At 69.0% G+C, this 52,093-nt stretch carries 42 protein-coding genes; 21 read left to right on the top strand and 21 right to left on the bottom strand.

The features are described from left to right. Nucleotides 1–197 precede the first annotated feature (197 nt). The 3 genes from purB to ACTHL4_RS07885 all read right to left on the bottom strand — a co-directional run bounded on the left by purB (nt 198) and on the right by ACTHL4_RS07885 (nt 3,411). Complete coding sequence (purB, locus tag ACTHL4_RS07895) at nt 198–1,610, bottom strand: adenylosuccinate lyase (protein WP_440282201.1); 1,413 nt, start codon at nt 1,608–1,610, stop codon at nt 198–200. A gap of 65 nt (nt 1,611–1,675) precedes the next feature. Then, a complete protein-coding gene (locus tag ACTHL4_RS07890) occupies nt 1,676–2,635 on the bottom strand; it encodes an FAD-dependent monooxygenase (RefSeq protein ID WP_440282200.1) in 960 nt (319 codons plus the stop codon). Further along, a complete protein-coding gene (locus ACTHL4_RS07885; protein WP_440282199.1) occupies nt 2,632–3,411 on the bottom strand; it encodes a VOC family protein in 780 nt (259 codons plus the stop codon). The genes ACTHL4_RS07890 and ACTHL4_RS07885 overlap by 4 nt, the downstream gene beginning before the upstream one ends. Before the next feature lie 115 nt (nt 3,412–3,526). On the opposite strand from ACTHL4_RS07885, the gene ACTHL4_RS07880 reads away from it, so the two are divergent. Then, nucleotides 3,527–3,946: a hypothetical protein gene (locus tag ACTHL4_RS07880; protein WP_440282198.1), complete on the top strand. Its 420-nt coding sequence runs from the start codon at nt 3,527–3,529 to the stop codon at nt 3,944–3,946. 8 nt (nt 3,947–3,954) lie between these two features. On the opposite strand, the gene ACTHL4_RS07875 is transcribed toward ACTHL4_RS07880, so the two are convergent. From ACTHL4_RS07875 to ACTHL4_RS07860, 4 genes are all read right to left on the bottom strand, one after another. Further along, the gene (locus ACTHL4_RS07875) at nt 3,955–4,470 is read right to left on the bottom strand and encodes a low molecular weight protein-tyrosine-phosphatase (protein WP_440282197.1); all 516 of its coding nucleotides are present in this window, start codon (nt 4,468–4,470) and stop codon (nt 3,955–3,957) included. Between the two features lie 15 nt (nt 4,471–4,485). Further along, nucleotides 4,486–5,688: a galactokinase gene (gene galK, locus ACTHL4_RS07870; protein WP_440282196.1), complete on the bottom strand. Its 1,203-nt coding sequence runs from the start codon at nt 5,686–5,688 to the stop codon at nt 4,486–4,488. Next, on the bottom strand, nt 5,685–6,782 hold the full coding sequence (galT, locus tag ACTHL4_RS07865) for a galactose-1-phosphate uridylyltransferase (RefSeq protein WP_440282195.1): 1,098 nt from the start codon (nt 6,780–6,782) through the stop codon (nt 5,685–5,687). Before galT ends, galK begins: the two co-directional genes overlap by 4 nt. A 180-nt stretch (nt 6,783–6,962) precedes the next feature. Further along, nucleotides 6,963–7,676: a DUF4282 domain-containing protein gene (locus ACTHL4_RS07860; RefSeq protein WP_440282194.1), complete on the bottom strand. Its 714-nt coding sequence runs from the start codon at nt 7,674–7,676 to the stop codon at nt 6,963–6,965. 203 nt (nt 7,677–7,879) lie between these two features. Between ACTHL4_RS07860 and ACTHL4_RS07855 the strand changes: the two genes are divergently transcribed. Both ACTHL4_RS07855 and ACTHL4_RS07850 read left to right on the top strand, forming a co-directional pair. Then, complete coding sequence (locus ACTHL4_RS07855) at nt 7,880–8,506, top strand: TetR/AcrR family transcriptional regulator (RefSeq protein WP_440282193.1); 627 nt, start codon at nt 7,880–7,882, stop codon at nt 8,504–8,506. A gap of 49 nt (nt 8,507–8,555) precedes the next feature. Continuing rightward, the gene (locus tag ACTHL4_RS07850; protein WP_440282192.1) at nt 8,556–10,868 is read left to right on the top strand and encodes an MMPL family transporter; all 2,313 of its coding nucleotides are present in this window, start codon (nt 8,556–8,558) and stop codon (nt 10,866–10,868) included. A gap of 108 nt (nt 10,869–10,976) precedes the next feature. Here ACTHL4_RS07850 and ACTHL4_RS07845 read toward each other — a convergent pair whose 3' ends face one another. Further along, nucleotides 10,977–11,813: a hypothetical protein gene (locus ACTHL4_RS07845; protein ID WP_440282191.1), complete on the bottom strand. Its 837-nt coding sequence runs from the start codon at nt 11,811–11,813 to the stop codon at nt 10,977–10,979. 79 nt (nt 11,814–11,892) lie between these two features. Next, on the bottom strand, nt 11,893–12,726 hold the full coding sequence (locus ACTHL4_RS07840; protein WP_440282190.1) for a hypothetical protein: 834 nt from the start codon (nt 12,724–12,726) through the stop codon (nt 11,893–11,895). 89 nt (nt 12,727–12,815) lie between these two features. On the opposite strand from ACTHL4_RS07840, the gene argS reads away from it, so the two are divergent. After that, nucleotides 12,816–14,555 (top strand): arginine--tRNA ligase, encoded by a 1,740-nt coding sequence (gene argS / locus ACTHL4_RS07835; protein ID WP_440282189.1) that lies wholly within the window; start codon nt 12,816–12,818, stop codon nt 14,553–14,555. 112 nt (nt 14,556–14,667) lie between these two features. Here the strand turns inward: argS and ACTHL4_RS07830 are convergent, their stop codons facing one another. Continuing rightward, nucleotides 14,668–16,383: an alpha/beta hydrolase gene (locus tag ACTHL4_RS07830; protein WP_440282188.1), complete on the bottom strand. Its 1,716-nt coding sequence runs from the start codon at nt 16,381–16,383 to the stop codon at nt 14,668–14,670. 179 nt (nt 16,384–16,562) lie between these two features. Here ACTHL4_RS07830 and ACTHL4_RS07825 point away from each other — a divergent pair, with 179 nt between their 5' ends. Next, entirely contained in the window at nt 16,563–16,751 is a 189-nt protein-coding gene (locus ACTHL4_RS07825; protein ID WP_440282187.1) for a hypothetical protein, read from the top strand. Nucleotides 16,752–16,820: 69 nt separating this feature from the next. On the opposite strand, the gene galE is transcribed toward ACTHL4_RS07825, so the two are convergent. Then, nucleotides 16,821–17,843, bottom strand: a complete 1,023-nt coding sequence (gene galE, locus ACTHL4_RS07820; protein WP_440282186.1) for a UDP-glucose 4-epimerase GalE — start codon at nt 17,841–17,843, stop codon at nt 16,821–16,823. A 72-nt stretch (nt 17,844–17,915) separates the two neighbouring features. On the opposite strand from galE, the gene ACTHL4_RS07815 reads away from it, so the two are divergent. Continuing rightward, on the top strand, nt 17,916–18,449 hold the full coding sequence (locus tag ACTHL4_RS07815) for a DivIVA domain-containing protein (RefSeq protein ID WP_440282185.1): 534 nt from the start codon (nt 17,916–17,918) through the stop codon (nt 18,447–18,449). A gap of 173 nt (nt 18,450–18,622) precedes the next feature. On the opposite strand, the gene paaK is transcribed toward ACTHL4_RS07815, so the two are convergent. Together paaK and paaI are read right to left on the bottom strand one after the other, a co-directional pair. After that, nucleotides 18,623–19,936: a phenylacetate--CoA ligase PaaK gene (gene paaK, locus ACTHL4_RS07810; RefSeq protein ID WP_440282184.1), complete on the bottom strand. Its 1,314-nt coding sequence runs from the start codon at nt 19,934–19,936 to the stop codon at nt 18,623–18,625. Then, nucleotides 19,933–20,346: a hydroxyphenylacetyl-CoA thioesterase PaaI gene (gene paaI / locus ACTHL4_RS07805; protein ID WP_440282183.1), complete on the bottom strand. Its 414-nt coding sequence runs from the start codon at nt 20,344–20,346 to the stop codon at nt 19,933–19,935. The genes paaK and paaI overlap by 4 nt, the downstream gene beginning before the upstream one ends. Nucleotides 20,347–20,642: 296 nt before the next feature. Between paaI and ACTHL4_RS07800 the strand changes: the two genes are divergently transcribed. The 3 genes from ACTHL4_RS07800 to ACTHL4_RS07790 all read left to right on the top strand — a co-directional run bounded on the left by ACTHL4_RS07800 (nt 20,643) and on the right by ACTHL4_RS07790 (nt 25,649). Next, nucleotides 20,643–22,520: a S53 family peptidase gene (locus ACTHL4_RS07800; protein WP_440282182.1), complete on the top strand. Its 1,878-nt coding sequence runs from the start codon at nt 20,643–20,645 to the stop codon at nt 22,518–22,520. A 210-nt stretch (nt 22,521–22,730) separates the two neighbouring features. Continuing rightward, a complete protein-coding gene (locus ACTHL4_RS07795) occupies nt 22,731–23,543 on the top strand; it encodes a L,D-transpeptidase (protein WP_440282181.1) in 813 nt (270 codons plus the stop codon). A 168-nt stretch (nt 23,544–23,711) separates the two neighbouring features. Then, nucleotides 23,712–25,649 carry a S53 family peptidase gene (locus ACTHL4_RS07790; RefSeq protein WP_440282180.1) on the top strand — a complete coding sequence of 646 codons (1,938 nt, stop codon included), beginning with the start codon at nt 23,712–23,714 and terminating at the stop codon, nt 25,647–25,649. A 554-nt stretch (nt 25,650–26,203) separates the two neighbouring features. Here the strand turns inward: ACTHL4_RS07790 and ACTHL4_RS07785 are convergent. Then, complete coding sequence (locus tag ACTHL4_RS07785) at nt 26,204–26,449, bottom strand: hypothetical protein (RefSeq protein ID WP_440282179.1); 246 nt, start codon at nt 26,447–26,449, stop codon at nt 26,204–26,206. A gap of 108 nt (nt 26,450–26,557) precedes the next feature. On the opposite strand from ACTHL4_RS07785, the gene ACTHL4_RS07780 reads away from it, so the two are divergent. Then, the gene (locus ACTHL4_RS07780) at nt 26,558–27,502 is read left to right on the top strand and encodes an NUDIX hydrolase (RefSeq protein ID WP_440282178.1); all 945 of its coding nucleotides are present in this window, start codon (nt 26,558–26,560) and stop codon (nt 27,500–27,502) included. 4 nt (nt 27,503–27,506) lie between these two features. Here ACTHL4_RS07780 and ACTHL4_RS07775 read toward each other — a convergent pair whose 3' ends face one another. Then, nucleotides 27,507–27,902 carry a phage holin family protein gene (locus ACTHL4_RS07775; protein ID WP_440282177.1) on the bottom strand — a complete coding sequence of 132 codons (396 nt, stop codon included), beginning with the start codon at nt 27,900–27,902 and terminating at the stop codon, nt 27,507–27,509. A gap of 74 nt (nt 27,903–27,976) precedes the next feature. On the opposite strand from ACTHL4_RS07775, the gene hisC reads away from it, so the two are divergent. The 4 genes from hisC to ACTHL4_RS07755 all read left to right on the top strand — a co-directional run bounded on the left by hisC (nt 27,977) and on the right by ACTHL4_RS07755 (nt 33,057). Continuing rightward, a complete protein-coding gene (gene hisC, locus ACTHL4_RS07770; RefSeq protein ID WP_440282176.1) occupies nt 27,977–29,092 on the top strand; it encodes a histidinol-phosphate transaminase in 1,116 nt (371 codons plus the stop codon). Between the two features lie 191 nt (nt 29,093–29,283). After that, complete coding sequence (pdhA, locus tag ACTHL4_RS07765) at nt 29,284–30,504, top strand: pyruvate dehydrogenase (acetyl-transferring) E1 component subunit alpha (protein ID WP_440282175.1); 1,221 nt, start codon at nt 29,284–29,286, stop codon at nt 30,502–30,504. After that, nucleotides 30,504–31,493, top strand: coding sequence for an alpha-ketoacid dehydrogenase subunit beta (locus tag ACTHL4_RS07760; RefSeq protein ID WP_440282174.1), 990 nt, complete (start codon nt 30,504–30,506; stop codon nt 31,491–31,493). The genes pdhA and ACTHL4_RS07760 overlap by 1 nt, the downstream gene beginning before the upstream one ends. A gap of 118 nt (nt 31,494–31,611) precedes the next feature. Then, on the top strand, nt 31,612–33,057 hold the full coding sequence (locus ACTHL4_RS07755) for a dihydrolipoamide acetyltransferase family protein (RefSeq protein WP_440282173.1): 1,446 nt from the start codon (nt 31,612–31,614) through the stop codon (nt 33,055–33,057). 142 nt (nt 33,058–33,199) lie between these two features. Here the strand turns inward: ACTHL4_RS07755 and ACTHL4_RS07750 are convergent, their stop codons facing one another. Next, entirely contained in the window at nt 33,200–36,088 is a 2,889-nt protein-coding gene (locus ACTHL4_RS07750) for an FAD-binding and (Fe-S)-binding domain-containing protein (protein ID WP_440282172.1), read from the bottom strand. 16 nt (nt 36,089–36,104) lie between these two features. Here ACTHL4_RS07750 and ACTHL4_RS07745 point away from each other — a divergent pair, with 16 nt between their 5' ends. After that, nucleotides 36,105–36,797 carry a GntR family transcriptional regulator gene (locus ACTHL4_RS07745; protein ID WP_440282171.1) on the top strand — a complete coding sequence of 231 codons (693 nt, stop codon included), beginning with the start codon at nt 36,105–36,107 and terminating at the stop codon, nt 36,795–36,797. A 9-nt stretch (nt 36,798–36,806) separates the two neighbouring features. Here the strand turns inward: ACTHL4_RS07745 and ACTHL4_RS07740 are convergent, their stop codons facing one another. Further along, nucleotides 36,807–37,598: an IclR family transcriptional regulator gene (locus ACTHL4_RS07740; protein WP_440282170.1), complete on the bottom strand. Its 792-nt coding sequence runs from the start codon at nt 37,596–37,598 to the stop codon at nt 36,807–36,809. 142 nt (nt 37,599–37,740) lie between these two features. Here ACTHL4_RS07740 and ACTHL4_RS07735 point away from each other — a divergent pair, with 142 nt between their 5' ends. Together ACTHL4_RS07735 and ACTHL4_RS07730 are read left to right on the top strand one after the other, a co-directional pair. Next, nucleotides 37,741–39,006, top strand: coding sequence for a hydroxyacid-oxoacid transhydrogenase (locus ACTHL4_RS07735; protein ID WP_440282169.1), 1,266 nt, complete (start codon nt 37,741–37,743; stop codon nt 39,004–39,006). A 35-nt stretch (nt 39,007–39,041) separates the two neighbouring features. Continuing rightward, nucleotides 39,042–40,406: an MFS transporter gene (locus ACTHL4_RS07730; protein ID WP_440282168.1), complete on the top strand. Its 1,365-nt coding sequence runs from the start codon at nt 39,042–39,044 to the stop codon at nt 40,404–40,406. 12 nt (nt 40,407–40,418) lie between these two features. Here ACTHL4_RS07730 and pdxR read toward each other — a convergent pair whose 3' ends face one another. Further along, nucleotides 40,419–41,879, bottom strand: coding sequence for a MocR-like pyridoxine biosynthesis transcription factor PdxR (gene pdxR / locus ACTHL4_RS07725; protein WP_440282167.1), 1,461 nt, complete (start codon nt 41,877–41,879; stop codon nt 40,419–40,421). A 194-nt stretch (nt 41,880–42,073) separates the two neighbouring features. Here pdxR and ACTHL4_RS07720 point away from each other — a divergent pair, with 194 nt between their 5' ends. Both ACTHL4_RS07720 and ACTHL4_RS07715 read left to right on the top strand, forming a co-directional pair. Beyond that, nucleotides 42,074–43,438 (top strand): aspartate aminotransferase family protein, encoded by a 1,365-nt coding sequence (locus ACTHL4_RS07720; protein ID WP_440282166.1) that lies wholly within the window; start codon nt 42,074–42,076, stop codon nt 43,436–43,438. 23 nt (nt 43,439–43,461) lie between these two features. Continuing rightward, entirely contained in the window at nt 43,462–44,454 is a 993-nt protein-coding gene (locus ACTHL4_RS07715; RefSeq protein ID WP_440282165.1) for a phosphotransacetylase, read from the top strand. Between the two features lie 63 nt (nt 44,455–44,517). On the opposite strand, the gene ACTHL4_RS07710 is transcribed toward ACTHL4_RS07715, so the two are convergent. Genes ACTHL4_RS07710 through ACTHL4_RS07700 form a run of 3 tightly spaced genes read right to left on the bottom strand, consistent with a single transcriptional unit; the run spans nt 44,518 to nt 48,011 of the window. Then, the gene (locus tag ACTHL4_RS07710) at nt 44,518–46,200 is read right to left on the bottom strand and encodes a cobaltochelatase CobT-related protein (protein WP_440282164.1); all 1,683 of its coding nucleotides are present in this window, start codon (nt 46,198–46,200) and stop codon (nt 44,518–44,520) included. Between the two features lie 3 nt (nt 46,201–46,203). Further along, on the bottom strand, nt 46,204–47,205 hold the full coding sequence (locus ACTHL4_RS07705) for an AAA family ATPase (protein ID WP_440282163.1): 1,002 nt from the start codon (nt 47,203–47,205) through the stop codon (nt 46,204–46,206). After that, a complete protein-coding gene (locus tag ACTHL4_RS07700) occupies nt 47,202–48,011 on the bottom strand; it encodes an IclR family transcriptional regulator (protein ID WP_440282162.1) in 810 nt (269 codons plus the stop codon). The genes ACTHL4_RS07705 and ACTHL4_RS07700 overlap by 4 nt, the downstream gene beginning before the upstream one ends. 177 nt (nt 48,012–48,188) lie before the next feature. On the opposite strand from ACTHL4_RS07700, the gene xsc reads away from it, so the two are divergent. Next, a complete protein-coding gene (xsc, locus tag ACTHL4_RS07695; RefSeq protein WP_440282161.1) occupies nt 48,189–50,030 on the top strand; it encodes a sulfoacetaldehyde acetyltransferase in 1,842 nt (613 codons plus the stop codon). A gap of 308 nt (nt 50,031–50,338) precedes the next feature. Then, nucleotides 50,339–52,018: an amino acid permease gene (locus ACTHL4_RS07690; RefSeq protein WP_440282160.1), complete on the top strand. Its 1,680-nt coding sequence runs from the start codon at nt 50,339–50,341 to the stop codon at nt 52,016–52,018. Nucleotides 52,019–52,093 lie beyond the last annotated feature (75 nt).

The following is a 52,093-nucleotide window of genomic DNA, read 5'->3' as shown; positions in this document are numbered from 1 at the left end:
TGGGGAAGGTTTGGTACGGGTTCAGCCGGCCGGGCGTGCCGAAGTCTGCCCTGGGGAAGGTTTGGTACGGGTTCAGCCGGCCGGGCGTGCCGAAGTCTGCCCTGGGGAAGGTTTGGTACGGGTTCAGCCGGCCGGGCGTGCCGAAGTCTGCCCTGGGGAAGGTTTGGTACGGAGCCAGGTCGCCGGCCCGGCGTGGATCAGTCGTCCAGGAACGTCACCAGTTGTGGCGCCAGCCCGACATACGTGGCGGGCGTCATGGTCAGGAAGCGTTCCTCGACCTCGGCCGGCAGGCCCAGCCCGCGCACGAACTCCCGCAGGTCGGCGTCGCTGATCCGGCGGCCACGGGTCAGCTCCTTGAGCCGCTCGTAGGGCTGCTCCATGCCCGGCACGCCCTGCGCTCCGAGGGCGCGCATCGCCGACTGGATCGGCTCGCCGAGCACCTCCCAGTTGGCGTCGAGGTCGGCCGCCATCTTCTCCGGGACCGCGTCGAGCCCGGCGAGCCCACGGGCGACGTTGTCGATCGCCAGCACGGAGTGCCCGTATGCCGTGCCGATGTTGCGCTGCATCGAGGAGTCGGTCAGGTCGCGCTGCATCCGCGAGGTGACCAACGTGCGGGCGAGCACCTCGAGCAGGGCGTTGCTGACCTCGAGGTTGGCCTCGGCGTTCTCGAAGCGGATCGGGTTGACCTTGTGCGGCATGGTGCTCGAGCCGACCGTGCCCTGGCCGCGGGACTGCGCGAAGTAGCCCATCGAGATGTAGGTCCACACGTCGGTGGCCAGGTTGTGCAGGATCGCGTTGAACCTGGCCATGTCGCTGTAGACCTCGGCCTGCCAGTCGTGGCTCTCGATCTGCGTGGTCAGCGGGTTCCACTGCAGGCCAAGGGATTCCACGAACGAGCGGGACAACGAGATCCAGTCCGTGCCGGGCACGGCCGCGACGTGTGCGCCATACGTGCCGGTCGCGCCGTTGATCTTGCCGAGATATTCGGCGGCGGCGATCCGGCGCAGCTGCCGCCGCAGCCGGTGGGCCAGCACGGCCAGCTCCTTGCCCATCGTGGTCGGTGTCGCCGGTTGGCCGTGGGTGTGTGCCAGCAGCGGGACATCGGCGAGTTCCGCTGCCATTGCGGCGATCTGGTCGGCCAGCGCGGTGGCCTTGGGCAGCCACACCTGCCGGGTGGCACCCTGCACCATCAGCGCGTAGGACAGGTTGTTGATGTCCTCGCTGGTGCAGCCGAAGTGGACCAGCTCGGCGATGCCGGCAGCGTCGTCGCTGCCGACGATCTGCGGCAGGCGTCGCTTGAGGTAGTACTCGACGGCCTTGACGTCGTGCACCGTCTCCCGCTCGATGTCGGCGAGCTCAGCGATGTCCGCGGTGTCGAACTGCGCTGGTATGTCGCGCAGCCCGGCGATCTCCTGCTCGGTCAGCCGGCGCACACCCGGCACCGCCTCGTGGGAGGTGAGGTGGATCAGCCATTCGACCTCTACGTGCACCCGCTCGCGGTTGAGTGCCGCCTCGGAGAGGTGGTCGACCAGCGGGGCGACGGCGGTCCGGTAACGCCCGTCCAGGGCGCCGAGCGCGATGGGCGGGTTGGCATCAGCAAGCGAACGCATGCGCCGATTGTCCCAGAGCGTCCGCGACGGCCGCGTCGCGCGTTCGTCGGGTGGTCGTCGGGTGGTCACGGTATGGCGAGAGCGGTGCGCATCAGCGCAGCCGAGCCGAGCCGGGCGACCTGCGTCGCGGGCAGCCGACGGGCCTGCCAGCCACGCAGGTCGCTGCCGGCGTTCAGGCTCTTCGCCAGTGTCGCCGCGTCGACGATCGCACTGCACGCGCCGCGTCCCAGATTTGGCAGCATCGCGTGTGCGGCGTCACCGATGACGACATACCTGCCTCGTGCATACGACCGCATGCGCGGGGCGACCCACAGTGCCGTGGCGAGCGTGTCCAGGCCGGCATCGGCCAGCACTCGGTTGACGGCGGGCGCGGCGTCGGCGAACCGGCTGCGCGCCTCCTCCAGCACCGCAGCCACCTCGAACGGCTCCACCAGCGCGCTGCGGTGGGTCGTGAACCAGTAGCTCCGCTCACGCGCCATCGGCGCGATGCCGCACAGCCGGCCGCCGCCCCAGTACTCGCCCACCTCGTCCGGGGCCGGTGCGCCCGCACGGATCCCGCGCAGCGCGACGTATGACGTGGGCACGCGCTTCGCGGCCCTGGCCTCGACCAAGCCACGCACGCGGCTGCGGACCCCGTCCGCGCCGACCACCAGGTCTGCGTCCAGCACGGCCGGATCAGTGACTTCCCCGGCCACGCGGCGCACGCTCGGCGGAACCGCGTCCGCGAGTGCCGCGAGCAACGTCGGCCGGTCGACCAGCACCGGCCCCGGACCGCGCACCGAGACGAGGCGACGACCGTCGATGCGGTGCAGCGCGCCGCCGGTCTGCCGGAAAGTGTCGTCCGGCAAGGCACCGATCCGGTGCAGGACCTTCCGCGCGCCGCCCCACAGCCCGAGGGCACTTCCGGTGGCCGACCGCTCCGGCTGGGCCTCGTGGATCGTCACCTCGAAACGGCCCGGATCGAGCAGCGCCGCCAGCGTCAGACCGGCGATGCCGCCACCGACGACAGCGATCCGATCAGTCACTCCCCGGCGGTGTCGTCCATGGCGATGACGGTGAAGACCTCGCTGTGCCGCCCCTGCAGCACCGCCTCCGGCCCGAACGGCGTGTCCAAGGTCATCAGGATCGCGGCGCCGAGCTCCTGGGCGATCTGCGCCGACGAGTCACGATCGGCCACCGCGAAGTGCACCAGCCACGACGGCGGAGCATCCTCCGGCAGCTGCCCTGCCTGGTGTATGCCGGCGACGACCTCCCCGGTCGGCAGTTTCGCGACGGCGTAGGAGTCGCCTCGGTCGTCATACGAGTAACCGAAGACGTTGCGGTAGAACGCTTTCGAGCCTTCGAGGTCGCGGGTGAGCAGGTCGTTCCAGGCGACCGAGCCGGGCTCGTTGACCAGGCCGAAGCCGATGAGGCCCTCACCCTGCCACAGCCCGAAGAAGGCGCCGGTCGGGTCGGAGCAGTAGGCGGAGTGCCCCACACCCTCGATGTCGATGACCTCGGTGAGCACCCGCCCACCGGCCGCGGTGACGGCCGCGCAGCTGGCCGTGATGTCGTCGGTCGCGAAGTAGGTGGTCCAGAACGGCGGCGCGTCGGAGCCGTTCTTGTGCTCCAGCCCCGCGACCGGGAGGTCGTCCTTGCGGCATACGCGGTAGTCCTGGTCGTCCGTGCCGCGCAGCACGTCCCAGCCGAACAGCTTCTCGTAGAAGTCCTGGGCGTGGTGCATCCCGCGGTGAGCGGGCTCGAAGGCGCAGTCGACCCAGCACGGGGTGCCGGCGGGCCACGGTGTGGTGCGAGTCGTCATGCAGCGAGCTTAGGCGGTTGCCGCGCTGGGCCACGGTGCGGCCGTTCGGCAAAATCAACTTCAAGGTTTCGCCAACGACGGGTCCGTGCGCCTGCGGGCGCCATACCGTGTGCACATGAGCGACGACAGGGTGGGGAGGTGCCCCCAGATGGCGGCGGATCCGAGCGTCTCGATCGCCTTCCGGGCATCGCGCGAGGCGGCGAAGGCGCTGATGGCCGACGCCGGAGCCTTGCGGTGGCTGTTGCACGTCGTGGAGACCAGGCTGCGCACGGACGGGGAGACCGGCGTGGCCACCCACCTCCATCTCGACATCGCCGAGGCGATCGTCGACGCACACATCGAGGAACTCCTGGAGCCGGCCATCACCCCCGAGCGCCTGGCGCAGCTGCGCACCGACCCGCGTGCGCTGGTGGTCATCGCGGCGCTGCACTACGTGACGATGCCGCACTGCCCGATGTTCACCGACGGCGCAGAGGACCTGGAGATCCTGCGGTGGGCGACCGAGGTCGCCCGGTGCGAGCTGCCGGTCGGCTGAGCTGCGCCTCAGAGGGCGCGCTGCAGCTCGGCGACCAGCCCGCGGCAGGCCGCCTCGACCTCGTCGCGACAGCGGTCGAAGTCGGTGGCGTTGCCGAAGTAGGGGTCGTCGAGCTCCAGCTCGCCGGCCGCCATCGCATCCGGGTCGAACTCCCGCACCAGCCGCGTCTCGGCACCGGATCCGGCAGCGCCGAGGCCCTCGCGCAACTGCAGCAGGTCGTGCAGGTGGCCGCGGTCCGCGGCGAGGATCAGGTCGCGACCGGCCAGGTATGACGCCTCCAGCTGCCGGGCCCGGTGTGCGCTGCCGTCGTAGCCGCCCCGGCTGAGTGCCGCGAGGGTGCGCGGGTCGGCTCCCTGCCCGACGTGCCAGTCACCGATGCCGGCGGAGTCCACGACGACCTGGTCGGCCAGTCCGGCCTCCTCGAGCATCGCCCGCAGGATCACCTCGCCCATCGGCGAGCGGCAGATGTTTCCCGAGCACACGAAGCACACCGTGTAGGGCGCTTGAGCGGATTGAGCTGTCACCCGGACGACCCTACGTCACCGGATCCGAGCGGCACCCCCGCTGGCAACCGCCTCGAAGACGGCCGGTGCCGGGAAGCCGCCGCGCGCTGTCGCTGCGACACAGGCATCCGCGACCGTCGCGGCATCGTCGTGGTCGACCAGCGCGATCACGCAGCCGCCGAACCCGCCGCCGGTCATCCGCGCACCGTGGGCGCCGGCTGCCACCGCCGCCTCCTGCAATGTGTCGACACTCGGCACGGTGATCTCGTAGTCGTCGCGCATCGAAGCGTGGGAATCATTGAGCAGTGGGCCGATCCGGCGCAGGTCGTCACCGGCGAGGAGCAACCTGGCCGCCTGCTCCACGCGTGCGGAGTCCGTCACGACGTGCCGAGCCCGCCGACGCAGCAGCGGCGGCAGCTTGTCCAGCGTGGTGGCCAGGCTCTCCAACGGCACGTCGCGCAGCTCGTGCACCCCCAGGCGCAGCGCCGCCTCATGGGAGGACTGGCGACGTTCGGCATACTCGCCGCCGGTGTGCGAGTGCTCCGTGCGCGAGTCGATGACCAACAGCGACAGCCCGGCGGCGGGCAGGTCGAACGGCAGCTGGGTGATCGCCACCGCGCGGGTGTCGATCTGCATCGCGTGCGCCTCCTGCCCGCACACCGACGCCAGCTGGTCCATCAGGCCGGTCGGCGCGCCGGCGATCTCGTTCTCGGCGTCGCGGCCCAGGTCCGCCACGGTCTCCTCGTCCAGTTGCCAGCCGAGCAGGTCGGACCAGGCACGAGCAGTCACGCAGGACAGCGCGGCCGATGACGAAAGTCCCGCTCCGACAGGCACATTGGAGTCCAGCGCGATGTCGAGGCCGGTCACCGGAAGGTCGCGCCGGGCGGCCGCCCACCCCACGCCCACGACGTATGCCGCCCAGCCGTAGTCGCCATCCTCGGTGACGTCGGTCAGCTCCACGGTGGCCACGGCGCCGTCGTCCATCGACGCCGACGCCACCCGCACCAGCGTGTCTTCACGCCGGCGCACCGCCGCCACGGTGTGCTGCGCGAGCGCGATGGGCAGGACGAATCCGCCGTTGTAGTCGGTGTGTTCACCGATGATGTTGACCCGGCCGGGCGCCGCCCACAGCCCGTCGGGCTCGGCGTCGTACAGCGAACGGAAGCGGGCCGCGAGAGCGTCGAGGTCGACAGCGTCGGGAGTGCGAATCACCTTGTTGCTCATGGGTTCATCGCTCATGCCGACGCGTCTCGCAGACGCTGTGCCACGTCCTCGGGCAGGCCGTCGTTGACGAACGCACCCTGACCGGACTCCGATCCGGCCAGGAACTTGACCTTGCCCTCCGCACGGCGGATCGAGTAGAGCTCCAGGTGCAGCCACGCCACGTCGCGGTGCGAGGAGGCCGGGGCCTGTTGCCAGGCCGCGATGTAGGGCGTCGGCTCGTCATACAACCGGTCGAAGCGCTGCAGCACGTCGAGATAGACACCGACGAAGCCGTCGCGCGCGGCGTCGTCGAGCGCGGGAATGTCCGGCACCTGCCGCTTGGGATAGAAGTGCACCTCGATCGGCCAGCGGGCGGCGAACGGGACGAACGCGATCCATTCGTCGTTCTCGGCGACGATCCTTGTGGCAGCAGCTGTTTCGCTGTCGATGAGGTCCCCGAAGAGGCTGCTGCCGTGCTCGTCCAGGTAGGTCTGCGCGTGCTGCAGCTCGGTTGCCGCCCGCGGAGGCACGAAGGGATAGGCGTAGATCTGACCGTGCGGGTGCTGCAGGGTGACGCCGATCTCCTTGCCGCGGTTCTCGAAGGGGAAGACGTGCTCCACGCCGTCCATCGCATTCAGCTCGGTGGTGCGGTCCGCCCAGGCGTCGACGACCAGCCGCGCCTGTGCCGGGCTGAGTGCTGCGAAGGAAGAGTCGTGATCGCTGGTGAAGCAGACGACCTCACACCGGCCGCGTCCGGCGCGCACCTGCTCGAGGCCTTGCCCCATCGTGGGGACGGAGGCAGTCGGGGTCTGGGGCGCCTGCGCGTTCAATTCGTATGACGGGAAGCGGTTCTCGAACGCGACGACCTGGTAGTCGGGGGAGGGGACCTCGGACAGGTGGTCGCGCGACGGACACAACGGGCATTGGTCCGCCGGCGGCAGGTACGTGCGGCTCTGCCGGTGCGACGCGACGGCGATCCACTCGCCGGTCAGCGGGTCCAGGCGCAGTTGCGAGCTGGTCACCGCCGTGGGCAGATCGCGTCGATCGGGAACGGCCTGCCGGTCGGTGCCGTCGGCGTCATACCAAAGGATCTGGCGGCCGTCGGCCAGCCTGCCCGTCGTGCGCTCCATCGCGACCCTCTCGTCGGATCGAAGTGTCCGCTGCTTCGATCGAAGTCGGACGTTTGAAAATGTTCAAGTCTGTTGTAGCACGCTCAGCGTACGCGGCGGATGCCGGCAAACGTGAAGCGGCCGCATCCGACGAGGGATGCGGCCGCTCCACGGCGTCTGCCGACGCGTGACGGTGCTCCGTCAGTCCTTGGACCGCTGTGCCAGGCGGGCGACGTTGATCGCCAGCTCGAGCGCGAGCCGGACGATCGCGACGATGATGATCAGCCACACCAGGTCGGTGATGCTGTGGATGACCGCGGAGAAACCGCTCATGTGCTTGACATGCGTCCCGCCGAAGTCCTCGCTGCCGAAGTTGTAGACGAGGTTGCTGATGAAGTTCAGGACCGCCCAGATGATGACGCCCAGGAACGTCAGGCTGGCGATCTTCTCGGTCAGCGACTTCTTGAACTGCAGGTCCGAGAAGAGGTCGCCGACACCTTCGCCGGCGCCCGAGACGACCTGACCCGCACCGGACGCGAACTGCTGCCCGGCCTGCTGAGCACCGCTGGCAAAGCCGCCGTGCTGGGTGTGCGTCTGGTCGGCCTGCTGGTCATAGCCCTGCTGGCCGTGCGGGTCGTAGCCCTGCTGGTGGTAGGACTGCTGGTCGTAGCCCGGCTGGTAACCCGGCTGCTGGCCGTAGTCGGGTTGCGGAGCGCTCTGTCCGTAACCCTGCTGCTGTCCGTAACCCTGCTGGGTGTCATGACCCTGCTGGTCCTGACCCGGCTGGCCCTGGCCCGCCGCCTGCTGCTGGCCGAAACCCTGGCCGAGACTCTGGCCCTGGTAGCCCTGGCCACCCTGCGGGGCACCCTGGCCCTGCTGATCGTTGTTCCACGAGCCACCTGTGGGCGTCGACATACGTTCCCTCCTTGGTCGGTAAGGCCCCTTGCGTGGCGCCCTCTGTCGCAGTCCATCCAACCTGCTGAGCCGCGAGGCGTCCAACGAACGCACCGCCGCGAGCGATTCGAGGCGAGCGACCGACCCGCAGTCATGGTCGGCGCGACGCACATCACATCGGACCGATTTGCACTTTGATATCCAAAAGGGCAAAAATTGAAGACATGCTCAGGACCTCGCCGGACACGACACCGCAGCTGCGCATCGCGGTGCCGATGTCCGCGAAACGGGCGCGGACCACCTACGCCATCACCCGGGCGGCGCGCGAACTGGCCGCCGACAAGGGGTATGACGAGTTCACGCTCGACGAGCTCGCCGCCAAAGCGGGCGTCTCGCGACGCACGCTCTTCAATTATTTCGACGGCAAGCTCGAGGCAACCCTCGGTGGTGGCCCGCAACTGACCCAGGAGGACATCGACACGTTCCTCGCCGGCGGCCCCACGGGGGAGTTCGTCGACGACGTGGCGGCGTTGGCGCTGGGTGTGCTGCGGGCCAGCACCGAGGTGCCGCTCGAACGCGACGACTGGACGCTTGCCCAGCGGTGCTTCGAGGTCAATCCCAAGCTGATCATCGCCGCACAGCAGAACTTCGAGGGCTTCGCTGCAGGCATTGCCGAACTGCTCGCGCGCCGCTCCGGCCGGCCGGCCGACGATGCCGAGAACGTCCTGCTCCTCACCGTGCTCGCCGCGACGTTCCAGGTCTCGCTGCACCGGTTCAGTGCGGGCGACGACCGGGAGATCCCGCAGATCTTCCTGGACAACCTGCGGACGGTGCGCCGGATCCTGCGCTGAGAGCGCCGTTCATTCCCCAGACCGAAACCATCTCAACCGAAGGACACCCATGGCTTCCCTGCTCTATCGGCTGGGCCGCACGGCCTACCGCCGGTGGCCGATGTTCCTCGCCGCGTGGGCGATCGTCCTCGTCGGCTTCGGCGCCGTCGCCATCGGCGTCAGCAAGCCGATGGTCGACAAGTTCAGCATCCCCGGCATCCCGTCACTGCAGGCCCAGTCGATGCAGCAGCAGCTCTTCCCGGGCACCGGCGACGTCCAGGACCAGGCCTCCGCGACCGTCGTCGTCGCTGCACCACAGGGTCACACCCTGGAGGAGACCAAGTACAAGAACGCCGTCAACGACCTGATCGCGGATTTGAAGAAGATCCCGCAGATGCCGACCGATCCCGCGGCACAACCGGTCAACCCGGTCGTCGCCGCACACGCCCAGAGCCGGCAGATCCTGGCCGCGGCGGGCAAGAGCCCGCAGGAGCAGGCCGCCGCCAGGAAGAACGCGCAGGCCCTCTCGCCGCTGTCGCCGGACGAGCGCACCGGCACCATCAGCTGGAACTTCAAGGTCGACACCGTCGCCGACGTGAAGGCCAGCACGCAGGACGACGTGCTCAAGGCGCTCGACGGCGCTCGCGCCGACGGCTTGCGCGCGGAGGTCAACGGCACCGGCATGCAGGCGATGCCGGAGACCGGTGGCAGCAGTGAGCTGCTCGGCATCATCGTGGCCGCCTTCGTCCTCTTCATCACCTTCGGCTCGCTGGTGGCCGCCGGTATGCCGATCATCTCCGCCGGTGTCGGCGTGCTCATGGGCGAGCTGGCGATCCAGTTCGCGACCGGCTTCACCACCATCGGCACCACCACACCGATCCTCGCCACGATGATCGGCCTGGCGGTCGGCATCGATTACACGCTCTTCATCCTGGCCCGCTACCGCACCGAGCTGCAGAACACCGACGACCGCGCGCACGCCGCCGGCCTCGCCGTCGGGAAGGCAGGCAGCGCCGTGGTGTTCGCCGGTCTGACGGTCCTGATCGCCCTCTGCGCGCTGTCGGTCGTCGGCATACCGTTCCTGACCTCGATGGGTCTGGCCGCCGCGGGTTCGGTGTTCTTCGCCGTGTGCGTCGCCCTGACCCTGCTGCCTGCCGTGCTCGGCATGCTCAAGACCAAGGCGTTCGGTGCGCAGCTGCGCAAGCGGCAGGACAAGGTCGCCGAGGACGGCAGGACCACCAACAACGGCGTGCGCTGGGCGAAGCTGCTCGGCAGGAAGCCGGCGATCGTCGTCACCCTGGTGGTCGTCGTGCTGGGCGCGCTCGCCCTGCCGATGAAGAGCCTGCACCTGGCGCTGCCCAGCGACTCGACCGCGCCCACGTCCACCACCCAGCGGCAGGCCGCCGACATGATCACCGAGGCTTTCGGCGCGGGCCGCCAGGCTCCGCTGCTCACGGTCGTCGACGGCAGCAAGATCGACGGTGCCCAGCAGCGGATGGCGGCATACGGCCAGGTGATGGGCTGGGCCGGCAGCCAGCCGGACGTGGTCAACGCCAAGATCATCGCGGTCAACCAGGACAAGTCCGGCGCGCAGATCCTGATCACCCCCAAGGGCGGCGCCGACGACCAGTCCACGCTGGACCTGCTGGACGCGCTGCGCAACGGTCAGTCGACCATCGAGGCCAAGACCGGCACCGAGGTCGGCGTCACCGGAGCCACCGCCGTGCAGACCGATGTGTCGACCCAGCTGACCAATGCCCTGCCGAAATACCTGGCGGTGGTGATCGGCTTGGCCTTCATCCTGCTGATGATCGTGTTCCGCTCGATCCTCGTGCCGCTGACCGCGACTCTCGGCTTCCTGCTGTCGGTGCTGGCCACCCTCGGCGCCACGGTCGAGGTCTTCCAGAAGGGCGCGCTCGGGCTGGTCGAGGGCCAGCCGATCGTGAGCTTCATGCCGATCATCCTGATCGGGATCGTCTTCGGCCTGGCCATGGACTATCAGGTCTTCCTGGTCACCCGGATGCGGGAGGCCTACGTCCACGGCGCCGACGCCCGGGCGTCGATCGTCGACGGTTTCCGGCACGGCGCGCGGGTGGTGGCGGCCGCCGCGACCATCATGATCTCGGTGTTCGCCGCGTTCATGCTGCAGAGCAACAGCCTGATCCAGTCGATGGGCTTCGCGCTCGCCGCCGCCGTCTTCTTCGACGCGTTCGTGATCCGCATGGTGCTGATCCCGGCGATCATGTACCTGCTGGGCGACAAGGCCTGGTGGCTACCGAAGTGGCTGGACCGGATCCTGCCGCGGGTCGACGTCGAGGGTGAGGGGCTGGCCGAGAAGCTGGATGCCGAACGCTCGGACGACGCGGCCCTCGCCAACGCCTGAGTGCCCGCCGTATGCCGTCACCCGCCTGGCGGCATACGGACGACCGAGCGGCCCGGTGAGCGGGGTGGGCACCGGGGCGCTCCGGTCGCCCAGCACGTCAGCCGCGCGTCACCGGATCGACTGGGGGTCGACGGCGCCCGAGGGGGCACTCACGGTCGGCTGCTGATTCCAGCCGTCCATCGTCAGCGCGCCCTCGTCGCGCTGCTTGTCCGGGGGCAGCAGCCGCAACACGTAGGTGCTGTCCGCGGCCAGGGTCAGGCTGCCGCCCTCGTCGGAGTGGTCGGTGATGACATAGACGTCCTTGCCGTCCAGCGAGGACTTCGTGCTGGACGCCTTGGCCAGGTCGCTGTCGCTGAGTGAGTCCTTGCTCAGCACTTGGTCGAGGAAGTTCTTGATGGTGACCGAGGCGAACTGCTTGCTGGCCGACGGCGGCGAGATGATCCACTTGTCCGCGGTCTTGGCCGCGACGTTCGCCGGCAGTCCGCCGCTGGTGGTCCAGAACTTCCGGTCGGCCTTGATGTAGGTCTTGCCGGACACGGTCCGCAGGGTCGCCGAACCCTTGCCGGCCTCGGCGAGCTGCACCTCCTGGTTGGTGCCGGCGATGTTGCCCTTGATGTCGATGGTCTCGTTCTGCGATGCGTCGTTGATCTTGATGTGCAGGTGCGCGGACTTGGCCTTGGGGTATGCCGCCCGGGCCCGGTGCACCAGGGTGGTGGCGTCCGGTACGCCCGCCTGAGCGCTGCCGCTCGTCGCCGCGCTGGTCGCCGCGCTGGGGGCCGACGACGACCCGCCGGCGGACGGACCCGCGGACGAGCCGCTGCCGCCCGAGGCGCCGGCGCTCGCCGGGGCGCTGCTGCCGGAGCTGGAGCTGGAGCCGCACGCGGCGAGGGACAGACCGAGCGCCGCGGCGAGGGTCAACTGGGAGACGCGAGTGACGGTACGCATGTCCCCAACGTACGTGACCGTGGGCGCGGTCCCTGCGACGACGCGCGACGGGTCCGTCGGCGGACCCGTCGTCATCAGATCAGGTCGTCGGACCGGTCGTGCGGTCGGGTCCGGAACCGGAGCCGGGGTCCGGGAACGTGACATAGCCCTTCGGCACATCCACCCGGGCTTGGGTGTTCCAGCCGTCGAAGGTCGCCTTGCCGTCGGACCCGTCATCGGAGGCGCCGGAAACCTCGGCGACGTTGTTCTTCCCGTCGGCGAAGACCTTGAAAGTATTGGTGTCGGCGTGTGAGTCCTTGCCCTGTGCGACGAACACCGGCGCGTCGCCCTGCGACCCGCGGCTGGTGGTCATGTCGCCGAGTTCGCTGTCGGAAAGCGCGCCTTCGCCGAGCATCTCGTCCAGGAACGCGCGGATGGTCAGCTTGCCGATCGAGTTGTCGGTCGCCATCCGGTGGGGCGCGAGCACCCACTTGTCGGCGAGCAGTGCGGCCGTGGTCGTGTCGGACTTCGCCGCGGACTCCCAGAAGTCCTGATTGCCCTTGATGTAGTACTTGTCGTCGACCGTGCGCAGCGTCGCGTTGCCGCTGCCCGGGTCCTTGATGGACAGTTCCTGATTGCTGCCGTCCATCGTGCCGCGGATATCGATGGTCTCGGTGACGCCGTTGTCGTCGACCGAGGCGTGCAGGTGTGCCGAGGTCGCCGCTCGGTATGCCGACCGGGCGTCATGAGCCAGGGACGTGGCGTCCGGCACCGGCGCAGTGGCGTCGACCGACGCTCCGGCACCCGACGAGACCGACGACGCACCCGACGACGGGCCCGTCACCGTGACGGTGCCGGAGGACCCGCACGCGACCATTGCCGGGCTGAGGGCGAGGACGAACGCGCAGACGGAGATGCGAGTGACGGACCGCATGACTCCAGGATAATGGCGAGGACGACAGGCGTTGCGGGGTCCTGATATCGATTCGTCCGGCCCCGGGCGCACCGCCTAATCTAAAGGCCATGACCGATCCGACCGTTGCCCTCACCACCCGCGTCCAGCAGGCCCTCGCCGAGGCCTTCGGACCGGAATGGCGAGAGGCGGACCCGGTGATCCGTCCGGCCAACAAGCGCCAGACCGATGCGGACTTCCAGGCCAACGCCGCGATGGCGCTGGCCAAGCGGGTCGGCAAGCCGCCGCGGGAGGTGGCCCAGGCGATCGCTGACCGGATCGCTGCGGACGACGCATTGATCTCGGCGGTGGAGATCGCCGGCCCCGGCTTCCTCAACCTCACCCTGCGGACCGACTGGGTCGCTGCCGCCGCCAACCATCAGCTCGACGACGAGCGGCTCGGCATACCGTCGCCGGAGCACGAGATCGTGGTCATCGACTACTCCTCGCCCAACGCGGCCAAGGAGATGCACGTCGGCCACCTGCGCACGACCGTCGTCGGCGACTCGCTGGCGCGCACGCTGGAGGCGCTGGGTCACCAGGTGATCCGGCAGAACCACCTGGGCGACTGGGGCACCGCGTTCGGCATGCTCATCGAGCACCTGCTGGAGGTCGGCGAGGACAGCGACGACGCCAAGCTGCTGGAGACCGACCCCAACGCCTTCTACCGGGCGGCCCGCACGGAGTTCGACGCTGCAGGTGATTTCGCGGTGCGGGCCCGTCAGCGGGTGGCGACGCTGCAGAGCGGCGACGCTGAGAGCAAGCGGCTGTGGGTCAAGATCATGGACTTCACCCGCAACTACATCAACCGGGTGTATGCCGACCTGGGCATCACGTTGACCGATGCGGACCTGCGCGGGGAGTCGTCATACAACGACGAACTCGCCGAGGTCTGTGACACGTTGCAGGCCAAGGGGATTGCGGTCGTCAGCGAAGGTGCGCTGTGCGTCTTCCAGGACGAGTTCACCGGTCGGGACGACAAACCGGTGCCGCTGATCATCCGCAAGTCGGACGGTGGATACGGTTACGCCACAACAGATCTGGCGACCATCCGGCACCGCTCACTCGACCTGCACGCCACCCGTGCGTTGTATGTCGTGGGCGCTCCGCAGAACCTGCACTTCCGGATGGTCTGGGCGGCCGCCGACAAGGCCGGATGGGTGCAGGGCACCGAGCCGATCCACGTGCAGATCGGCAATGTCGTCGGCACCGACGGCAAGATCCTGCGCACCCGGTCCGGTGACCTGATCTCCTTGCAGTTCCTGGTGGATTCGGCGCTGGAGCGTGCGGCCGAGGTCGTCGCCGAGTCGCGGCCGGACCTCTCGGACGAGGAGCGCGCGACGATCGCGCACCAGGTCGGCATCGGAGCGATCAAGTACGCCGACCTGTCGGTGTCGCACGACTCGGGTTACACCTTCGACCTGGACCGGATGCTCGCCTTGCAGGGCAACACCGGCCCCTACCTGCAGTACGCCACGGCCCGGATCCGGTCGATCCTGTCTCGTGCGGACGCAGTGCAGCTCGACGGACCCATCGTGCTGAGTGAGCCGGACGAGCGGGCACTGGCGTTGCGGTTGCTGGACTTCGGGCCGGTGGTGGCCGAGGTCGGCGAGACCCTGGAGCCGCACCGCCTGGCGGCATACCTCTACGACCTCGCGACGACGTTCACGGCGTTCTACGAGCACTGCCCGGTGCTCAAAGCGGAGGACGCAGCCGTCCGCGACAGCCGCCTCGCGCTGTGTGCGCTGACCCGCAAGGTGCTGGTCAAGGGCCTGGACCTGCTCGGCATCGAGTCCCCGGACCAGATGTAGCGGTTCCACGTCGGTCGAGTAGGGCGAGCCGATAGGCGAGCCCGTATCGAGACCACGTGCGCCGAACACCTGGTCTCGATACGGGCTCGTTCCTCGCCCTACTCGACCCGCGTTATGCGTGCGGGCCACCCAGAATGTCGCCGATCAGTTTCTCCAGGATCGTGCGCAGCACCGTGCTGAGGTCGTCGGACTCGTGCTTCTCGGTGGGTTTCGCCGAGTCGTCCAGGCCGGGTCTCGGCCCGGAGACCTGCGCACCGACCGGATAGACCTTGCTGTCACCGGGCAGCGGCATGCCTTGGCACACCGAGTCCTGTTCCGGCACAGCGCCATGCATCAGGAAGCCGTATGCCGCGTCGGTGACACAGGTGTTCTTGCTGCCGAGCACGGCGCCGTGGTTGCCCTGGTTGTTGACCGTCAGCAGCACCGTGTGGGGTGACGCCTTGTGCGCGGCGACAGCACCTTCGTACGGCGTCGCCGGGTCGAGGGTGGTGTCGACCATGAGGATGGTCGGCGACTTGGACAGGTCGACCTTCCGGTTGGTGGCCTGGTAGGGCCAGTAGGCGCACTGGTTGACGACCTGCCCGTACCCCAGAAGTGGATACTTCGGTCCGAGACTGCGGGCCCGATCGACGTAGTAGTCGGGGTCGCGCTGCCACGAGGTGTCGTTGCAGGTGGTCGCCATGAAGGTGGTGCTCTCGCGGTTGTCGGTGTAACTGTCCGAACCGGAGCCGAGCAGGGCGAACGCCCGGTAGAGCGCGATCTTGTCGCCGTCGCGCGCTTCGTCCAGGAAGCCGAGGAACTTGGCCGCCGTGACCAGCCCCTTGTCGGAGTACATCTGCTGGGCGAGGACGTTGTCGACGACGTTCGCGGAGAAGAAGCCGAGCCGGCCCTCGGCGGCCGCCTTGCGCACTCGCTGGTGGGTGGCTTCGACCTCCGCGGCGGTCGCGCCGATGCCGTACTGATCGTGGTGCCGGGCCGCCCACGGCTCGAACTGCTGGGTGAAGCGGCGCTGGAAGCCCATCGGTTGGTAGCCGAAGCTGGCCTGGAAGTCCTGGCTGAACGCGGTGTTGCTGTCCAGCACGAAGCGTCCGACGTGCTCGGGGAAGAGCGTCGCGTAGTGGGCGCCGAGCCACGTGCCGGCCGAAACCCCGTAGTAGTCGATCTGCTGCACGCCGAGCAGTCGGCGCACCAGCTCCTGGTCGCGAGCGGTGTTGTCGGTGGTGATGTAGGGCAGGTAGTCGCCGTGTCGGGCGACGCATTTGTCGACCGAGGCCTTCACAGCGGTTTGCAGTGCGGTGACGTCGTCGGCGGTCAGCCGGTGGTTGTCGCGCACCCTGCTGCGCGGCGGGTCGCAGCTGACCGGTGTGCTCTCGCCGGTGCCGCGCGGGTCGACGCCGACCACGGTCTCGGTGCGGCCCATCGGCGACATGGCCGCGACGATGGCCGAGAAGCGGGCGGCCGGGCCACCGGGTCCGCCGGGGTTGGTGAAGACCACACGGCTGGATGCACCGGGTCGTTCGGGCGTGGTGCGGGTGACCATCAGGGTGATGTCGCCCTTGTCGGGGTGGGCGTAGTCCTTCGGTGCGCTGACTCGCGCGCAGGTCGACCGCTTCGCCGCCGTGCCGAGCTCGCGAACTTCGCGCGGGCACAACGCGGCGCTCCAGGTCAGCTGCTGGGAGGTGTATTCGTCCAGGTCCGCATGCGTGGGCGACAGGTCACCCGCTGCGGCAGCCGCGGTCGCCGGGGCCGCGGCCAGCGCACCACCGCTCGCGGCGAGGAGGACGGCCAGGGCACTCACGGTGACGAGGTGCGGCAGGCGACGACGCATGACTGGACTCTCTTCCCTGCTGAGGGGGTGTTCGGTGTCGCGCCATGGACGTGGCCAGGGTCCGGATCGGTTCCGATCGCCGCCGTGCTGCGGAAAATGGAGCGCTGCAGCGGTCGCGTGCGTCACACTGGAACCACGAGTATGACGCTCGGGGGGTGCAGGACTTGGGAGGGATCACCATGTCCGGAAACCCGGATGCAGCAAAGTCGACGCAGCTCTATTTCGTCGTGGTCGGCCGTGTCGGCCGACTCATCGTCTGGTCGTGCACCAACCCGGTGCCGCCGGACTGGAGCATCGCCTTCGGCCCCGGCACGCGGACCCAGTGCGAGCAGTACCTGCACACGCATCAGCACTTCGCGCACCACTGACCCGGCGCACGGCATACGACGCCCACGTCGCCGAAGAAGCCGTCATGCGGCATGAAGGTGCGGCGTGGATCAGCCCTCGGGGAAACCGTTCGGGTTCTCGGACTGCCAACGCCACGTGTCCGCACACATGTCGTCGATCGTGCGCGTGGCGCGCCAGCCGAGCTCCTGGTGCGCTCGCGCCGGGTCCGCCCAGTAGGCCGGCAGGTCACCGGCACGTCGTTCGACGACTTCGTAGGCCAGCTCGTGCCCGACGGCGCGTTCGAAGGCGTGCAACAGCTCCAGCACCGAGGTGCCTTCGCCCGTGCCGAGATTGAACGCACGCACCGGCTCGCTCATCGCCGGCAGATGCTCCAGAGCGGCCACGTGGCCGGCGGCCAAGTCCATGACGTGGATGTAGTCGCGCTCTCCGGTGCCGTCCTTGGTCGGGTAGTCGTCGCCGAAGACGCGCAGCTTGTCGCGCCGACCGACCGCCACCTGGGCGATGTAGGGCATCAGATTGTTCGGCACCCCCTGCGGGTCCTCACCGATCCGGCCGGACGGGTGGGCACCGACGGGGTTGAAGTAGCGCAGCAGCGCCACCCGGAACCCGTCGGTGACGGACGCGACGTCGGTCAGCACCCGCTCGATCATCACCTTCGTCCGGCCGTATGGCGAGGAAGCCGAAAGCGGTTCGTAGTCCTCGTGATAGGGAACCGGCGCGTTGTCGCCATACACGGTCGCCGACGAGGAGAAGACCAGCTTGTCGACACCGTGCCGGGTCATCGCGCGCACCAGCGAGAAGGTGCTGTCGAGGTTGTTGCGGTAGTAGTCCAGCGGCTTCTCGACGCTCTCACCGACTGCCTTGAAGCCCGCGAAGTGGATGACCGCGTCGAAGTCCTCGCCGGCGAAGAGCTGCTCGGTCTTGTCCACGTCGGTCAGGTCGAAGGCGTGCAGCGTGATCGCCTGTCCGGACAGCGCCTCCAGTCGGCCGAGCACCGTCGGCTTGCTGTTGGCGAAATCGTCCACGATGACGACATCGTGGCCGTGATCGAGCAGGGCCAGCACTGTGTGGGAGCCGATGTAACCGGCGCCGCCGGAGACGAGTACGCGCATGGTCCATCAGGTTACGGTGCAAGGATGGAGCCCGTGGTGAGGACCCTGTGGACAGCCGATCATATTTCGCGCGTGGAGAACCCGACACTGACCACTCAGCCTCAGGGCGGTTATGTGATGGCCGATGTGCAGCGACAGTTGGACCGTGTCCTGTCGTTGATGCGGGCACAGCAGCCGGTGCCCGCGATCGGCACCGTCGGCCTGCGCCGCGCGCGTTTCCGGGAGGGCTACACGCCGGAGTCGGTCACCGCACTCTTCGACAACATCGCCGAATGGCAGCGCCAGCTCACCATCCAGCAGGAGACCCGCGACCTGGATGCGCCGGAGCAGCAGGTGCCGGATCGCGGCCGGCTGACCTGGAGCCGGCAGCAGCAGGTGTGGGTCCGTGAGATCACCTTCGCGGCAACACGTTTCGGCTCGGCGTACGAGACCGACCAGGTCGACGACTTCCTGGACAACGTGCTGCGGGCGATGGGCAACGGCGAGCCGTTGCCGGACATCCGGTCTGCGCAGTTCCACATGTCCCGGGCCGGCCGCGGCGGCTACGACGCCGCCGCCGTCGACCACTTCCTCGATCAGCTGGAGCGCATCCGCCCGCTGCGTTGAATGGCTTCGATTCCTCGCGGCCCGCGGGTAGCAACGGCTCGCAGGCTCGCTCGCTGCTATCCGCGAACCGGTCGTCGTCTCGCGGGCGTCGCCTTGCCGTCCGGACGGGTCGCTCTTGCCTGTCGCCTGTGCTGATCCGGTGGGGCGAGGACGAGTGTCTCGAGGCCCGACCCCTACTTCGGGCGGTTGTCGACGATCCGGCGGGCTTTGCCGACGGAGCGCTCGATGCCGCCGGCGGGGAGCACGGTGACCCGGGCCGACGTGCCGATCCGGTCCTTGATGTCTCGGGCGAGGTCGATCTCCACCTGCGCCCACAGGTCGCTCGAGAAGCCTTCGGTCGCTTCGACATTGACGGTCAGCTCGTCCAACCGCCCGGGGCGGTCCAGCACGCACTGGAAGTATGGCGACAGCCCGTCATACCCGAGCGCGAGCTCCTCGATCTGGGTCGGGAAGACGTTCACCCCCCGGATGATCATCAGGTCGTCGCTGCGGCCGGTGATCTTGGCCATCCGCCGGAACGCCGGTCGCGCAGTGCCCGGCAGCAGGCGGGTCAGGTCCCGGGTGCGGTAGCGCAGCACGGGCATCGCCTGCTTGGTCAGCGAGGTGAAGACCAGCTCGCCCTCCTCGCCGTCGGCGACCGGCTCGCCGCTCACCGGGTCGATGATCTCGGGCAGGAAATGGTCCTCCCAGATCGTCGGTCCGTCCTTGGTCTGCGCGCACTCCATCGCGACGCCCGGTCCCATCACCTCGGACAGGCCGTAGATGTCGACGGCGTCGATGCCGGCACGCTCCTCGATCTCGGCCCGCATCGCATCTGTCCACGGTTCGGCGCCGAAAACGCCTACCCGGAGCGGGAGTTCGAGCGGGTCGATGCCCTGTGCGGTCATCTCGTCGAGGATCGAGAGGAAGTATGACGGCGTGACCATGATCGCGCGGGCGCCGAAGTCGCGCAGCAGCTGCACCTGTTTGGCGGTCTGACCGCCCGACATCGGGACGACCGTGCAACCGAGCCGCTCGGCGCCGTAGTGCGCACCGAGGCCGCCGGTGAACAGGCCGTAGCCGTAGGCGACGTGGCAGACATCGCCCGGCCGCACTCCCGCGGCCCGCAGCGAACGAGCCACCAGGTCGGCCCAGGTGTCGATGTCCTGGCGGGTGTAGCCCACGACGGTCGGCATGCCGGTCGTGCCGCTGGAGGCGTGCACGCGCACCACCTCGGATCGCGGCACGGCGAACATCCCGAACGGGTAGTTGTCCCGCAGGTCGGCCTTCCCGGTGAACGGCAGCAGCCGCACGTCACCGAGTTCCTTGATGTCATCGGGATGGACACCGCTGGAGTCCAAGGCGTTCCGGTAGTGCGGCACGTTCTGGTATGCCGCGGCGACCGTCGCCTGCAGGCGCTCCAGCTGATGTGCGCGCAACTCGTCGATCGACCACTTCTCGGCGGCATCCCATGCCGCTGCGGGGTCCAGCTCTGCACCATCACTCATGAGATCCTCCTCGACCTGCCACGAAACTCTGCGATCACTGCGCCGTCGGCCTCGCGACGGACCGTCACGTCGGTGATGCCGGACCGGCCGTAGGTCACGCGCTCGCTGGCGTCGGCGACCAGCACGTCACCGAGCCGCCCGGCCGTGACGAACGAGATGTCGCCACCGGAGGCCACCGTGGTGTGGCCGCTCGCATTGCACGCGAGGGCGAACGTCGAGTCGGCCAGCAGGAAGATGTGCCCGCCGTGCGCGATGTCGTGCCCGTTGACCTGATGCTCACGCAACTGCATGCGGGTGCGTGCGTGGCCGCGGCCGTCGTCATACAGGCCGACATCGAGGAGCTCGATCTCCTGCGCCGCCGACGCACGATCCTCCTGCCACATCGTGTGCACGTGATCGGTTGCCTCCATGCGGGCAGTGTGCCACCGCGGGGGCGAGGAGGAGGACGATATCCCCGAATTACTGACCATTCGATCAGTATTTGGACAGGGGTCCGCATCCGAGTTCGGGAACCGCCGCCAACTCCCTTCCGCTACCGGCCGGTCCGCAGTAAGAATGTGCGGGGTGTCTCCAGAGACGCACGACGTGCAGTACGGGCACGTTCGGAGTGCGCAGGACATCCACGAGGGGAACGTCGATCGGTGGCCCAGGGAGCCTCCGTCTCGGTCGACGCATTTCCAGCAGTGCCCGTACAGGGAGGACCCCCATGAAGACTCGGCAGATCGCTGCAGGTGCCGTCGCCCTGACGGCGGCGGTGGGCATGACCGTCACGGCCACCACCGGCCCGGCTCGGGCCGCGGATCGCACTGTGCGCCTGACGAATTCGGGTCGTGCGTCGATTGCGGTGCACGACAAGCTGGTCGACCGCGGCGCCGTCGCCTCGCACACCCTGATGCACCTGTCGTTGCAGGTGCCGTTGCGCAACGAGCGCATCCGGCAGGATCTGCTGCGCAAGGGCGCGGTCATCTCGCCCCAGCAGTACGACCGGCTCTTCGCCGCGTCGCCGGCGGATCTGCGCAAGGTTGCTGCATGGGCGACGGATCACGGGTTGCGGGTGACCGCCACCGACGCGACGTCCGGTGCGGTGCAGGTCACCGGTACGGCCGCCGCCATCAACAAGGCCTTCCGCATCACCCTGCGCACAGCACACGCCGAGGGGCGCACCGGCATCGTCCCGGACAACGCTCCCGCTGTGCCGGCGAGTCTCGGGATCAGCGGCGTCTCCGGTCTGAGCACGCTGGGGCGCAGCGCCGTCCGGCCCCAGCAGCAGCTGCAGGTTCGGCGCGAGCCGGTGGCGCGCCATACGCTCGGCAGCCAGCAGACCGCCGCGGCCGCGAACAACCAGTACTGCTCGAAATACTGGGGGCAGAACCTCGCGGTCACGGCACACAAGTACGCCAAGATGTCCAACTACCAGTGCCCGCTGTCCCCGCAGCAGGCCGTCAAGATCTACGGCATGTCCGGCGCCGCGAACGCCACGCCCAGCCTCGGAATCTTGTTGTGGGGCGACGACCCGAACGCCTTGACCAACGCCAATGTGCTGTCCGGCGCATACGGCTACCCGAAGCTGACGAAGTATTCCAAGCTGGTGGCCAAGCCCAATGCGCGAATGGTCGACTGTGAGGACGGCTCCAGCGAGCAGAACCTCGACGTCCAATCGACCCACGACATCGCCCCGAAGGCGGCGATCCGCTACTACGGCGCCGCGAGTTGCTACTTCGTCGACACCACGGCGATGCTCGCCAAGGCGGTCGCGGAGCACAAGGTCACCACGGTGTCGATGTCGTTCGGCGCCCCGGAGAAGTTCCAGGACGCGAGTGACCTCTCACAGTTCAACCGGGTCGCCGCCCAGGCCGCCCTGACCGGCATCTCGGTCATCGTCTGCAGCATGGACAGTGGCGACTACAGCACCGATCCGGACGTCGGCGCCCGGACGGTGGCGTTCCCGGCCTCGTCGCCGTTCGTGACCGCAGTGGGCGGCACCGCCGTCGGCCTCACCTCCTCGGGCGGTCGCGGCTTCACGCTCGGCTGGGCCAGTCGCTACTGGGACCAGCCCAACGCCGGCAACCTCACCGGCATCAAGCGGGTGTACGGCGGACACAACAGCATCGGCGCGGGCGGCGGGGTGAGTGCCAAGTTCGCCCAACCCGCCTGGCAGAGGGGCAAGGTCACCGGCACCACGACCAAGCGCGCGATGCCGGACGTGGCGGCGCTCGCCGACCCGGTCACCGGTCTGGCGATCGCCTACGGACCCTCGACGGCGGAGATCAGCATCGGCGGCGGCACCAGCCAGGCGACGCCGCTGGTCGCCGCCATGGTGGGCGTCTCCAAGTCGATCACGAAACGGCAGGTCGGCAACGCCGCACCCTACTTCTACAAGCTGGCGGGCAGCAGTGCGATCCGCGATGTCACCGGCCCGACCGGCACGTATGGCGCCTGGTTCGGCACATGGGACAACGGCGACCAGGTGATCGTCGGTGTCGGTGACAAGCCCGACTCGCTCACCGTTGCCAAGGCCTGGGACGACATCACCGGTGTGGGCGAGCCGACCGGCCAGGGCTTCCTGACCGGCTTCGGCCGCTGATTCGGCGAATCCCGTTCGTCCGTGCAGAATGCGTGAAGTTCAGGAGGGCAGGCACCTCCTCGCGGTGCGACGGCGTCGGGCGTCGCACCGCTCTTCGCGGGACAGAGAGCACACGTCGTGACCGAACCAGGTAAGCACCGTAGGACCGCAGGATCTTCACTGCGCCAGGTCGGGACGTCGGTGATCGGCGTCACCGTCGGATTTCTCGTAGTGGCGCTCGCAGTCTTCGGCGGGATCACATTGTTCGGCGGCGGCGACGACAAGCCGGCGGCCGTCACGACGGCCGCGTCGTCATCACCGGTCGGATCCGCCGGCGCCGCCCGATCGCCGGGCCAGTCCGACATACCGGTGCCGCACGTGCCGCAGTCGGTGCTCGACAAGCTGCCGGTGGCCGACACCGACGGCAAGGTCGTCGATGCGCCGATCGACCTGACCACCGGCAGTGGCGGCCTGGCGATCGAGATCGCCAAGCCGATGCCCGGCTTTGCGCAGCCGGGGAAGGAGCCGATCACACTGATCCCCAAGTCGCAGATCGGCACGACGACCTGGCTGCCGGTGCTGCGGACCGAGCGGGGTTGGGCGCAGGTGCGGCTGCCGTCTCGCCCGAACGGTGCCACGGCGTGGGTGCCGGCGGCAGGCCTCGAGCGCGCGAGAACCCAATGGGCGGTGCAGGTGTCGCTGTCCAAGGGCACCATCACCGTCACGTATGACGGCAAGTCCCGCGGAACCTGGACTATCGGACAGGGAAAGCCGTCGACACCCACCCCGGTCGGCGAGACGTTCCTGCTCAGCGGCTTCGTCGACCCCCACCAGTCCTTCTCACCGGTGATCTACGCACTCGGTGCACACTCCGCGACGCTGGACTCGTATGGCGGGGGCCCGGGCACGGTGGCCGTCCACGGCTGGCCGACCGCGGCGGGCCGCGAAGGGAAGGTCTCCCACGGCTGTATCCGGGTCCCCGATGCGGCTCTGCAGATGTTCGCGAAACTGCCGACCGGCACGCCCGTCGACATCGCCGTCTGAGCCCGCCATCTCGCGGTTCGAGCACCCCGGACGACCGGTCCGGCAACTGGTTACACCGCATGGTGATATTGGGTACTGTGTTGCCCGCGCCACACCCCGATCCCCGTCCGGACCCCCCATCCACAGGCATGGATCAAGCTTGAAATTCAACTATTGGGAGGAAGTTTGATGAAGCGTCGTCACATCGCGACAGGAGCCGTCGCGCTGACAACGGCCATCGCAATGGCGGGCACGGGTGCCACCATGGCGCACGCCGCCGGCAAGGGCAGCGACAAGGTGCGATTGACCAACTCCGGTCGCGCCGCACTGCCCGACCACGGCAACCTGCGCACTCTGAGTGCCGCATCCACCAGCGCCGACATCGACCTGTCGATCGCCGTCCCGCTGCGGAACCAGGCGCTGATGAACCGCATGCTGGCCAACGGCGCTGTCATCTCACCGGCGCAGTACAAGCAGCTCTTCGGCGCATCCCCAGCGTCGCTGCAGAAGGTCGCGGACTGGGCCAAGAGCGAGGGCCTCAAGGTCACCGCCAAGGACGCGGTCACCGGTCTGGTGACCGTCACCGCGCCGGTCCGCACCGTCAACAAGGCGTTCTCGCTCAAGATGCAGCGGGTCGCCCTCGGCTCCGACACCGGCTTCGCGCCGAACACCGACCCGTTGGTGCCCAAGTCACTCGGCGTCGTCAACGTCGCCGGCCTCACCACGGTCAGCAGCCGACACACCGGCCCGCTGGACACGCTCGGCACCCGGCGTCCGCTGAGCTCGGTGCGTTCGGCGCAGCACACCGAGTCGCCGTTCTCGAACAGGCGCGCCCTGCCGGGCGGCAAGGCTGCCGCTGCGGCGACGCCCTCGAACAAGTGCTCGGCTTACTGGGCCCAGTACTCCGCGGTGACGGCGCTGAAATTCCCGAGCACCTCCAACATGATGTGCGGCTACAGCCCGCAACAGACCGTGAAGCTCTACAACGCCGGCAAGGCGTCCACGGCCAAGGCCAACATCGGCATCCTGCTCTGGTGCTCCGACAAGGCAGCGAAGTCCAAGGCCAACGCGGTCTCGTCGGCGTTCGACTACCCGACGCTGACCAGCTACTCCGACCAGTCGGCTCCGGAGAGCAAGGCGAAGGACAGCGCCTGCCTGAAGCCCGACTACGGCGAGCAGGACATGGACGTGCAGACCTCGCACTACATCTCGCCGAAGTCGTCGATCACCTACTACGGTGCCTCCGACAGCACCGACGCAGCGCTGCTGAGCATCTTCAACAAGGCAGTCACCCAGCACAAGGTGAGCACCATCTCGATGTCATGGGGTGGTGACGAGTCCGGTCAGAGCAAGAGCTTCAAGCAACAGTTCGACCGCATCGCTGCGCGCGCCTCGCTGACCGGCATCAGCCTGTTCGCGAGCAGTGGCGACATGGGTGACGGAAGCATCCAGGAGGGCGACGTCACGCCGACCCGCGCCAAGGAGCCGAGCTACCCGGCCACCTCGCCGTTCTTCACCGCGGTGGGCGGCACCGCCGTAGCGCTCAACAAGGCGGGCACCCGGCAGTTCACCGTCGGCTGGTCGACCAGCCTCTGGGACCAGCCCAAGGCGACCAGCACCGCCGGCATCACTCGCTACCCCTACTTCGGCAACTCGGTCGGTGCGGGTGGTGGCGTGAGCCGTGACTACGCCCAGCCGGCGTGGCAGAAGGGTGTGGTCAAGGGGTCGACGACCAAGCGGACGATCCCGGACGTCAGTGCCGTCGCCGACCCGGCAACCGGCATCGTGCTCACCTTCGATGGCGCGACCGGCACGACGAGCGGCGGCACCAGCCAGTCCTCGCCGCTGGTCGCCGCCCTGGTGGCGTCGTCCAAGGCGCTGACCGGTCGCAAGGTCGTCAACGCCGCGCCCTACTTCTACAAGCTGCGGGGGACCTCCAACCTCACCGACGTCAAGGCGACGACCGCCGGCAAGTACGGCATGGTCTTCGGTCAACTCAAGAACGGCCACTACGTGCTCGAGGGCCTGGCGCAGCCGTCCGACTCGCTGCGCGTGGCGACCGGCTGGGACAACGTGACCGGTCTGGGCGAGCCCAGCGGCAGCTTCCTGACGTCCTTCGGTAAGTGACGTTCGGCCGAGATCCACAGCTCGATCCGGCGGCGTGGGCTGGTGCCCGGCACCGATCCGCGCCGCCGGCAGACGTACTTTTCGACAACTGAAGTGAAGGGGAGCAAGACCATGAGACGCAACACTGCGTTGTTCGGGGCTTCATTGGTGGCAGGTGTCGCTGCTGCTTCGGGGCTGATCATGACCGGCGGCACCAGCTCTGCCGCACCTCGCAATTCGTTCTATGGCGTCGCGTGGAGTGACCCGACGAGCGGCCAGTCCCAAGGTTGGAAAACGGGCACCTACTCAGATCCGTACGGCGTGGAGTTCGCGGGCGCAGCCTCTGCCAGTGCCGTGGCTGCCGGTCCGGCGACCTTCCGGTCGGCTGCGGGCGGTGCCGCCGTGACGGTGACCACCACGTGTGTGGCCGGCAAGCCGAGCGTGCTGGTCTCCGGTGGCGGTGCCGCAGGCGTCCACACCGGGGGCTCGGTGTCGCTCGCGACATTCACCAATTCGAACGCAGTGGGCACCGTCTCGTTCGCGTCGAAGACCGTGGGTGGGCACCTGGTCGGGGCCTACATCTCCATGCCGAGCCTTTCGCCTGGGACGTACGTCGCGCTGACCGGCGCCGACTGCGCGGCGGCTACGACGCCGCCGCCGGCCACGTCGACGACCACCACCCCGCCGACCTCCACGTCGACGACCACCCCGCCGCCGAGCTCGACGACGACCAACCCGCCGACGTCGACGCCGCCGACGACGGCGCCTCCCAGCACGGAGCCGCCGACGCCGACGCCGACGACCACCACCCTCCCGGTCACCGGCTGATCGCGGTCATCAACACGACAGGAGCTGTGCCCCCACGCGCCATACGGCGTGCGGGGGCACAGCCCTTTCTGGTGCGGCGACGACTCTGCAAGGGTGGGGGTATGACGCAGGCGCCGCACCATGCACCGATCCTGGGCGACGGACGCGAGCTGCGCCGGCTGGTCTCCGGCGACGTCCCGCCGCTCGAGCACGGCGTGCCCGGCTGGGTGGGCGACGACGGTGTGCACGCATTCGCCATCGACGACGCGGACGCTTTCGCCGGGCTGGTGGCGTTGCGACTGCCCGAGCATCGAGACGGCGCAGGCCAATTGGCGTGGCAACTCCGGCCCGGATCCCGGGGGCGCGGTCTCGCGGCAGCTGCGTTGCGAGCCGTGATCGCGCACGGCTTCACCCATCTCGGGCTGCGCCGGGTCGAGGCGTATGTCGCCCGCACCAACCGGTCCGCGCTCCGCACGGCAGCGCAAGCGGGCCTGCGCACCGAAGGGGTGCTGCGCGAGTTCCGCGACGGTGCCGACGCGATCGTCCTCGGCCGACTCGCGAGCGACCCCGAGCCGGGCACCCGCGACGCGTTCACCGCATGGCTCAACACCTCGCTGCCGACCAAGCGCACCATCGCCCAGGCGCTCGTCCGTGACGAATCCGGCCGGCTGCTGGTGTGCGAGCTGGTCTACAAGAAGCCCTGGGACCTGCCCGGAGGCGTTGTCGATCCGATGGAGTCGCCTGCGTCCGCGGTCGTGCGCGAACTGCACGAAGAGCTCGGAGTGACCGCCCGGGTGCATTCGCTGGCCGCCGTCAGTTGGCTGCCGGCCTGGCGTGGCTGGGACGACGCGACGTTGTTCCTCTTCGAAGTCACCGTGCCGGCGGAGCAGCTGTCCGCCATACAGCTGGAGGCACGGGAGATCCGGGCCGTGCACTGGTGCGACCTGTCCGAACTCGCCGAGCACGCAGCCGATTACACGGTCCGTGCCGCCGAGCGCGCGCTCGCCGCCCTGGATGCCGGAGCCGGCACCGTCTATCTCGAGGACGGCCGCCCGCCGTCCTGGTGAGGACTCAGCGGGCCTCGAGCTCGTCCGGCAACAGCATGTTGATCAGCATGCTGACGAACGACACCACGAGCGCGCCGAGGATCGCCGCCCAGAAGAAGTCGTCGATGTGGAAGGACAGCCCCAGGCTGTCGGACAGCCACGACAGGATCTGCAGCATGAAGGCGTTCACCACGAAGGTGAACAACCCCAGCGTCAGGAAGATGAGCGGGAACGACAGGAAGTGCGCGATCGGCTTCACGATCGCGTTGATGACGCCGAAGACGATGGCGACGACGATGATCGTCAGCACCTTGGAACTCGTCGACTTGCTGTCCTGAGCCAGCGTGATGCCTGGCACGACGATCGCGGCGATCCACAGCGCGACAGCGTTGATACCGGTCTTGACCAGGAAGTTCTTCATGGGTCCAGCTTGTCACGTATGACGCTCGCGACCGCCGCGAACGCGCCTGCCGCGGGGTCCTAAGCTGCGGAAGTATGACTGACGCCACACCGGGGACCGTCCGACTGCGAGCGACCCTCGAGTTCATCCCCCGTTACGTCGCGGGCAAGCCGGCAGCCGAGCAGCCCGGGCGCACGACATACAAGATCAGCAGCAACGAGAACCCTTATCCGCCACTGCCGTCCGTGCTGCAGGTGGTGCAGGACGCCATGCAGACGATGAACCGCTACCCCGACATGGGCACCGTCGAGCTGCGGGAGGCGATCGCGAAGCACTTCGACGTGCAGGCTGACGAGGTGGCGACCGGGACCGGCAGTGTCGGGCTGCTCGGCACGCTGCTGCAGATCACCTGCGAGGCCGGCGACGAGGTCGTCTACGCCTGGCGGTCCTTCGAGGCCTACCCGATCGTCGTGGGGCTGTCCGGTGCGACCGGCGTGCAGGTGCCGCTGGACGGTGAGGCACGACACGACCTGTCCGCGATGGCCGACGCGATCACCGATCGCACCCGCCTGGTCATCGTCTGCAGCCCCAACAACCCGACCGGTCCGGCGGTGCACGCCGGGGAGCTGGAGGAGTTCCTGGAGCGGGTGCCGTCCGACGTGCTCGTCGTGCTCGACGAGGCCTACTTGGAGTTCAACCACGACACCGACGCCGCGGACGCCCTGTCCGTATGGCGCTCGCGCCCGAATGTCGCTGTGCTGCGCACCTTTTCGAAGGCCTACGGGCTGGCCGGACTGCGCGTCGGCTACTGCATCGCCCACGAGCAGGTCGCATCGGCGCTGCGCACCGCGGCGGTGCCGTTCGGTGTCTCGCACGTGGCGCAGCAGGCCGCGATCGCAAGTCTGGCGGCATACGACGAACTCGACGAGCGGGTCCAGGCGCTGGTCGCCGAGCGCGACCGGCTGCTGATCGGGCTGCGGGACCTGGGTTACCCCGTCCCCGACACGCAGGCCAACTTCGTCTGGCTGCCGCTCGGCGACAAGGCCCTGGACTTCGCGGCGGCAGCGGAGGCCGCCGGTGTGGTGGTCCGGCCGTTCGCCGGTGACGGCGTGCGCTGCAGCGTCGGCGAGGTCGAGGCCACCGATCGACTGCTCGAAGTGGCGGCACGCTGGTCCAGCTCCTACTCGGCCGACGTGGTTACTCATCGGTAGCCCTCCGGATTCGGCGCGCGGGACCGTCGCGGGTAACCTTCCCGCGTAAGGCAATGTGAGCCGCGTCATACCCGATGGACACCGATTCCGAACGTATGGCGACACGGCCCAGCGCCCGCCCGGTGACCCCGGCGCAGGCGCACGACACGTCGCGGCACACCCGGCCCGCGGCCGCCCGAGAAGGAGAACCCATGCCTGACGATGCAATGGATTCGGCGCCGGTGACGCCGGGCCCCGTGAGACATCACGAGACGGTGGTGACAGGTCCGATGGAGCACGACATCACCGATGGCGGCCCCGACATGGTGCAGTTCGTCGATGGCGACGGCAATCGTCTGCCGACCAGCGACGCGAACGCCGACTATGCGCAGATCGTGGAGGACCTGACCCCGGAGGACGGTCGCTCGATGTACCGCGATCTGGTGCTGGTGCGCCGGATCGACGCCGAGGGGCACGCGCTGCAGCGGCAGGGGGAGCTCGGCCTGTGGCCGTCCCTGCTCGGCCAGGAAGCCGCGCAGGTCGGCGCCGGGCGCGCGATGCGCCCACAGGACTACGCCTTCCCCGGTTACCGCGAGCACGGCGTCGCCTGGTGCCGCGACGTCCCGCCGGAGAACCTGCTGGGTCTCTTCCGCGGCGTCAACCACGGCGGCTGGGACAGCAACGCCAACAACTTCCACCTCTACACGATCGTCATCGGCAACCAGATGCTGCACGCGACCGGTTATGCCATGGGGGTACAGCGCGACGGTGCGGTGGGCACCGCGGACCTCGACCGCGACACCGCCGTCATGGCGTTCACCGGTGACGGGGGCACCGCGCAGGGCGACTTCAACGAGGCGCTGGTCTTCGCCGGCGTCGCGAATGCCCCGATGGTGTTCTTCGTCCAGAACAACCAGTGGGCCATCAGTGAGCCCAACTACAAGCAGTTCCGCATTCCGCCATACCAGCGCGCACGCGGCTTCGGCTTCCCGGGCGTGCGGGTCGACGGCAACGACGTGCTGGCCGTGTATGCCGTGACGAAGGCCGCGATGGACGCCGCTCGTGCCGGTCAGGGCCCGACCCTGATCGAGGCGTTCACCTACCGCATGGGTGCGCACACCACGTCGGACGACCCGACCAAATACCGCATCGCCGCCGAGGTGGACATCTGGCGCGAGAAGGACCCGATCGCCCGCATGCGCGGCTTCCTGTCGACCAAGGGCCACGCCGACGAAGAGTTCTTCGACGCCGTCGACAAGGAGGCCGACGAGCTGGCGGCTCGGATCCGCAAGGCTTGCCAGGAGATGCCCAACCCGCCGAAGCCGGCGATGTTCGACGACATCTACGTCGACCCGCATCCCGTGGTCGAGCGGGAGAAGGCGGAGTTCATCGCCTACCAAGAGTCCTTCGCCGGATCGGAGGGTGGTCACTGATGGCTGCTCAGAAGCTCTCCCTCGCCAAGGGATTGAACGCCGGCATGCGCAAGGCCATGGAGGACGACCCCAAGGTCGTGCTCATGGGCGAGGACGTCGGCAAGCTCGGCGGCGTCTTCCGGATCACCGAGGGGCTGCAGAAGGACTTCGGCGAGGACCGCGTCATCGACACCCCGCTGGCCGAGTCCGGCATCGTCGGCACCGCGATCGGCCTGGCGCTGCGCGGCTACCGCCCGGTGGTCGAGATCCAGTTCGACGGGTTCATCTATCCGGCGTTCGACCAGATCATCAGCCAGGTCGCCAAGATGCACGCGCGGTCGCTCGGGCACCTGAAGCTGCCCCTGGTCATCCGCGTCCCGTTCGGCGGTGGCATCGGCGCCGTCGAGCACCACACGGAGTCCAACGAGGCCTACTTCGCCCACACCGCGGGCCTGCGGACGGTCAGCTGTGCCGACCCGGCCGACGCCTACTGGATGATCCAGCAGGCGATCGCCTCCGACGACCCGGTGATGTTCTACGAGCCGAAGCGCCGCTATCACGAGCGGGCCGAGGTCGAGCTGGACGAGGCGGCCGGTGCACCGCTGCCGCTGCACAGCGCCCGCGTGGCCCGCGCAGGTGAGGACGCGACGCTGCTGGCCTACGGGCCGATGGTCAAGACCTGCCTCGACGCCGCGGGCGCGGCGCAGGGCGAGGGCAAGTCGCTGGAGGTCATCGATCTGCGGTCGCTGTCGCCGCTGGACACCGAGACGATCTTCGCATCGGTTCGCAAGACCGGTCGGTGCGTCGTGGTGCACGAGGCGTCGACCTTCCTCGGCATGGGCGCCGAGCTCGCCGCGCAGGTACAGCGCGAGTGCTTCTACTCGTTGGAAGCACCGGTCATGCGGGTCGGCGGTTACAACATCCCCTATCCGCCGTCCCGCTACGAGGAGGACTTCCTGCCCGACCTGGACCGGATCCTCGACAGCGTCGACCAAGCGCTCAGCTTCTGATGCAACTCGCCGGCCGCGGCCTGCTCGCTGGTCGAGTGCCCGGAGGAGCGAAGCGGGGGAGGGTGTATCGAGACCCGAGCCGCCATACTTTGAAACTTGCACGAGGAGAATACTTTTCATGGGCGTGAAGCAGTTCAAGCTGCCCGACCCCGGCGAGGGTCTGGTCGAGGCCGACATCGTCACCTGGAAGATCAAGCCGGGCGACCAGGTCAAGGTCAACGACATCGTGGTCGAGATCGAGACCGCGAAATCCCTGGTGGAGTTGCCGATCCCGTGGGAGGGCAAGGTCGTCGAGCTGTTGGTCAGCGAGGGTGCCACCGTCGAGGTCGGTGCGCCGATCGTGAGCGTCGATGTCGTCGGTGCCGAGGACGAAGCACCCGCTGCGGCCGCACCGGCCGCGGCGGCCGATGACTCCGGCGACGACTCGGGCGAACGCGTCGCCAATCTCGTCGGGTATGGCGCCGTCGAAGGCGCGACGAAGCGTCGTGCCCGGCGGGCGTTCGAGGGTGTGCAAGGACCAGGCAGTCAGGGCGACCCGTTGCCCGCACCGGACCTGCACAAGCACGTCGCGACCGACGCCGTGCCGAGCGCGCCGGTGCCGCGCGAGGATGCGCCGGCTCCGACCCGGTCCCGCCCCGGCGGAGCCGCTCCCGCGCCGGCCGCGAAGGGCGGCAAGGCGTTGGCCAAGCCCCCGGTGCGGAAGTTCGCCAAGGACAACGGTGTCGACCTGTCACAGGTCCAGCCCAGCCGTGCGGACGGCGTCATCAGCCGCGCCGATGTGGAGGCGTTCCTGTCCGGCGGCGGGGCCACTGCGTCCGCGCCGGCGGTTGCCGCGCCATACGACGGTGCACGCGAGACCCGCATCCCGGTCAAGGGCGTGCGCAAGATGACCGCGCAGGCGATGGTCGGGTCGGCGTTCACGGCGCCGCACGTCACCGAGTTCGTGACGATCGACATGACCCGCACCATGGAGCTGGTCGAGCGGCTGAAGTCCGACCGCGACTTCCGCGACCTGAAGGTCACGCCGCTGCTGGTCCTCGCCAAGGCGTTGTGCGTTGCGATCAAACGCAATCCGGAGGTCAACGCGACCTGGGACGAGGCGGCGCAGGAGATCGTCGTCAAGCACTACGTCAACCTGGGCATCGCCGCGGCGACGCCGCGCGGCCTCGTGGTCCCGAACATCAAGGACGCCGACCGGATGTCGATGCGAGAGCTGGGCGAAGCGCTCGGTGCGCTGGTCGGGACCGCCCGGGAGGGGCGCACGCCGCCGCCCGACATGTCCGGCGGCACGATCACCATCACCAACGTGGGCGTCTTCGGTGTCGACACCGGCACTCCGATCATCAACCCCGGTGAGTCGGCGATCCTGTGCTTCGGCCAGGTCCGCAAGATGCCGTGGGTGGTGACCGACGAGCACGGCGTCGACCAGATCGTGCCGCGCCAGGTGACGCAGCTCGGCCTGTCGTTCGACCACCGACTGATCGACGGCGACCTCGGGTCGCGCTTCCTGGCCGACATCGCCGCGTTGCTGGAGGACCCGGCGAAGGCGCTGGTCTGGGGCTAGCTACCCGCTCCGAGACGTTGAGGGCCGGCAGTTGGTGCGAAAACCGCACCAGCTGCCGGCCCCATTGCGATCCATCGCACCGGGTGCGCAGCGCTTGGTGAGCACGCCGTAGTCAACGCATCGGGTATGTCAGCAGTGCGGCCTACCGCACGGCGGGCAGAGCACCGGCCAGCAACTGCGCCAAATGTATGGCGGAAGTCCCCGCCAAGTCCTGCAGTTGCGTGCGACACGAGAAACCGTCGGCCAGGATGACGTCGTCCGGGCCTGCGTCCCGCACCGCCGGCAGCAGGTGGCTCTCCGCCACCGCGAGCGAGACCTCGTAATGACCCTGCTCGACGCCGAAATTGCCTGCTAAGCCGCAACATCCACCGATGCGGACAACCTCCGCACCCGCTGCCGTCAGCAGTCGCTCGTCGGCGGTCCAGGACATCACGGCGTGGTGGTGACAGTGCGGTTGGGCGATCACCCGCGTGCCGGTGAGATCCGGCGCACTCCAGTCAGTGGTGCGGGTCAGCAGCTCGGCGAGCGTGACGGTGGACCCGGCGACCTGGGCGGCGCGTGCATCGCCCGGTAGCAGTGCCAGCAGATCGTGGCGCAGCACGGCGGTGCACGACGGTTCCACTCCGACGATCGGCACGCCATCTGCCGCCGCCGGGGCGAGCGCCGAAACCAGTGTGGTGAGAGTGCGTTTCGCGGCGTCCAGCTGACCGGTGGAGATGAGTGTCAGCCCGCAGCAGGTAGCGCGCGGCGGCAGCACCGGCTGATATCCGGCGGCGCGCAGGACGTGCACCATCGCCGTGCCGATCTCCGGCGTGAACTCGTCGGTGAAGGTGTCCACCCACAGCAGTGCCGGCCGGTCGAGAGCGCCGGGCTCATAGGGACGCAGGCCGTGGGTGACGGCCCACTGCGCGAAGGACGTCGCTGCGATCACCGGGATCGAACGGCGCGGGTCGACGCCGCCGAGACGCTTCGCCATACCCGCCTTGTCGCCGAAGCGCATCGCCATCCGCGCGAGCCGTGGCGTCCGCCGCGCCAGCCTCAGCCACTGCGGCAACCGGCCGAGCGTGTAGTGCGAGATCGGCCGGCGACGGCCGGCGTACGCCTGATGCAGCACCTCCGACTTCATCGACGCCATGTCCACACCGGTCGGGCAGTCCGACAGGCAACCCTTGCACGACAGGCAGAGATCGAGTGCTTCGTGTACCGCCGGTGCACGCCAGTCACGTTGCACCACAGAGCCGTTGATCATCTCCTGCAGCGCCCGTGCGCGGCCGCGCGTGGAGTCCTTCTCCTCCTTGGTCGCGTGGTACGACGGGCACATGACCCCACCCGAGCCGGTGTTGTCAGCCCGGCACTTGCCGACACCGGTGCAGCGGTGGACCGACTGCCCGAAGTCGCCGTTGTCGGACGCCCAGGCGAGCGCGAGGCCCTCTGGTCTCGATACACCCTCCCCCGCTGCGCTCCTCCGGGCACTCGACCGACGTGGGCTTGGCCAACTCTGCGCCGGAAAGCGCAGATCGGCATCGATCGGTGCCGGATCGACGAGCACCCCTGGCGCCAGACGGTTCTCGGGATCGCAGATGCGTTTGACCGCCGCGAAGAGATCGAGGGACGTTGCGTCGTACATGTGCGGGAGGAGCTCACTGCGGGCGCGGCCGTCACCGTGCTCGCCGGACAGCGAACCACCGTAGCGGCCGACCAGCTCGGCGGCGTCGGTCATGAAGGAGCGCACCACCTGTGGTGCGTCCGGACGCTGCAGCGGCAGATCCAGCCGCACGTGCATGCACCCGTCGCCGAAGTGGCCGAACGGCGCGGACGTGAGCCCGTGTGCCGTGACCAACTCGTCGAAATCGCGCAGGTAGTCGCCCAGTCGGTCCGGGGGCACCGCGGCGTCCTCCCAGCCCGGCCACGCAGGCTCTCCGGCGGGTGACCGTCCCGCCAGCCCCGCCCCGTCGGCCCGGATGCGCCACAGGGCAGCGGTTTCCGCGGCTGAACGCACGACGCGCGCATCGATCGCACCGAGCGAGGAGTCCGCGGCCAGCGCATCGGCCCGCGCATCGACCTCGGGCAGCTCATCACCGCTGATCTCCACGAACAACCACGCGCCGCCGCGTGGCAGGTCGGGCACGGCGGTGTCCCCTCGCCGGGTGCGGACCACGTCGGTGAGGCGTGCATCCAGGCCCTCACACGCGGTCGGACGATGCGCGAGCACCGCCGGAGAAGCGGCGCCCGCCGCGACGATGTCGGTGAAACCCAGCGCGACCATCCGCCGGTGCTTCGGGTCGGGCACCAGCCGGACGGTTGCCTCGGTCACGACGCCGAGAGTGCCCTCGGAGCCGACCAGGAAGCGTGCGACGTCGGCTCCGCGCTCGGGCAGCAGATGCTCCAGCGAATAGCCGGACACCTGCCGGCCGAACCGGCCGAACTGCGTGCGGAGGTGCGCCAGGTTGTCGCGCCCCAGTCGGCGCAGGGCGTCCGCCTCAGCGCACGGTATGGCGTCGTCGACACGCGACCCGACGTCGAATTCTGTTGCCGTCCCGAAGAAGCCGCGCAATGCGAGCACATTGTCGGCGGTCCTTCCATAACCGAGGCTGCGAGAGCCGCACGCGTTGTTGCCGATCATCCCGCCGATGGTGCAGCGGGTCGACGTCGACGGGTCCGGCCCGAAGCGCAGCCCGTGCGGCGCGGCGGCGCGCTGCAGTTGCTCCTGTATGACGCCCGGCTGCACGCGAGCGGTCCGTGCCTCGCGGTCGATCTCCAGGATGCGGTTCAGGTGCCGCGAGGTGTCCACCACGAGCCCGGGACCGACCGCATTGCCCGCCACCGAGGTGCCCGCACCACGCATGGTGAACGGGACACCGGCGTCCCGGGCGACGCCATACGCGGTGGCCACCTCGTCCGAGGATCGGGGGAAGACGACGGCGAGCGGCGGCACCCGGTAGAGCGAGGCGTCCGAACTGTAGATCGCGCGCGTCGTGTCGTCGTCGCGTGCGGAGAGGCCGGCCGAGCGCAAAGCGGAGATCAACGACATAGGTAACATGTTACCCATGACTCTCGCGGAGGACGCGGCGACGCAGGTGCGCGCCTGGCTGTATGACGGGACGATCGGCCGCGGCATCTTCCACTCGGTGCCCGAGATGGCCGAGAAGCTCGGCATGTCACGCAGCCCGGTGCGCGAGGGACTGCTGCGCCTGGCCGATGCCGGACTGATCGAGTTCGTCCCGCAGCGCGGGTTCCGGGCGGTGCTCCCGACCGGACAGGACATCGCGGAGATCTTCGCGCTCCGTCTCGCGCTGGAGCCCGACGCCGCCGCGCGTGCGGCCAGGCTCGGCGCCGGTCGCACGGCCGTCGCGCGGGGACTGCGCAGCCAGCTGCGGCAGATGCGGGCCGCCGCGAGTGCCGGCGACGACGCGGGCTTCGGTGGCGCCGACGAGCTGCTGCACGCCACGATCCTGGAGTGCTCGGGCAACGCCCGGCTGGTGGCGTTGGTCGCTGAGCTGCGCGACACCACCCGGCTGATCGGGGCGAACACCGCCGGCCGATCGCGCACCCACCTGGAGGTGCTGGAGGAGCACGAACCGTTCGTGGACGCCATCGCGGACGGCGACCCGGCGCGGGCTGCCATGTCCATGCGGCGACACCTCATCGACACCGGGCGACTGCTGATCACCCAGGCCCACGACGATGGCGACACCGGCGCCTGGCGGGCTTGGTCGAGGATGGTCGACGAGGACGAGTGAGCGCGGCAGTCAGTCCTGCGAACGCAGCACGCTCGCATCGGGTATGACGCGAGAGACCTCGCGGGCCGTCGCCGCGACGGCCGGGCCGAGTTCCTCGATGCGGTCCTTGTGCATGCGCACGCTGGGCGCCTGCAGCACCACCGCGGCACGGGCGATGCCGTCGCCGTCGAGCACCGGCGCCCCGACGCAGCGCACGCCCTCGACGTTCTCCTCGATGTCGATCGAGTAGCCCCGCTCGTGGGTCTGCTCCAGTTGCCGCTCGAGCTGGGCGCGCGTGGCGAGGGTGCCCGGGCCGACCGGAGGCAGCCGGCCCGGCAGGCCTGCCAGGTAGTCGGTGGTCGAGTCGCCGAACGCCAGCATTGCCTTGCCGGACGCGGTGCTGTAGAGCGGGAATCGCGCACCCACGTGCTGCACGAAGCGCAGCGGCAGCGTGGACTGGACGCGGGCGAGCACCACGGACTCGACACCGTCCCGCGCGGCGAGGTTCACCGACTCGTGGGAGCTCTCGGCCAGACGGTGCAACGGCTGCATCGCCTTGTCGATGCCCAGCACGCGCTCTGCGGCGCGTCCCAGCACGACCGCCCGGGGCCCCAGGTGATAGCGCTCCGTGTCCGGGTCCCTCAGCACCATGCCCTCGACCAGAAGCGCCTTCGCGATCCGGCTGGCCGTTCCGGCGGTCAGGCCGGTGCGCTCGGCGAGCTCTCCGGTCGACAACTCGGCGTGCTCGGCCAGCACGCCGAGCACGGTCAACGCACGTTCGATCGCCTGGGTGCCGGTGGGGGCGTTCGCGGACTTGACCACGGCGCTGACTCTACGGCGCGCCGACGGCGCCCGTGGCCGCTGCCGCCGCCGGCAGCTGCCCGAATGTCGGCCAAGGTCTTGTGCGATGGATCACATATTCGTAATGTGGCGATCAACACCACATTATGAACAAGGAGTTTCGATGACCACCGAGAACGAGTCCGTCTTCACCTGGGCCGCCCCGCCGTTGAAGTTCGGCGTCGGAGCGCTCGCCGAGATCGGCGCCGAGGTCGGGGCCCGCGGCGCACGCTCCGTGCTGGTGCTGACCGACCCGGGCGTCGCCGAGTCCGGTGTCCCGGCGCGGGTCGCCGCATCGCTGCAGGCTGCCGGCCTGGAGACCACCGTCTACGACCAGGTCGGCGTGGAGCCGACCGATGAATCCATCGGCGAGGCGATCGATTTCGCCCGGCAAGGGGACTACGACGCCTACGTCGCGGTGGGCGGCGGGTCGGCGATCGACACCGCCAAGGCCGTCAACCTGCTCACCACGCACGACGGCGAACTGCTCGACTTCGTGACGCCGCCGATCGGTGGCGGGCGCAGGCCGAGCAACCCCCTCAAGCCCTTGATCGCCGTGCCGACCACGGCCGGCACCGGCTCCGAGTCGACGACCATCTGCGTCATCGACATGCTCCGACTGCATCTCAAGGCCGGCATCAGCCACCCAGCGCTACGACCGCATCTCGCCATCGTCGATCCGACGACCACCCTGACCTTGCCGCCGGAGGTCACCGCGGCCAGCGGCATGGACGTCCTGTCCCACGCTCTGGAGAGCTACACCAGCGTGCCGTTCGACTCCAAGCCCGCGCCGGAGGACCCGATGGCCCGGCCGGCGTTCTGCGGTGCCAACCCGATCAGTGACGTCTGGTGCGAGATGGCGCTGAAGCTGGTGGGCGCCAACCTGCGCCGTGCCGTGATGAACGGCCGTGATCTGCAGGCACGCACCCAGATGGCGCTCGCATCGACATACGCGGGCACCGGATTCGGCAACGCCGGCACGCATCTGCCGCACGCCAACGCCTACTCGATCGCCGGTGCGGTGAAGGCATACAAGGCGTCGGGCTACCCCGAGATGCCGATGGTGCCGCATGGCCAGGCGGTCTCGGTGACCGCGCCGCACGTCTTCCGCTGGACTTACCCGGGTGACCCGCAGCGCCACCTACGGGCCGCCGAGTTGCTGAGCGGCCGGACGTTCACCGGCGTCGACGGCGCCGACGCGCTGGCGGGTGTCCTGCACGAGCTGATGGCCGACATCGGCATCCCGAACACGCTGGGCGCCTTCGGGTATGACGAGAGCGATGTCGACACCCTGGTCGCCGGCGCGCTCAAGCAGACCCGCCAGTTGTCCGTGGTCCCACGGCCCGTCACCGCCGAGGCCCTCGGCGACATCTTCCGCGCGGCGCTCTGATCCGCCGCCCTACCAGGGACCCAGGAGGCCAGACGATGCCGCACAGCGACGAGGCGATCGACGCACTCACGTCACCGCCGAACAGGAAACAGATCCGGGCGGTCCTCGCGTCCTGCGTGATGGGCACCACCGTGGAGTGGTACGACTTCTTCCTCTACGGCGTGGCGGCGGGGTTGATCTTCAACAAGCAGTTCTTCCCCTCGCACGATCCCGCGGTGAGCACGATGCTCGCGTTCGCCACGTTCGCACTGGGTTTCGTGGCCCGGCCGATCGGCGGGCTGATCTTCGGCCACATCGGCGACAAGATGGGCCGTAAGCGCACCCTGGTGATGACGATGCTGATCATGGGCGTCGCCACGTTCCTGATCGGCTGCCTGCCGACATACGACCAGGTCGGGCTGCTCGCACCGGCGTTGCTGATCGTGCTGCGTCTGCTGCAGGGTGTCGCCGTCGGCGGCGAGTGGGGCGGAGCGGTGCTGATGTCCGTCGAATACGCACCGCGCGGCAAGCGGGCGCTCTACGGGTCGACACCGCAGGCCGGCCTGGCCGTCGGCCTCGTCCTCGGCACCGGTGTCTTCGCCCTCGCCGGTGCGGTCATGAGCGATGTGGCATTCACCTCCTGGGGCTGGCGGATCACTTTCTGGCTCAGTCTGCTGCTGGTGATCATCGGGCTGATCGTGCGTCTGAAGGTGATGGAGACGCCGGCGTTCCGCAACATGGAGCAGAGCGAGGGCAAGGCCAAGGTGCCCGCCAAGGAGCTGATCGCGGATCCGACCAGTCGGCGAAACCTGTTGCTGGGCATGGGGGCTCGGTGGGTCGAGGGTGTCGCGTTCAACGCGTGGGCGGTCTTCTCGATCAACTACGCGACCGACACGCTCGGCATGGAGCGCCAGCCCGCGCTGCTCGGAGTGATGGCCGGCGCGGTCGTGCTGCTCGTCCTCATCCCGGTCAGCGGCATGCTCGCCGACCTCGTCGGGATGCGCGAGGTCTATGCGGCGGGTGCGGTTCTCGCGGCGGTCGCGCCGATCGTCGTCTTCCCGATGCTGCACACCGGCAACGCGTTGGTCTTCGGCCTCGGCATCGTGCTGGCGCTCGGGGTGCTCTACCCGCTCATGTACGGCCCCGAGGGCGCGTTCTTCGCCGGCCTCTTCCCGGTGCATGTGCGCTACACGGGCATCTCGGCGGTCTACCAGGTCTCGGGCATCGTCGCCTCGGGTCTGACGCCGATGATCCTGACCTGGCTGCTGGACCGCGCGGACGGCGGGACCGGCCTGCTGATCGGCTACTTCGTGGTCACCGGCGTGGTGTCGGCGGCGTGCGCCCTGTGCATCCGCTCGACGCCGCTGCCGCGCCGCAGTGGCGGGCGCAAGGCGGCGGCCGAAACCGCTTCCGCCGTATGACGACCCGGCCGCTCAGTGGGTCAGCTCCTGGCAGACCGTGGCGAGCGCGCGGACCCCGGGCGTGATCGCGCGCATCGGTATGGCGCCGTAACCGAGCCGGAAGTGCCGGCGTGCCAACGGATCGGCCGTCTGGAAGTAGACGTCACCGCGTTCGACGAGCACGCCGGCCGACCGTGCCCGGGCGGTGAGCTCGACGGCGTCGAACCCCGCCGGGCCGGACAGCCACAGGCTGACTCCGCCCGGCGGGGACGGCCCGGTCTCGAAGGGCAACTCGCGCTCGACGGCCTCACTGATGGTCGTCCACCGCTGCTGCAGCCGCTCACGGTGCCGGCGCAGGGCGCGGTGGTAGTCGCCGCTGCTGATGAACAACGCCATCGCGCGCTGCAGCTGCCCGGGCGGGTGGCGCAGTTCGTAGCGACGCACCTGGGCCAGCTCGCGCACCAGGTCGCGGTGCGCGACCAGATAGCCCAGGCGCAGCCCGGGTGAGAGGAACTTGGAGAACGTGCCGAGATAGACCACGTCACCGGTCGGGTCCAGCGCCTTGAGCGCCGGACTGGGTTGCCCCCGGTACCGGAACTCGGAGTCGTAGTCGTCCTCGACCAGCACGCTGCCCGCCTGTCCGGCACGCTGGACGAAACGCAGCCGGCGCTCCATCGACAGGGTCACGTTGGTCGGTGCCTGATGGCTGGGGGTCACGTAGAGCAGGTCGATGTCGCTGAAGTCCTCCGGCGGGATCGCCCCATCGGCGTCGACCGGCATCGGTCGCAGCCCTGCGCCGGTGCGGGTGAAGATGTGCCGGGCCTCCAGATATCCCGGATCCTCCATCGCCACCACGCTTTTGCGGCCGAGCAGCAGCCGGCCCAACAGGTCCAGGCCGTGCTGCGAGCCGACGGTGATCAGCACCTCACCGGCGTCCGCCTCGATGCCCCGGGCCGGCAACAGTTGCCGGCGGACCGCGTCGACGAGCATCGGGTCGTCGACGCCGAGGCTGTCCTGCAACGAGGGGTACACGTGCGGGTGGTAGAGCGACTCGCGCAACGCTCGCTGCCACGCGCGCACGGGAAAGCTGCGCACGTCGGTCTGCCCGGCCAGGAAGGGGTAGGGATAGGAAGCCCAGTCGGCGACCTTCTCGATGTGCGGCAGATCCGCGTCGGGGAAGGTGCGGGTCCGCTTGGACCAGTCGATACCGGAGGTCCGGTGCGGTACGCCGGCCAGCGCCGACTGCACATCCGGATTGACGAAGAGACCACGCCGTACCCGGCTGACGACGATGCCGGCCGCGATGAGTTCCTCGTAAGCCAGTTTGATCGTGTTGCGCGAGACGCCGAGGTCGATCGCCAGTGCCCGCGAGCTCGGCAGCGCCTCGTCGGGATCGAACATCCCTGTGGTGACGGCGTTTTCGAGCGCGCGCCGGACCTGCCGGTAAAGCGGCTCGGCACTCTCACGGTCCAACCGGAGCAGGGTCAGCGCCACCGTCCGCACCCTTTCCGTCGTTGCCTGGCATCCCTCCATCAAACCAATCCGACGCACCCGCGTGGGCCAAAACGGCGCAGATCGTCCATTCCGATCTGGGTCCATCAATGACAACTCGACTGGACCTTCTAAGGCCCAGCACCCTTGTCCCATGGTGGGGATATACGCACTCACAACGTCCCAGGGAGGCCGTCATGTCTGACACCCGCGCACTCGCCCAGCGCCACTTGTTCCCGCATTTCACCCGCGGGCAGGCATGGCAGGACGAGGGACTGCCCATCATCGAGCGCGGCGAGGGCTGTTACTTGTACGACGACGCCGGTCGCCGCTTCCTGGACGGCCTGGCCGGACTGTTCTGCGTCAACATCGGACACGGCCGCAGCGACATACCTGCCGCGGCGTCCAAGCAGATGGAGAAGCTGGCCTACTGGACCAACTGGTCGGCGGCACACCCGATGGCCGCCGAGGCGGCGGCCACCATCGCCCGACGCGCGCCCGGCGACCTCGACACCGTCTTCTTCGTCAACTCCGGCTCCGAGGCCGTCGAATCGGCGGTCAAGTTCGCCCGGCAGTACTGGCGCAGCCAGGGCCAGCCGGAGCGCACCAAGATCCTGTCCCGCGACATGGCCTACCACGGCACGACGCTGGGCGCCCTTGCGGTCACGGCGATCCCGAAGTACAAGGAGCCGTTCGGGCCGCTGATGCCCGGCACCCGGCACTTCCCCAACACCCTCGGCGAGCAGGTGCCCGAGGGCGGCACGGCAGCCGACCTGCCGTCGCTGAAGGCGCTGGTCGACATCATCGAGGAGGAGGGGCCGCAGACGATCGCGGCGATCTTCGCCGAGCCGGTCCAGAACTCTCGCGGTGCCCTGGTGCCGCCGGAGGGCTACTGGCCGGAGCTGCGCGCGATCGCCGACCGCTACGGCATCCTCCTGGTCGCCGACGAGGTCATCTGCGCCTACGGTCGCCTCGGCGAATGGTTCGGATCGGCCAAGTACGACGTCGTACCGGACCTCATCACCTTCGCGAAGGGTTCCACCTCCGGCTACGCACCGCTCGGTGGTGTCCTGATCCGGCAGCCGCTCGCCGCCGCGCTGCTGGACTCACCGAACGCGGGCATGTTCACCCACGGCGCCACCTGGGGTGGTCACCCGGTGTCCACCGCCGTCGCACTGACCAACCTCGGCGCGCTCGCCGAGGAGCAGGTGCTGGAGAACGTCCGTGCCCACGAGCCCTACTTCCAGCAGCAGCTGGACCGCCTCGTGGACGCCCACCCGACGTTCGGCGAATGGCGTGGCACCGGCTACTTCTACGCGCTGGAACTCACCGCTGACCGGGAGAACGGACGCGCACTGACCGCCGACCAGGGCGCTGCGCTGGTCCGCGAGGTGATGCCGAAGGCGATGCGCGACGTCGGCCTCATCACCCGGCCGGACGACCGTGGCGCGACGATGCTCATGCTCTCGCCGCCGCTGATCGCCGACCGCGAGGTCCTCGACGACCTCTTCCGCTGCGTCGACGCGGTCCTGACCGCGACCGACGCCCACGTCCGTCGCTGAGCGGTCAGGGGAGCGAGCAGATCATGGGTAGCAGCGAACCGCTGTCGGCCCAGTGGGCGCAGCGTCTGCACGAGGGCACCGCTGCGCCCACGGCCGTCGTGCTCGCCGAGGGCGAGGACCGGCGGGTCCGGGAAGCGGCCTCGCAGCTGGCCGAGATCGGTGTGCGGCCGATTCTCGTCGGCCGCTGGCGGGCAGACCTGTCCCGCGATGTCGAATGCCGGTCGGTGCACGAGTTGCAGACGGTCGACGTGGCAGACCGGCTGGATCGTCTCGGGGACCGCAAGCAATGGTCTCCGCACGAGCGGCGGGCGGCCGCCACGGATCCGCTACTGGTCTCGGCGTGCTCGGTCGGCGCAGGCGAGGTCGACGCAGCGGTCGCGGGCGCGGTCAGCCCCTCGGGCGACGTCATCCGGGCGGCGCTGCGTGGGATCGGCTTAGCTCCGGCGAGCTCGATACTGTCCAGTTGCTTCCTGCTCGAGCTCGGCACCGGCGCGCCGGTCGCTTTCGCCGACTGCGCGGTCGTGCCGGAGCCGGACGTCGACGGCCTGGCCGACATTGCGCTCAGCACCGCGCGCACCTTCGGTGCGCTCACCGGCCGAGACCCTGCGGTCGCGATGCTGTCGTTCAGCACGAGCGGGAGTGCGGACCACCCGACCGTGCGATTGGTGCGGGAGGCCACCGCCCTTGCGCTGCAACGGGATCCGGCGCTGCGCATCGACGGCGAGTTGCAGTTCGACGCGGCGTTCATCCCGGCGGTCGCCGCCAGCAAGGCACCGGACTCCAGTGTCGCGGGCGAGGCCAACGTCTTCGTCTTCCCGAACCTGGCGGCCGGCAACATCGGCTACAAGATCGCCGAACGGCTCGGCAACGCCTCGGCATACGGCCCGATCCTGCAGGGCCTGCGTGCGCCGATGAACGACCTGTCCCGCGGTTGCTCGACGCAGGACGTCGTCAACGTGGCGTTGATCAGCGCCCTGCAGGCGGCCAGTGCGGACCGAGCGGCCGTCGTCGGCTGAGCGCCGACTGTGCCGTTCCGATGCCCGCGTCCAGTGCTGCCGCGTGGCCACCATCGCGGCAGCCTATTCGGTGATCAGATCCAGTGCGGCGTGCACCGACTCGCGGCTCAACCGGTCGCCGAAGGCCACCGTCCGGCTGCGTCGGTAGAACGCGCTCAGGTCGGCGTCGATGCCCAGTGCGCACAGGCTGATGTCACCGTCGCGTTCGATGCCGTCGGCGACCGCCGCCAGGTGCTGGTCGAGGTATGCCGGACCCTGGGCGTCACGAGTGGCCGTCGACATCGGACCGCCGTCGGAGATCACCAGTAGGACCCGCCGGGCGGCGTCCTGCCGTCGCGTCAGCCGGGCGGCCCACTGCAGCGCCTCGCCGTCGATGCCCTCGGCATACAGGTCCGGGCGCAGCAGCGCGGGCAGGCCACGACGTGCGGTGCGCCAGGTCGCCCCCGGTCGCGCGAACACCAGGTGGTGTGTGCCGCCCAGTCGTCCCGGGTGCGCGGGCGATCCGGCGTTCCGCCAGTCCTGGGCGGCACGCCCGCCGTGCCAGTCGACGGTGCTGAACCCGAGGACGCCGACCGGCACGCCGGCCAGGCCCAGTCCGTGGCCGAGCAGGTCGCACAGCGCTGCCGTCCGGGCACAATGCCGTCGCATCGATCCGGAGCAGTCCAGCAGGATCGTCACCGCCGCGTCGCTGCGCTGCCGTGTCGCCGGCAAGCGGAAGATGCCGGTCGGGTCCTGGCGGGCCACGAACTCACCCAACCGCGCGGAGTCCAGCAGGCCCTCGTCCGTCCCGCCCGCCCAGCCCTCGTCGACCGGGTGGCTCAGCCGGGCGGCGGCGATGCGAGCGACTCTGCCGGCCGGGAACGGCCGTGGAGTCTGCTCCAGAGCGGTGCGCCAGCGGTCCAGCTGATCGGGTCGACCGAGGGACTCGCCGTCCGACTCGCGGTCGTAGTCGGTCGAGAACACTGAATATTCGCGTATGGCGCGCGCGGTGGCGGCAGCCGCGCCGGTGCCACCGCCGGCAGTGTCGTCGTTGGTGTCGTCGTCGGATCCGGGTGGCACGAGCGGCACAAAGCCGACCTCACGCAGCACGGACTGCTCCACGTCGCTGCGGTCGTCCGGGAATCGCCCGGCGACGGCCGTCGCGATCTCCAGGGCCGGCTGTGCGAACGCCTCCTGATCGGCGGCGAGCCGGGGTAACGCTCGCAACGGCCGGCCGATCCGCTCGGCCAGGCCGAACCGGGTCGCCTCGATCGTGTCCTCGAGATCCTCGGCGATCGGCGTCGCGGTCAGTCGGGACCGCAGCACCACGGCAACGGTCAGCAGATGCAGGCCGAGCTCGGTCTCGATGGCCCCGGTCTGCCAGGCGGTCGCCACCCAGCGGTCGAACAGGCGGGCCAGATTGCGCCGAGCGCCGGGCAGGGTGCGGGGCACGAGTGATTCGCAACGGAGTTGTTCGGCGAGCTCGAACACCATGCGGGCGATGTCCGGGACCGGCGTCAGCCGGGCGTGCAGCGCTGCGTCGCTGTGCCGCAGCCGGGCGCCGACGGCATCGGCGACACCCGCTGAGGTGTCCTCGTCGGTGAGGTCCGCGGTGACGACATGAGCGGCAGCGACCGGCCGGGAACCGTGCTCGGTCAGCAACAACTCCCCCCGTCGGACGAGGCGGGCACCGCTCAGCGCACGGGCGGCAGCCGCCGATCGCTCGGCGAGCGCGACTGCCGGTGCGACGTCCAGGTCGGGCGCCATGGGTCAGGCGGTCGCCGGCAGCGCCAGGTCGAGGTCGGCGTCGAAGCACCGTTGGAAGAACTCCGCCACCAGCGGCTTCTCGTCATCGGCGCACTTGTTGGTGAAGGCCAGCCGCAGCGACCTGGCCACATCGTCGAAGATCGTGATGTTCTCGGCCCAGCTGATCACGGTGCGGGGCGACATCAGGGTCGACAGGTCGCCGGCTGCGAAAGCGCTCCGGGTGAGGCCGGCGAACTCGACCATCGCGGCGACAAGTTCAGGACGGGTGCGCAGGTCGGGCACCCGACCCAGCACGATGTCCGACTCGCGCTCTGCCGGAAGGTAATTGAGCGTCGCGACCACGGACCAGCGGTCCAGTTGCGCGTGGTTGAGCCGTTGGACGCCGTGGTAGAGCCCCGAGGTGTTGCCCAGGCCGACCGTGTTGGCGGTCCCGAAGAGGCGGAAGCCCTCGTGCGGGTGCAGCACGCGGTTCTGGTCCAGCAGCGTCAGGCTGCCCTCGTGCTCCAGAACGCGCTGCAGCACGAACATCACGTCCGGGCGGCCGGCGTCGTACTCGTCCAGCAGCAGTGCCACGGGTCGCTGCAACGCCCACGGCAGGATGCCCTCGGCGAACTCGGTGACCTGCACGCCGTCGCGGACCACCACGGTGTCGCGACCCACGAAGTCGAGCCGGGACAGGTGTCCGTCGAGGTTGACCCGCACGCACGGCCAGCCCAGGCGCGCGGCGACCTGTTCGACGTGGGTCGACTTGCCCGTGCCGTGCAGCCCCTGCAGCAGCACCCGCCGGTTGTGCGCGAAACCGGACAGGATCGCCAACGTCACGTCCGGATCGAAGACGTATGCCGGATCGACCGCCGGCACGTGCTCCACCAAGTCGTCCGGGGGAGTGGCGAGAGGCACCCGCATCGACGTATCGATGCCGAACAGCTCTCGCACCGCGGCCATGTGGTGGCTGGTGGTGCCGCGCATCCGGTCGCTCATCCGGTCATTCATCCGGTCATTCATCGACTTCCCTCCTGTTCGATCTGTGCAAGAGCGGAGGCGGCACGCCGCAGGGCGGGCAACAGCTCCGTCGCCGACGACCTGTCGATCCGCAGCACCGGCGCCTGGGTCGCCACGCACAGGTTGGAACGTTCGCTCTCGCCGGGCACCAGGACCGCGATGCAGACGAGTCCCGGCAGGTATTCCTCGTCGTCGATCGCGTAGCCCTGCTCGGCGATGGTGTCCAGCTCCGCGTCCAGTGCTTCCAGGGACGTGATCGTGTGCGGCGTGAAGCGTTGCAGCGGAGCGTGCTCGAGCAGCCGGTGCCGTTGCCTGGTGCTCAGTTGCGCGAGCACCCGTTTGCCGCTGGCGGACGCATGCATGGGCACCCGTGAACCCGGGCCGAGCTGGACCCGCAGCGGCTCATCCGTCTCGACCCGGTCCAGGTAGACGACCTGATCACCGGACAGGGCGGTGATGTTGCAGGTCTCGCCGGTCTCCGCGGCCAGGTGGCGCAGCACCGCGTGCCGGGCGCCGAACTGCACGGTGTTGAGCATCAGCGTCTCGGCGAAGCTGCGCAACCGGGCGCCGGTGCCGTAGTGACGGCCGTCGGCCTGCCGGACCAGCAGGCCGGCGCTCTCCAGTTGCTGCAGCATGCGATGCAGGGTCGGCTTGGGCAACCCGGTCTCCTCGACCAGCCCCTGCAGTGTCACGAAGTGGTCCTTGCCGCCGATCAGCTCCATCAGGGCGAAGAGCCGCAGCGCCGGGGTCTCACCGCTGAGCGGATCCCCGGGCAGGTCGCGAGGCCCGGACGGGGCTGGGGAGGTCATGGAGCACCTTTCAACGGGGGAGTTTCGGAAAACGGTACCGGACGAACAAGAAAACGAGATTTCCTTGACAGTACTGCAGGCCCGGCCTACCGTCCATGTTGTTCAACTATTTCGACCTCGACGTTCCGTTTTTCGAGACAACGCTGATCGAGGCCCCAGGATGAAGGAGCGGAGCACATGACCGATCTCGCAGAAGGCGTCGAGGCACAGGCGCTGGAATCACAAGTGGCCGGACGGTCGGCGGAGTCCGCCGGTGTGCAGCGGATGACCCCGTCCGAGGCATTTGTGGAGACGATGGCGGCCAATGGGGTCGACACGATCTTCGGCATCATGGGCTCGGCCTTCATGGACGCGATGGACATCTTCGCGCCGGCCGGCATCCGCCTGGTGCCCGTGGTGCACGAGCAGGGCGCTGCGCACATGGCCGACGGATATTCGCGGGCCAGCGGCCGGCACGGCGTGTGCATCGGTCAGAACGGGCCGGGCATCAGCAACTGCGTGACCGCGATCGCGGCGGCGTTCTGGGCGCACAGCCCGGTGGTCATCGTGACCCCGGAGACCGGCTCGATGGGCATCGGCCTCGGTGGCTTCCAGGAGGCCAACCAGCTGCCGATGTTCCAGGAGTTCACCAAGTACCAGGGGCACGTCAACAACCCCAAGCGGATGGCCGAGATCACCGCGCGCTGCTTCGACCGGGCGCACTCCGAGCTCGGGCCGACCCAGCTGAACATTCCGCGTGACTATTTCTACGGCGAGCTGGAGTGCGAGGTCCCGCAGCCGCAGGTCCTCGACCGCGGCCCGGGTGGCACCAAGTCGCTGGACGAGGCGGCCGAACTGCTCGCCACCGCGAAGTTCCCGGTCATCGTCTCCGGCGGCGGGGTCGTCATGGCCGATGGTGTGGAGGAGTGCAAGGCGCTGGCCGAGCGCCTCGGTGCGCCGGTCGTCAACTCCTACCAGCACAACGACTCCTTCCCGGCCAGTCACCCGTTGTGGTGCGGACCGCTGGGCTACCAGGGGTCGAAGGCCGCGATGAAGCTGATCAGCCAAGCCGACGTCGTCCTCGCGCTCGGCACCCGGCTCGGCCCGTTCGGCACCCTGCCGCAGCACGGTATGGACTACTGGCCCAAGGACGCCAAGATCATCCAGGTCGACGCCGACCACAAGATGCTCGGTCTGGTCAAGAAGATCTCCGTCGGCATCTGCGGCGATGCCAAGGAGGCCGCCGCCGCCCTGACCGACCGGCTGCGTGACCGCACGCTCGCCTGCGACGGCACCCGCGACGAGCGTGCCGACCGCATCGCCAGCGAGAAGCAGGACTGGGAAGCCGAGCTCGACGAGTGGACCCACGAACGCGACGACTACAGCCTGGACATGATCGCCGAGGCCGAAGGTGAGGACGGCAACTGGCTGCACCCGCGCCAGGTGCTGCGTGAGCTGGAGAAGGCGATGCCGGAGCACGTCATGGTGTCCACCGACATCGGCAACATCAACTCGGTCGCCCACTCCTACCTGCGCTTCGAGGAGCCGCGGTCCTTCTTCGCGCCGATGAGCTTCGGCAACTGCGGTTACGCCCTGCCGACCATCATCGGCGCCAAGGCGGCCGCGATGGACCGGCCGGCGATCTCGTATGCCGGTGACGGCGCCTGGTCGATGAGCATGACCGAGATCATGACGGCCGTCCGGCACCACATCCCGGTCACCTCGGTGGTGTTCCACAACCGCCAGTGGGGTGCGGAGAAGAAGAACCAGGTCGACTTCTACAACCGGCGGTTCGTCGCCGGGGAGCTGGACAACCCCAGCTTCGCCGAGGTCGCACGGTCGATGGGCGCCGAAGGTGTCACGGTCGACAAGCTCGAGGACGTCGGCCCTGCCCTGCAGGCCGCGGTCAAGGCACAGATGGAGGACGGCGTCACCACCGTCATCGAGATCATGTGCACCCGCGAGCTGGGCGACCCGTTCCGCCGGGACGCCCTCGCCAAGCCGGTGCGTCTGCTGAAGAAGTACCAGGACTACGTCTAGTCACCCCACGAAGTTTCTCCCCCGCTTCGCTCCGCCGAATACTTCGCGGGGACCCCGACTCTCGAAGCGATGGAAGAACCAAAAAGGGCCGAGGACCGACCGGAGATCTCCGGTCGGGCCTCGGCCCTTGTCATTTTCGTCGGGTTGTGCCTGGCTGGTACCACGAGTGCGCACGGGTGTGGTACTGCTCATACCCTTCAGTCGCCGATTCAATGGCTGAATCGAAATTCACACTCTGACAACGATATTCGGCCAGCGAGTGAGCAACTGTCGCACACGTCGGGTGGCGCGGATGGAGGCACCAGCACATGAGTGAGACCTTGGAGACGACCGCCGAGAGCGGGCTCGGAAAGGGCCTGAAGCAACGTCATATGAACCTGATCGCCCTCGGCGGGGTGATCGGAGCCGGCCTCTTCGTCGGCAGCGGTGTCGTGATCGACGACGCCGGACCAGCGGCGGTGATCTCCTTCCTCATCGCCGGCCTGATCACCGTGCTGATCATGCGCATGCTCGCCGAGATGGCGGTCAATCGGCCGGCGCTCGGCTCGTTCTATGTTTACGCACGCGAATCCCTGGGCCGCAGAGGAGGATTCGCGGTCGGCTGGATGTACTGGTACTTCTTCGTCATCGTGGTCGCGGTCGAAGCCGTGGCCGGCGGGCGCATCCTGCAACTGTGGGTGCCGGCGGTGCCGCTGTGGATCCTGAGTCTGGGGCTGATGCTGGTGCTGACCGGCACCAACATGGTCAGCGCCCGGTCGTACGGCGAATTCGAATACTGGTTCTCCTCGATCAAGGTCGTGGCGATCGTGCTCTTCCTCGCCGCCGGCATCCTGTGGCTGACCGGCCTGTGGCCCGACTCGACCCCCGGCCTGGGCAACCTGGTCGATCACGGCGGCTTCGCGCCGATGGGCTGGGGCGCGGTCATCGCGGCGGTGGTGCCGTGCGTCGCGTTCTACACCGGTGCGGAGATCGTCACCATCGCGGCAGCCGAGTCCGAGCATCCCGCGCAGGCCATCGCCAAGGCGATGCGGTCGATCATCGTCCGGGTGGTGACGTTCTACGTCGGCTCGATCTTCGTGGTCGTCAGCGTCCAGGCGTGGAACGGCAAGAACGTCAGCGTGAGCCCGTACGCCTCGGTGCTGTCGGTGCTCAACGTGCCCGGTGTCGAGACGATCATGAACCTCATCGTGTTGACCGCCGTGCTGAGCTGCCTCAACTCCGCGCTCTACACCTCGTCACGGATGCTCTTCGCGCTGACCCGGCACAACGACGCCCCCATGGCGTTCACCAAACTCTCCAAGAGCGGCGTGCCGCGGCGCGCCATCTTCGCGGGCACGCTGGTGGGCTATGTGTCGGTCATCGCGGCATACGTCTCGCCCGACGCGGTCTTCAGCTTCCTGGTCAACTCGTATGGCGCCGTGGCGCTCTTCGTCTACCTGGCGATCGCGATCTCCCAGGTCGTGCTGCGCCGCCGCCTGGAGAAGGAGCTGCCGGAGGGCCCGCTGCTGAAGATGTGGCTCTTCCCGTGGCTGAGCTACCTGACCATTGCTCTGATGGCCGGGGTGATCCTGGCCATGGCGTTCATCGGCAAGACCCAGAACGAGTTCTGGCTCAGCCTGCTGACCCTGGGCGTCATCCTGGCCGTCTACGAATGGTGGCAGCGGCGGCACCCCATGGTCGGCGAGAAGCGCCCGGTGCCCGGCCCCGGCAACGTCGAGCGCCCGGCCCCCGCCTTCGCCATCGTCGACGTGCCCGACAAGTCGGTCAGTGCTCGCGAGCGGGCACGGCGCATCCGCGAGTTCCGCGAGGCGCGCAAGCGCAACTCCTGCGTGCCGCTGGAGTGGGGTGCGGGCGGCCGGCCGTTGGACGGTCACGAAGCGATCCCGCACGGCGCAGCGTTCGCGGAGGCGTCCAAGCTGGACGGCGACGTCCCCGACAGCCACGGCATCACCGCGGTGGTCGTGGAGGAGGACGAGCCGCAGGCCTGACCCGTCATCACTGCGCCGTGAACGAAGGAGCGGCCCGGCGCCGGCGGGGGCGGCGGAATGGCAACCCGGGGGTTT

The sequence above is a fragment of the Flexivirga sp. genome (genome assembly GCF_051955415.1).
Taxonomy (GTDB): Bacteria; Actinomycetota; Actinomycetes; order Actinomycetales; family Dermatophilaceae; genus Flexivirga.
This window is presented reverse-complemented; position numbering and strand designations above follow the sequence as displayed.

What these genes read in the sequence shown, in the direction of transcription:
- purB (WP_440282201.1), bottom strand. Translation starts at nt 1,610, where the DNA reads ATGCGTTCGCTTGCTGATGCCAACCCGCCCATCGCGCTCGGCGCCCTG.
- ACTHL4_RS07885 (WP_440282199.1), bottom strand. Translation starts at nt 3,411, where the DNA reads ATGACGACTCGCACCACACCGTGGCCCGCCGGCACCCCGTGCTGGGTC.
- ACTHL4_RS07880 (WP_440282198.1), top strand. Translation starts at nt 3,527, where the DNA reads ATGAGCGACGACAGGGTGGGGAGGTGCCCCCAGATGGCGGCGGATCCG.
- galK (WP_440282196.1), bottom strand. Translation starts at nt 5,688, where the DNA reads ATGAGCGATGAACCCATGAGCAACAAGGTGATTCGCACTCCCGACGCT.
- galT (WP_440282195.1), bottom strand. Translation starts at nt 6,782, where the DNA reads ATGGAGCGCACGACGGGCAGGCTGGCCGACGGCCGCCAGATCCTTTGG.
- ACTHL4_RS07860 (WP_440282194.1), bottom strand. Translation starts at nt 7,676, where the DNA reads ATGTCGACGCCCACAGGTGGCTCGTGGAACAACGATCAGCAGGGCCAG.
- ACTHL4_RS07855 (WP_440282193.1), top strand. Translation starts at nt 7,880, where the DNA reads ATGCTCAGGACCTCGCCGGACACGACACCGCAGCTGCGCATCGCGGTG.
- ACTHL4_RS07850 (WP_440282192.1), top strand. Translation starts at nt 8,556, where the DNA reads ATGGCTTCCCTGCTCTATCGGCTGGGCCGCACGGCCTACCGCCGGTGG.
- ACTHL4_RS07845 (WP_440282191.1), bottom strand. Translation starts at nt 11,813, where the DNA reads ATGCGTACCGTCACTCGCGTCTCCCAGTTGACCCTCGCCGCGGCGCTC.
- ACTHL4_RS07840 (WP_440282190.1), bottom strand. Translation starts at nt 12,726, where the DNA reads ATGCGGTCCGTCACTCGCATCTCCGTCTGCGCGTTCGTCCTCGCCCTC.
- argS (WP_440282189.1), top strand. Translation starts at nt 12,816, where the DNA reads ATGACCGATCCGACCGTTGCCCTCACCACCCGCGTCCAGCAGGCCCTC.
- ACTHL4_RS07830 (WP_440282188.1), bottom strand. Translation starts at nt 16,383, where the DNA reads ATGCGTCGTCGCCTGCCGCACCTCGTCACCGTGAGTGCCCTGGCCGTC.
- ACTHL4_RS07825 (WP_440282187.1), top strand. Translation starts at nt 16,563, where the DNA reads ATGTCCGGAAACCCGGATGCAGCAAAGTCGACGCAGCTCTATTTCGTC.
- galE (WP_440282186.1), bottom strand. Translation starts at nt 17,843, where the DNA reads ATGCGCGTACTCGTCTCCGGCGGCGCCGGTTACATCGGCTCCCACACA.
- paaK (WP_440282184.1), bottom strand. Translation starts at nt 19,936, where the DNA reads ATGAGTGATGGTGCAGAGCTGGACCCCGCAGCGGCATGGGATGCCGCC.
- paaI (WP_440282183.1), bottom strand. Translation starts at nt 20,346, where the DNA reads ATGGAGGCAACCGATCACGTGCACACGATGTGGCAGGAGGATCGTGCG.
- ACTHL4_RS07800 (WP_440282182.1), top strand. Translation starts at nt 20,643, where the DNA reads ATGAAGACTCGGCAGATCGCTGCAGGTGCCGTCGCCCTGACGGCGGCG.
- ACTHL4_RS07790 (WP_440282180.1), top strand. Translation starts at nt 23,712, where the DNA reads ATGAAGCGTCGTCACATCGCGACAGGAGCCGTCGCGCTGACAACGGCC.
- ACTHL4_RS07780 (WP_440282178.1), top strand. Translation starts at nt 26,558, where the DNA reads ATGACGCAGGCGCCGCACCATGCACCGATCCTGGGCGACGGACGCGAG.
- ACTHL4_RS07775 (WP_440282177.1), bottom strand. Translation starts at nt 27,902, where the DNA reads ATGAAGAACTTCCTGGTCAAGACCGGTATCAACGCTGTCGCGCTGTGG.
- hisC (WP_440282176.1), top strand. Translation starts at nt 27,977, where the DNA reads ATGACTGACGCCACACCGGGGACCGTCCGACTGCGAGCGACCCTCGAG.
- pdhA (WP_440282175.1), top strand. Translation starts at nt 29,284, where the DNA reads ATGCCTGACGATGCAATGGATTCGGCGCCGGTGACGCCGGGCCCCGTG.
- ACTHL4_RS07760 (WP_440282174.1), top strand. Translation starts at nt 30,504, where the DNA reads ATGGCTGCTCAGAAGCTCTCCCTCGCCAAGGGATTGAACGCCGGCATG.
- ACTHL4_RS07755 (WP_440282173.1), top strand. Translation starts at nt 31,612, where the DNA reads ATGGGCGTGAAGCAGTTCAAGCTGCCCGACCCCGGCGAGGGTCTGGTC.
- ACTHL4_RS07750 (WP_440282172.1), bottom strand. Translation starts at nt 36,088, where the DNA reads ATGTCGTTGATCTCCGCTTTGCGCTCGGCCGGCCTCTCCGCACGCGAC.
- ACTHL4_RS07745 (WP_440282171.1), top strand. Translation starts at nt 36,105, where the DNA reads ATGACTCTCGCGGAGGACGCGGCGACGCAGGTGCGCGCCTGGCTGTAT.
- ACTHL4_RS07735 (WP_440282169.1), top strand. Translation starts at nt 37,741, where the DNA reads ATGACCACCGAGAACGAGTCCGTCTTCACCTGGGCCGCCCCGCCGTTG.
- ACTHL4_RS07730 (WP_440282168.1), top strand. Translation starts at nt 39,042, where the DNA reads ATGCCGCACAGCGACGAGGCGATCGACGCACTCACGTCACCGCCGAAC.
- ACTHL4_RS07720 (WP_440282166.1), top strand. Translation starts at nt 42,074, where the DNA reads ATGTCTGACACCCGCGCACTCGCCCAGCGCCACTTGTTCCCGCATTTC.
- ACTHL4_RS07715 (WP_440282165.1), top strand. Translation starts at nt 43,462, where the DNA reads ATGGGTAGCAGCGAACCGCTGTCGGCCCAGTGGGCGCAGCGTCTGCAC.
- ACTHL4_RS07710 (WP_440282164.1), bottom strand. Translation starts at nt 46,200, where the DNA reads ATGGCGCCCGACCTGGACGTCGCACCGGCAGTCGCGCTCGCCGAGCGA.
- ACTHL4_RS07705 (WP_440282163.1), bottom strand. Translation starts at nt 47,205, where the DNA reads ATGAATGACCGGATGAATGACCGGATGAGCGACCGGATGCGCGGCACC.
- ACTHL4_RS07700 (WP_440282162.1), bottom strand. Translation starts at nt 48,011, where the DNA reads ATGACCTCCCCAGCCCCGTCCGGGCCTCGCGACCTGCCCGGGGATCCG.
- xsc (WP_440282161.1), top strand. Translation starts at nt 48,189, where the DNA reads ATGACCGATCTCGCAGAAGGCGTCGAGGCACAGGCGCTGGAATCACAA.
- ACTHL4_RS07690 (WP_440282160.1), top strand. Translation starts at nt 50,339, where the DNA reads ATGAGTGAGACCTTGGAGACGACCGCCGAGAGCGGGCTCGGAAAGGGC.